Here is a 57,671-nt window from a genome sequence, read left to right as displayed (position 1 = left end):
ATGGCTATGAGACCTTTATTGGTGAACGAGGAGTAAAATTATCGGGAGGACAAAAGCAACGGTTAGCTTTAGCACGGGTTTTTTTAAGAAATCCGTCACTTATTATCCTAGATGAACCAACTTCTGCATTAGATAATATAACTGAACACAGTATTAAAAAAGCACTGGATTATCATTTTCGAGATAAAACAATTATTACCGTAGCTCATCGTTTAAATACAATACGTAATTGTAATAACATAATTGTTTTAAATCAAGGTGAAATAGTTGAACAAGGAACATATGATGAACTTTATGAAAAAAAGGGGCATTTTTACAACTTGACAACAGAACCTACCAGCTTGGAGGGTGAGTATGGATAATATAAAATGGATTCTATCTAATATTAAACCCAATGTGTTTATGTATATAATGACTATATTTTTAATAATTTTAGAGTCTGGTACTTACATATATTCAATTCGGATACAGCAAAATATAATTGATACTGTTATTATTCATGGACAAACTAACGAATTGCTTGGCTTACTGATAATTATTCTAGTATGTTATATTACTTTTTCTATTTTATATGTTATAAATCCTTTACTACAAAATAAAATATTCGGCTCAATTAAAATGAAACTTATATTAAAGTCAACATTGTATTTTCACAACCTACCCATAGAAATTCAACAAAAAAATAAAAGCGGTAACTACGTTCATCATTTAACGAACGAAATACCACTTGTTTCTAAATTAATTGGCTTCGATAGTTTAGATGCCATCAAACATCTGACAACACTAGTTGTTGTAAGCACCATTATCATACAAATTAATTCCTGGATGTTCATTGTTATTATAGTCTTTTCTGCTTTTTATTTTTTAAGCGGTAAGAAATTTTCGAAGCAAAGAATGACTTTACAAAAGGAAATTCAAACCAATAAATCTTCATTGGTGTCCTTTTTTGAGGAAGCAATCTCTTCTACAAGAGATGTGATTAGTACAAATAATGAACAATGGCTTATCAGTAGATACTCAAAAGTATTTTTAAAATACTATAAAAGTGTTTTATGGGATGGTAAAATCCTTGGAAGGCAAATTTTAACTCAAGAGTTTTTTTCTACCTGCGCTTTCCTTCTTATTTTAGGGTTAGGTGGCTATTTTATATTTGTTGGTGAAATCACTATTGGAATGTTGGTGGTAATTTACCAACTTACCTCAGAACTAATAAGTGCCTTTCAAAATTCTTGTAATGTGATAATAAATATGGTAAGTATGACAACCATAATTGAAAAGGTTAAGAATCATTTAGAAATTAAAACCGTAAATAAGAGAGATAGAACAATTCAAGGAAAAATTGGGGTGTTATCATTAAACAGGGTTGTATTTAAACATGACACAATGAAAGAACCTATTTTGAATCATCTCACTTTAAATTTTCCATTAGGAAAAAAAATTGCACTAGTGGGCACTAGTGGAAGCGGTAAATCAACCATAGCCAATCTACTAGTAAGGTTTTTCGAACCTCAAGGGGGAGAAATTAAAGTCAATGGCATTAATTTAAATCAACTCTCAAAAAAAGATTGGATAAATCGGGTGAGTATCGTTCTGCAAGACCCTTATTTATTTTCAGAAACTATAAGAAGTAATATTTTATTAGGCAGGGAATGCACAGATTACCAATTAACAGAGATTTGTAAGTTAGCCTGTATTCATGAGTTTATAAGTTCACTTCCCCTAAAGTACGATACAATTTTAAGTGAAAGAGGTATGACCTTGTCAGGGGGGCAAAAACAAAGAATTGCAATTGCACGAGCTTTAATACGCGATAGTGAGATTCTTATACTAGATGAAGCCACCTCTGCTTTAGATTTAGATACAGAGAAGAAAATTCAAAGCAATATTGATAAACAAAGATCTGGAAAGACAACAATTGTAATCGCACACCGACTTTCAACAGTAAAAAATGCAGATGTTATTATAGTGTTAAAAAATGGTCGAGTGATTGAGACTGGACAACATAATGAATTAGTTAGCCGAAACACTTACTATAAGAAATTAATAGAAACTGAATACTCGGCTTGAATTAAAGTAATATACTCCCTGTTTATCAATGCCATTATATATTTTCATTTTCCATATAATCCTTATCTATATTTGGTTAATTAATATAAGGCGCCCTACGTATATAATAAAGGAGATTGTAATTGAACATAAATATAAGTTGTTGAAAAGGGAGTTTTTAAACCTCCTCTTTTCATTTTTTTCTTTTAAAACTGTCCCTCTGTAAACACTTAATAATACCAAAATTTACTTCATTGAATTCTAAGCTATTTGGGCGAAAGCTCTGATGCACCTTTCTTCAGACAACTAGCAATAAATAAACCCGTCTTACAATAATATACTATATCTAAACCTCATTCATCCAAAATAATTATTAGGAATGTCTTAATGTTAAACCAATTCTAATTTAATTTTAGATTTCGACGAATTTCATTCATGTTATTTATTCTGTTTTATCTATTTGAATGAGTATTTCTGAGATAAAAGAGTCTCCTTTAAAGTTCTTTAAATATAAGTTATCATCTGAGGGAAGCATCTCAAATAAATGCATATAAACTTTCGTCTTGTTTATCAGACTGGTAAAAACTTTAATAAAAAGTGGATTTAATATACAGAAATATTGAGGCTTTCCGTCATCGTTATTTCTAATTATATCTTGGCTTAATTTAGTATCGTATTTAATAAAAACCCTATCATTTATATTGTTTTCCTTCCAAAACTTATATAACTTAATATGATAGTCAAATAGGGATTCACTATTTAGATGTATAGGAATCAATTTAATAGGAATCATCCAGTTTTTCCTAAAAACGACCAGCCTATTGAAGACAACTCTTGGGTATTTTGTTATTTTATTTTGAGGTATCAAATACAGATCGGGCAAGGTTAATGAAGATGATTGATTAAAAGAAAGAAGAAAGTTATAAAAAGCAGGTCTAAATTTATCTGCTAAAAAACCATTCCCTAAAAATTTCAATTCTTTATTTATTAGTTTACTAAATACATATAATCTCTGCTTGTTATCATCATATTTAATAAATAGCCCTTCGCAATTAACTTGATTATCTTTATTCAAACTCCCTTCTGTACTTCCATATAGAAATTCTTTATTACATAAAGGGGGATGTAGATCTCCATTGAAACCAAAGTTCCCGGTTATTTCCACCAAGCTTAATGAATCATTTTCAAACTTTTCATTATCTTTCTTTGTATAAAGATTCCTAAGTGCATTATCCGGGAATGTTAAAAATCTAGAATAAAAATGGCCAAATCCACCTTGAATTGAATTGATAACACCAAAGCTTTTATTTTTAATTTTCATCATTTGAAGAAAGTAAGATCTTGAATCAACTGTCTGTACAATAAGATTACTTACCTCTTCACCAATTTCTTTAATAAAATTCTCATCAATTTCAAATACTTCTTCAACTGTCGAAGAAACATTAACAATTAGATACTGTTGAAGTCTCTCCCTTAACTTATTAATAGTGTCTATTTCCTGAATGTTATATAAATTTTTATTCAATATGTTGCTGGGTTCGTTAACTTGATTCAAGGATACTATATTTAATTCTTTTGAATAATCACTATAAAATTCTGTCAATTTAACCTCTTCATTCGAAGGATAATTTCGCAAGAAAAATTCTCTCATGTTTAACATTGAGATATTACTAGAATCATATAAAGGTAATATTTGCTGAATAATATTTAAGTCTGAAGTAAACTCATTTATATCAGCTTTAGATAATTCAATATAATCGATTGAACTGTTAACAGCAGCATCTTCATAAACAATAGTATTTGTTTCAGGAAAATCTAAGCTATATAAATCATACAAGTTTAATAATATGTACTTTATTTCTTCAATAAGCTCTAATTTTTTTTCAGGTTCATCTATTGAAAAACTATTCAAGTTTTCTATTAAACCAATTATTTCTTTTAAACTTTTAATAATGGGTGTTAGTTGAGAACAATCACTTTTTAATAAGTAATCATGTATAGAATTTAATATATTTGGGCTTTGTTCAGAATAAGGTAAGTAAAGAATAATAACATTTTTTTTTATCAAAAGATCAACAGTCATTTTTATTAATACTCTATTGTGATTTGTGGTTTTTGTCAATTTATCTATTAATGAAGTGTAGGAGATTTTTGTTCCACTCGCTTCCAATAGTTTATTAATCACTATATTAATAAAATTACTAGATTTAATGACTTCTATTTCTTCAAGGTACTGAAATCTTATTCCACCCGGAACACCATTTATTAAATTCTTAATATAATGCAATAAATCTCCTTTTTTCAATAAAGTTTGATTTGCCTTCACCAAAAAAAAACTCTTCATCTCACTATCTTTTAGTTTTTCGAAAAAATTAAGTACCAAAGTTAGATTTATCTCAATCTTAGACTTAGAATGTATTTTATTTGTATTTGTATTTGTATTTGTATTTGTATTTATATTTACCTTTGTTGAACCCTCTATTAATTTTGTACCCGTCGTTAACGTGAGTGTTGTGAAGGGAGTTGTTTTACATACTGTTCTAGAAAGGTATTTTAGTAAAGGTAATTCAATTTTTCTATACTTCTTATTGTGATTTTCTACAACAGTATTAGTATATTTTATTAATGAATTCTTTATAATAGGTGTAGATATTAATACTCCGTTTGTTAAATGTGAGTCCTGAAGTAATTTTTGAAATACAATTCTACACATGTAAATATTGGAAAAATATTCCTTTTCAATGCTCTGCCGTAAATTATATTTGATATTATAGAGGACCTGTAGTTTCTTTACCACAAGGATTATTTCTTTATTTTTTAAAAAAAGGGTATCTAAAAACTCTATTTTTCTTTCGTTATAGATATTTCTTTTAAGTTTAATTAATAGATTCAAGTCATTTTCGGAATTTTTAATTTCCTCAAAAATTAAATGGCAAGTATATTGTGTAAAATCCTTATATTCCTTTTCTAAATTTATATATTTTTCAATACTTCTTTTTAAATTTTCATTTTCCATTTTTCGGAATGAATTAAAGGGAATCGGACTTATTCTTATTAAAACATTTTCATTTATTTTATAATTATCTAATTTATTATGGTCCATCACCATACCCCTTTTTAATTAATAATTTATTTAAATAAATTAAATAAAATTAAACTAATATATAACTCTAAAAACGGATCTAATCCCAATCTATTATTATTTAGATGTATATAGCTATAACATAACTTAATTAATTTTTCTGGTGTTGGACAAATAACATTAATGTTTCTAAGAACTTTATGAATTTCCTTATCTATTTCATAAAAATTAGATTTCCAGCCAATATTTTCCTCAAAATTATCTATAGTATTCTTATATAAGTAGGAATTGTCTACGGATTTCTGCTTTATAATTTCCCAAGTGATTAACGGTATATCCAAAAAAATTCTGCGATTTTCAGCATATTCAAAGAATAGCGATGCCATACTATTTCTTTTTAAGATATTATTTAAGTTTTTTATTTTTAAATATGTTAAGACTATTCCATACAATAATTTTCCTTCATGTTTAAAACTTTTATTTTCTTGAAACATTAACATAATTTGTTCACTTGAAAAACAAAAAAAACTTTCAGAAATTTCTATTCCTTTAATACCACAAAATCGTATAGTTTCAGGTTGATATTCTTCCCATAGAGCTACGTTATTTAACTGTTCATACTTCCCTTCCCTATTTTCTTTACGTTGCATCTTATAATAATTCTCTCTATTTATTACTTTTTCACTAGATGGATTCTTCTCCAAAAATGTTGATGTATATTTTATAATTAAATCTTTCCAAGTCTCTTTAACATTTTGTTCATTAAATTGGAAACGAATTCTTAAATGATTACCTTTCTCCCAATATCTAATAAAGAAAAATCCGGTTATAACATTTTCTTTTAACAAAATTTCATTTATTTTACTTACTAAATTTGTTAAAATAAATTCATAATTTTCCGTCTCTTGATAATAGATATGAAGAGATTCCCATGTTTTTATTAAAATCACTCCCTGTTTCAAATATTTTAGCTTGCTCTGTATTAATATTATAGTTCATATAATAAAATCTAACAAATTATTCTGACAACTTTTTTTGCATAATTCATTATATGAAAATGTTTTCAAATGACAAAACAACTGTTACATACTATTTTTATGAAAATAGTAATACAGACCAACTGATTACTCTTTTGTCCGCAATTTGTCCGTAGAATTTTACTGAACTTATTTTACAGAGATTAATTTAGCACTTACAAAAACCTTATTAATCCAGACTAATTTAACCTATTTGAATTCTGTTTAACCAGACTCTTCAAGGGTTCAAATTCGACAAGGTGGGGGTCGCTGGTTCGAGACCAGTCGGGACCATATGAATATTGTAGTCACAACCTTTGGTACTTATAGGGTTGTGACTTTTTTATTTTAAAGGCAAATCATCATATTATTACCTATGGGGTTAAATTGGGGTTAAAATATAAATCTAAAGTAAAGCTTATAAAAATAAGACACATACACCCTCTTATATATCTCTACCATAAAAGCCAATTTTCCAAATTAGGATTACTCTTGATAGAAGTTCTCCCCTCAACTTCCTCTAACCAGTTATAAAACTTCACAGGCTTGCTCACGAGAGTTTGTTCCTCCACAGTTGAAGAAGTGAGTGTATTCTTATTTGTACGCCCCATAGACTTATTATAAGCCCCGACGAATGCACTTCTTAATGTGTTAGAAAGAGTCAATGTTCCATCTGAAATATCACTGATAAGCTTGAAAATAACATTCTTAGCTTTAATTAAATCAGATACAGTATTTAACTCTGTAGCTAATACCGCTTTATACAATTCATTCTTTAATTCATCTTTTATTGGTAAGCTCTTCATGAAATCAAATAACATCTCCTGGTACTCATTCATGTATGCTATTTTGTTTTCAATTTGCAAAGCTAATTCTTCTGAAATGCTATATATATTTTTTGCTTGTTTAGAACTTAAAAGTGTATAGAACAAATAAAGTTGGAAACGAACAAGCAAAAATAAACTAATGGAAAATAAAGTAATGTAAATAATGTTGGAAACAAAACTAATTTAATCAGGTATAAGCTAGGTAGGCTTCACTATATTATTTTACAAAAATCAACCTTTCCTAGAACATCGCCTTTTTAAAAATGACCTCCCAATATATCGGGAGGTCTTATTTCAGTTATTTATAAGAGATTTCACAATTTTGGTTATAGAGTCTTTATCCAGTTGTTTAATATATTTAACCTTAATATCTTCACGCTCAAAAAGATTGTACACTTTTTCAGCAGCGGTAATTATGTAACTCAGTATTATTATCACTATCATTCACTAGGTACATAAAGTCTGGAGAATAATTACTTCCGCAATAAGGGGATTTTTATAGAATTTTTGGGTATCTTACCATACGAATTGACTTTATCAATGAACTTTTATCAGAAATTTCTAATTTATATATCTTTATTTCCAATTTAATGTAATAATTTATTGAAAGGGGGATTTTTATGAGAATAAAAGAATTTGTTATCAAAAATTATAAGAATATCGGCATAGATGAGTTGTGTACCATCAAGTTTCCAAATAAATCTGACGGAAATTCAGATATGCTAACAATTATTGGAGAAAATAATGTAGGGAAATCAACGGTTTTAGAAGCATTAAGAATGTTTTTCCCTTATGAAAAACCGCATTGCCCTGACATAGACCGATTTCCTAAAAAAGTTGAACCGAACCCACTCAATGAAGCTGAACATATGGAAATACGAGTGACATTCCATAAATTCACAGACCAAGATTTAAGTAAAAAAGAGATTAGTAGATACATTTTTAATGATGAACTAAAGATTAAAAGAATTTGGAATTCTTCTAACTTAAATGATAAGGATGTTCCTTATTATGCTTATATTCAACAAGCATATATTCATGAATTGGAAGGTAGTCCAACTTGGAATAATGCTGCATTTCGAGTCTCTTCATCCGAACTTCAAGACCTACACCAGAGATTTTGTGCTCAACAAGGATTAACTGGGACAATTCTAGCGCCTAAAAAAGAGGACTTTTTACAATACGTTTTAGAGGAGAATTCAGCATTAGTTCATCTCCGAGATCCCGAATGGATGGCAAACCCTAACGGACTTAGTAGCGTGCTTAGATCAATAATGCCTAAAGTAATTTACATACCTGCTATGAAGTTATTACAGGATGAAACTAATCCTGCAAAAGCTAACTCTGCAGCCAAAAACATTATGTCATCGTTAATAGAAAAGAAAATGCGAACTTCACAAAAATTTGTAGAATTTGAAACGGCAGCAACTAATTTAACAAATGCATTCGTTGGAGAAGATCGTCATGAGTCTCTAAACTCTTTAGAGACATCCCTAAACCTCAAGTTAAAAAGGTTAATGGATATTGAAGCGAGGGTCAACTTTAGCCCCCCTGTTATTGAAAAACTTCATGAGAACACTACGTTTTCATTAATTTACAATGATGTAGAAACTACAACCGACCATCAGGGTAGTGGTGCACAGAGGCTATTAATATTGTCATTATTGGAATTGATGTCACAAGAGCTAGATGTAACTGTAGAGGAAGTAGAAGAATCATGGCAAAGAAGCTTTTTATTTTTAGTAGAAGAACCTGAGATATATTTACATCCTCAGCTACAAAGAAAAATGAGAGACTCTTTACTAAAAATTTCTGAGTCTGAACTGTCGCAAGTCATTTGTACCTCACACTCCGAACACTTTATTGATTTAGCAGATCGTCATCAAGGAATTGTGATAGCAAAACGTAATTTTACAACTGGCACAACACTTTTTTCTCAAGTAGAGGATAATCTTTATAACGGGGATAATGCAATAGATAAACGCAATGCTATGAGAATGCTTTTAAATTTTAACTCATCAACTCTTGAGTCATTTTTTTCAAGGAGAGTAATATTAGTTGAGGGAGACTGTGAGATTGCCAGCTTCAAATCTATTAAAGATGTTCTTATTTCTAAATATCCAAATATAAAGGAAGATATTGAAAGTTATTGTAAAGACATAAATATAATTTCATGCAAAGGAAAACTTACTCAAAGAACGTATTGCGAAGTTTTATCTCATTTCGGAATTGAACCAGTAATAATACATGATTTAGATGGTGAGCCATATAATTCGGGAAATAATTTAAGAATGTTAGAGTCAATTAACTTAGATGAAACTAGGAGACTTTACCACTCACCAAATTTTGAAGAGGATATATTTGGTGAAGAATGGTTGAATGATAAGCCATGGAAAGCAACAAAGCTTATTAGAGAAAGATTTGATCAATACGAAGAAGGATTATTAAGATTTTTTAACTTTGTAATAGGTAAAGAAGCAGCAGAATCCCTAAATATTGGCTCATTAGTATCCAGTGAAATCTAATAGAATTAAGAATTTATTAAATGTAAAACTCACAAATGTCGACCTAACAACAAATATTCTGTCCTGTAAGGATTGCATTTAAAATAATGTAAGGCTATGTTAAAGTTAATGATTGTTTCTGAAAAAAGAGCTTGGAATTTCCAAACTCTTTTTTTACTGTCTTTTTCACTAAAGCACCCGTTAGCCATCCATGTAGCGCAAAACCAGCGCTACACCGCAGAGAATGAAAATGTTAAAAACGGATATTTAGTATGGCTGACGAAGAAGGTCGATGAACTATGGTGCCTTAGAGCCCTTCCGTTAGTCTGACTCCAACGACCACGGTGCATCACAAACTGTCGCACTCTATACGAGTAGCACTCATGGGAGTTTAATCCTACTCTGGTTATTGCACCAGCCTTGCCTTTATTCTAATCAGAATGGAGATGTTTCTTGAGTTACCTTTTAATTCAATATAAACATTCTGAAGGCTCAGCCTTTTTTTAAAAAAGCTATTTCTGAGTCTTTTTTGTTATGCAATTTTATAGATTTTGAGTGTTTTTTAATTTTCATGGGAGTTTAAGTGAAACATTTCACAAACTCCACTAACAAATGGTTTCTAATTACCACCTATTAATAGCTCTTTCTTTTGATCCATTAGTATAATAAGTTCAACAAAAGAACGTTAATCCCTTCATTCCAGAATCAACGCTCCTACTTATTTCATCCGTTCTCTCAAAAACCTTTTTTAGGTTCCACTCGTTCAAAAACAACTTTTTCTTCATTTATTTCTTGTTCTTTGCTCGATTTTCAGTCGTTTTTGCGTTAATCCTTCTTTCAACAACATTAACTCCTAAACAAAAACGTCCAAAACCCTGTAATATAAGGGTTTTGGACGTTTTAAGTACAGCTGGTTATTTGCGTTAATTACGACATCATGAGATCGCTTGGGCATGAGCGATTGGAGACAACCGAGATTTACCTTGCGAAAACATTTGAGAAAGAAAATCATGCGATTCATAGTTGGAAGCCCGAGTTGTTCGGACAATATATATAATAGAAAAAAAGAAAATAAACGGCTATGTGGAGGTCAAATTTGGAGAATGTTTATTTAATATACGTATATTTATTTATTGCTTTCGTCTTATCGAACATCCCTTTAATAAATTCATTTATCAAAGGAAATGCTCGTGTATCGAAAGTTATTCATACCATAGGAATGGTCGTAGCTATTGCAAATACTATGATTCATGAATCTTGTCATGCACTTATGGCCATCTTAACGGGAGGTCAAATTAGAGGTGTTTCCTTATCTGTGGATACATCAGGACTAGCAGAAACAACATCTAAATCGAGGATTGCTAGGATACTAGTTTCCTATGCAGGTTATACAGGTTCTTCATTAGTTGCTGTGGGTCTGTTCTACCTACTCTATCTCGGAAAGTATGAATGGATCATCTACTTCTTTGTCCTACTATCAGCTATCAATTGGTTATTTTGGGTACGTAATCTATTTGGATTCCTTTGGTTAACTGCCTTTATTGGCATGATGGTTTTCTTGTTATATAAACACTATGAAGTCTTATTTATACATATCAGTATTCTTTTATCTTGTATGGTGCTCGTACAATCTATTATTAGTGCCTTTGTCATTTTGAAGTTGAGTGTAACGGATAGAAGAAATGCTGGGGATGCAACGAACTTAGCGAAGTTTACGTTTATTCCGACGGTCTTTTGGGGAGTATTGTTTTTTGCTCAATCTGTAGTTGCTGCAATTTATATTGCGAATGAATATTTTGCATAAAACTAGTAATATAAATAAAGTTCAAAATAAAAAGAGGAAGTGATAAAAATTATGCACTTCCTCTTCTGTATCAAATACTTGTGTAGTCTCAAATCCGGAAGTTTCATAATTAATATTCAACTGGATACCTAACCCCTTCATATTTTACGTATATTTTAAAATCTCTCACTTTATTGAAAGCTTCCAGTTCCTCTTGTGTATGTTCTCTGTAGATAGTCGTAAACGAAAGAGTATAGAGATATCCCTCACTTAAAGTTTGAGACATTCTCAGATTGTCAATTGCTCCTAAAAATTCTTTTAAAGGGGAATTGGCTTCAATTTCAAACTGATAATCCAAAAGTTCTTCAGCAGTGAATTTATCTTTTGAGAATAATAATATGTCATATCTTACCCCTTTAGGTGACTCCTCAAAAGGAAAATCGTTAAGTTCAACAATTGTACTATCTACTTCATTAATTTTAAAAGGTATTTGATAACTTTCTTTGATATCTGACACTCCTGCAATATTATTACTATCATTTTGCGTTAGATTATTTTGGGGGATGTTGCTATCTTTCTTAATAGTCTCTTCGGAACAACCACATATAAAAAAAATACTCATTAATGCAAGAAGACCATATCCTTTAATCATTTTCATCCTCCCTCAAGAATTTGACTCTTTTCAATATTATAATGGGAGTTAAGAACGGTGTTATTCAAAAACTAATTTTTATATCTATTTTTGTATAAAATCTTTACTATAAGTAATTTTCTTAGGTTTTTTTACACCATTTGTAGTAACTGTCCCACCAGAATAAGAAGTTGTGCCTGTTTTTATAGTTCCATTATAGATATCATAATGATCTCTTTTGTTCACAAAAGCGCTGTATCTATCATACTGTATTGCACCATAATAATCACGATTGGTATACGGTAAGCTAGGTCCAGTATAACCCTGTGAAGTAGTGTAAGTATATGCTACTGTACCTGAAGCTGAACCAACCAGCCCAAGATTAATAACGCTCTTTAGAGTGCCAGAAACACTCGCTTCAAAAGCAACAGTACCGGAAATCGAAACCGAATGTTGTAAATTACTTGTTTGACCATTAGCTACACTAAGTAAAAACCTGTCATTAACTCGGGGACCAACATCGTAAGCAGAAATGGCATCATGAGAATAGGTGTAAGTGGAATGTGTATATTTTTCACTAATTACACCTAAAGTGCCAATTTCACCAGTTCCAACTACTCTTGGTCCCTCTTTAACTTTAGCTAAATCTATGAAATCTACAGATGCATTTGGAATTCCTTGAACGTCCTCTACCTCGACTATTGTAATATCTTCATTTTCAGATTTTACTTTAATAGGAGTTTCTGCTGATACTGAAGTGGCAACACTAAAGAAAAGGACTAAAGAGAAAAGACAAAGAAATATTTTTTTCATTTAAAGCATCTCCCTATTCATTATTTTATATTCTCAAATTCTTATACTTGAAGATTTTTTAGATTTAAGTATATTAATCTAATTTTTCTTTTGAGCTCCCCTCCTCTTTTTTATAATAAATTACAACAATCCGAAAATTACAAAATATCATAAAAACGATATTTAAAGGAATCAGATATATATTTAGACTTGGGAGTACTTCTCATGTTCCTGTATAACCATCTGTTTAAAGGCATCATCTTCATATACATCTAAAAGCTTAGTTATTTTCTGTTTGTATAATAATTCTTTATCCTTCGAAATATACGAATAACAAATAGCCATACGATTAAAACAAACGGTAAGTGGTCGGTAAGGTAAATCTTTCATATGTGAATCCAAAAGCGTGACTAATCTATCGAGAGCCTCAGAATATCTTCCACTTTTAATAAGCAATAGCGATAGATTTAGTATAAGAGTAGTAGAAATTTTTTTAGAATCATTAAATGCTTTATATTTATTTAGTCTTTCAAGCAGCTTTTCGGTGATATAGATCACAACATCATCTTCAAAAAAATATAAAATAACATTCATCATTCTAATATCTGTTAAATACCATTGATCGTATCGTGAGATCCTTTCCCATATTGTATTTACTTTCTCCCTAGCTTTCTCAAAATCTCCAGTTGTTTCTACAATTAATAGAGCTTCGCATACACTTCGCAATTCCTCTAAAAGAATATTTTTTTTATCGTTAAGAAGGTATTCATCTATAGAAGTTATGACATTGGTTATTTCATATTTATTATTATAGGACAAGCGGAAAAAACTATTAACTATTTCCGTAACTACATCGTGTTTATAACCATTATGTATATAACGTAGTTCATCCGTAGATATTTGAATTTGAAGTAGTAGGTGCATAAAATGCGCGGATAAAATGTCTGATTTCTCAGATTCAAAGTTAGAATAGGTTGATTGTGTAAATAACTCGCCAACTATTTCTTTCTGTGTATATCCCTTGTTTTTCCTTATTCTCTTAATTGTACCGCCATAATTCGACATAATTCCCTCCAGTTATTATTTTTCTAATATTTTGTCATTGTCTGACATTATCCTATTACAATTTAAGTGAAAGGGGGCAATAGTATGGAAATTGTATTTATGATTTTAGATATCTGGTTAATCTCAGGTGGATGATTTTTAGAATCTACTTATATATTTTTAGTTTGGAAAATATAAAATAATTTTAGCATAACTAAGGAGGAACTTCTTTCTAATCCAAGGATAAAGTTCGAAAAATAAAAAAGTGTTTATCCCCTATAAGACCTCTATTAAGTTAAAGTAGTTTTCTTACTTTTTTTATATAGAGGTTCTATTATAAATAGCCAAGGAGGAATTATTTTTATGACTGCAAAACTGAAAAAGTTGATTGGAGCATTAGTAGTGGTTTCCACACTTTCAATATCGTTAACAACACCTTCAACAATAGCCTCTGCATCAACGGAAATTATAAATAATAAAACAGGGATTGAGACAGTAAGTCCATTTGCTGTAGCTAGTAAATTCGTTCGGATTGAGTGGAAACCAGGTATGCCATTTCCCTATTTATACAATGATGGTATGTACAAAGGTAACTTGTACCTAATGGGAGTATGGTACGATACTGGGGGTAAGGTTGCGTTAGGTGGTTGGCTAGAAGGAACTGTTTATTGTTATAGCAATTGTGCTTTACCTGCGGGAATAGATGGAGAACAACAATAAACTATCTTCCCTCATTAAATTTTTATAAAGGAGATTCTATATGAAGTTAATAAAAAAAGGTGGATTTATAGGTTACATTGCAGCTGTCATGTTTTTAACTTTAGGTTTGTTGGGAAGTCCGACAAATGCTTCTGCAGCTCAAATTATGAAAAGTATAGTAAGTGAAGATGAAATTATGACCACTTCGGTTTCAAGGGAAGTAAGTGTAACAGCGGATTGGCATGGTTCGCAACCATATCCCCCTTCAATATATTACAACGTTAACGGATATAAAGGATATATATATTTAAAAGATGTTAAATGGATTAATACTTATGCTGAATTAACATATCGGGGAACAGTTACTTGTACGGGAGTATGTATAGCCCCTTCTTCACAAATTATAGAAAAATAAACTATTTAACTTTTAATTAGGGGGTACTTTTGTATTAACATTACAAAATTACTCCCTTTTTAATATATAAAATAAATTACTAATTTTAATTTTTATAATAATGCAATATATTCATCATAGCTTACGTCTAATATATAAAGGGATGAAAAGGAGGCGATTTTAATGGAAAGTAACGGAATAATACCAATGCACTTTAAGATGTATGGAATAGATGGATTAGATGTACTAAAAGCTAATCCAATTAAAGCTGTAGAAATTATCATGAATACATATGGTAACGAAGTAAAAAGATTTGTTTATACCTACCTACATAATGAAGCGGATACAGATGATGTAACGCAAGAAGTTTTTGTGACTGTATATTTGAAACTTAGTACATTTAAAGGGAAATCATCTCTTAAAAGTTGGATTTATTCAATTGCTGCAAACAAGTGTAAAGATCATTTGAGAGGTAATCGTTTACGTCAAAGTAAATTAATGGAGAGAATTACTAGGCAACCAATATCCCATCAGTTAAATGAAGTACCAGAAGAGTACCAACAAAGCACCATAAAGGAAGGGCTTTTTGAGAAGATAATGGAATTACCTATTAAATATAGAGAAGTCGTTATTCTTTATTACTTCAAAGAATTATCTATCAAAGAGATCAGCTTCATATTAAACGTGAAGGAACCGACATTGCAATCACGTTTGTCGCGAGCAAGAAGTAAATTAAGAGATTTAATAAATGAAGGGGGTATTATTCTTGGATAAACATTTAAAAGAATTTAATTTTGAAGAAAACATCAACTCGACCTTTACAGAAGAAAATAAACAGAATGTATTAGGAAAAATCAACGATATCGAAAAAAAACGCAATAAGAAACAAAGCCTTTTTGCGAACGGTCTTACATTAGCATTTTCGGTTGGACTACTAATCTTCGGATTTAATTTTGTGTCTAATAATATAGAAGGTACAAAAGAAAATGTTGCTGAATCAAATGATACAGAAAATGAATTAATTTTGAATCAAAATGGAGAAGAACCAACGCAAACTATAGCAACTGAAGATGACGAGAAGGAAAAAGAAGAATTAGAAGTTGGTGCATACTTTGATTATTTCTGGTCGCCTGAGAGTCTTGATACGCATGAGGATTATGATTATTCCGACTCAAACTACAATCTCTATATCGCTCACCTAAGAGCTGCACTCATTACCGATAATGCAATATTTCTAACAGGCCGTATGGATTATTCTACCTATAAGAGATATCTAGATAGTATATTATTTTATTTAAATGAAATTGTGCCTGGCGAAGAAAAAATAGAGGAGTTTCAAATGGCTGTTAAATTAGCTGAGCAAGCTATTGACAACGAAGTAGAAAAAGGAGATCCAATTTTAGATGATTTGCATATGGTTCTACACGAGTTAGATGAATATTATAATGCAGAAGCATTTCAAGATCACATCACAAATGAGAATGGCATCATAGTAAAATAAATTCTTATGATGACATCTCCATAGATATTTTGACATGGAGTAAATCTAGAGTTAAATGGGTACTAATATTAAATCTATAGATTTTAGCTTTTTACTACTTTGTGCGAAAGGTGTAATGAATTATGTGTGGTCGTTTCACGTTATTTGCTGACTATGATCAGATATTAGAACGTTTCGATGTAGATGTAGCCTTTGCTGAAGAAAACTACTCCCCTAGCTTTAATGTAGCTCCTTCACAACCGGTTATATCTATTATTAATGACGGGAGTAGTAGCCGACTAGGCGGCCTCCGTTGGGGGTTAATACCGGGATGGTCAAAGAGCGAAAAAATTGGTTCCAAATTAATCAACGCTCGCTCTGAAACAGTTGAGAGTAAACCTAGCTTCCGTCATGCTTTCTTGAAGAAGCGTTGTATCATCGTTATGGACTCTTTCTACGAGTGGGTGGTGGGACCAGATGGGAAAACCCCTATGCGTATAAAGATGAAGGATGATGGAATGTTTGGTGCAGCTGGTCTATGGGAGTCATGGAAAAATCCAAATGGTCAAACAATCCATTCCTGTACGATCCTTACAACGGAAGCTAATACCTTAGTAAAAGATATTCATGATCGGATGCCTGTTATCTTAACGAGAGAGAATGAAAAGGATTGGTTAAATCCATCCTTGCAGGATAAAGAGAAATTAAAGAGTATGTTGGTGCCTTTTGATGCTACATTAATGAAAGCCTATCCTGTTTCTAGTGATGTCAATTCACCAAAGAACAATCATATTGGTTTGTTAAATTCTTTATAAATTTATGTGAACTAGTAAAAAAAACCACTCTAGACAATAGACTTTGTTAGAGTGGTTTAAATTAATTATATTCAGCTTACTTTCGTTGAATAGACATCTTCCTATTGTGTTAATAAAGCAAGTTTAGACTTTGAAGGTGTTTCATATTTCACTTTAACATCCTTTTGTATGAAGTTGCCCCCACCTACACCATATAAACCGCCATGATTACTCTTATAACTGTAAACTCGATATTCCTCTCCCTTATCCAGTGTACGAACGATTGTTAAAGAACCATTACTTGCTAGTTTAACTAAATTAGTGTCTTGTAATATCGTTACCTTCCCTATTTGACCCAGTTTTAATTCGGTTTTCCCCCACATTACTTTTTCCTGTTTTACTACTTTCTTAATAAACTCCGTTGTAAAACTGTATGCCCCCCCACTTGATGGAGCCCCGTCAGTTTCTACTTTTAAAAAGTATGTACCTTTTGTTACGTTAATTGATACACTATCCTTCTCTCCAACATTTCGAAATGTATTAACTGTTAGATATGGTTTTAATGTCGTTAAGTCTGCTTTTAGAATAGATAAATAAGTTCCCATTTCCTCCGCATTTAAGTTGATCGTTAGAATACCATCCTTTTGGACGATTACTTCATAAAAGTCCGTATCATGGCGATATTCAAACATTCCATCCACTTTTGTATCCAGTAAAAATTCTTGTGCTTCTTCAACAGAAGTATTTAGGTCTTTATCAATCTCGGTATTAGCATAAGTGGATCCACCCATCCATAATCCACTTAATAGAACGCAACCTCCAAAAATAGTACTTAATAATGCCTTTTTCATTACAATTCCCCCTACACACTAATTTTCTTCTTTAATACCATTTAAATGTCGATACTCTTTTTCCAACATATAGTCGTTCATTTTTTCATAGCAACTTGCGTCATAACCACTAATAAGAGCACACAAAGATATATAGTTACTTCGCTCGTCTGCTGTTAATATTACTTCGTCCATATATGGTACCTCATTTCCAGAATATCATTTATTTGTACCTGTTTTAAATAAATATAAGACGTACATGCACGTAATTGTAATCAGATTTAAAAGTTATTTACGCTTGAAATGGACATCATGTCTCACTTAATTCTTTTCTTTTGGCTACTCAAATATTATATATAACCACCCTGGTAAAGTGAAAATCACAATGGTAAGAATACTTAATATAATCCACCCACTTTGGTCATTCCAAAAACCAGTTACGATGTTTATATATTTATCTAGGAAAACGAGTATTGTAGACTTGTTGGATTTAAACCTATCCTTTCGTGAAATCATTTTCACGTACCCCCTAAGGTGCTGCAACTATATTAGTTTTATCGGTATTCTTCTGGAGATGTGTTGAGGTTCTGGATAAATTTGAAATATTATCTACTTTGGTTTAAATTCTACACTCCCATCACAATCTAACATCCTTTATATAATCACTTAGTACGTGTTTGAGATTCATTCCTAGTAAACATAGAATTGGTAAGAACTGTGCAATAATGGCATACCATAAAGGAAAACCACCAGACCATGCAATGTATAGAATTATAAATCTACCTACTGCCCCAATTAATATAAGCATTAAACCTTTACTACGTCGCTGGGGATTTCCGGAAGAAGCAATTCTAAAGAGACCACTAATGGTAATCCAACAGGAAAACAAGTATAAAAGGATATAGATTATAGAAATAATCATTCTGTTGCTCCTTTTTCAGTAAAGATTTTATCGAATAGATAGTAGTAGTAGACTATTCCTGTAGCTATCGCTATTGAAAAAAGAAACAATATTACTGTTATCGTCATATTCATGTGGGTACGCTCCCTTTTTTAAATCTAAAAGCCATTTCAAATATCAGACAAGAGAAAAGGAATAATAGAATGCTAATATTTTGACCTGCCTCTATAAATGGTTGGTGAAAGGGTAAAACCAAATTTACCGTAGTAAAGATAGTAACCAGAAGAAATAAAGGGAACATACTCAACCATACCCCCTTCTCTAATTGTTTTTTAGGTTTGTTTAAACTCTCTGTTAGTGCTGCTCCCATCATTAAAATGCTGAATAAGAGAATAGCTAATAATAATAGTTTCATCTTTTAACTCCTAAATAAATTCTTTTTATACTTTGTAACAGTGTACTTTTGATTTTATTTCTTCTATTTCACTACTAATGATTTGTAAGATTAATGATTTCCTCTCTTGTGTCATAGGAAATAAATTGCTATCTACCATGTCGAAGAAATTCGTCATTTCATCCTGTCTTTCATGTAGGCAATTTAAACATTCGCCATTACTTAAAATTGAAGAACAGTTATCACAACTTTCGGGTGATTCATCTCCCCACAAAATCCAATTTACTGAGGTATCAGCTAAGAAAGCAATTCTTAGTAATCTTTCTCTGGGTGGTAATGCTATACCACGCAAATACGAGTTCATTGTTGATTTATTAACATTCCCTATTTTCTTTCCAAACTCTGAAATAGAAAGGTATGAACGTGAACGGATTTCTTGCAGTCTCTTAGCGACTTGCTCCTTATCAGGCTTTACTGTTATATGTAAAAATTTGCTGTCTTCCAAATCTAAGAAATTCTTCATCTCTTTTTGAATTTCTAAATTGCATTTTAAACATTCGCCATTACTTAAAATTGAAGAACAGTTGTCACAACTTTCATGTAATCTATCTCCCCATAAAATCCAATTTACAGAGGTGTCAGCTAAGAAAGCAATTCGTAGTAGTTTCTCTCTTGGTGGCAATGCTATGCCACGCAACCATGAGTTGACAGTAGATTTATTAGTATTATCTATTCTTTTTCCAAACTCCGAAATTGAGAGATTTGAGCGTGAACGAATCTCTTGCAAACGTTTGGCAACTTGTTCCTTGTCTGCCTTCATTTGTTTACCTCCTTTCCGGGCTTCCGTTAGAATTTTATAGAAATTCCAAATATCTGTTACTCTTGATAATCATCTCAGTTGCGGGTCTATCTTTATTAAACTCATTCTTCTTTAGATAACCATAGGCTAATATGTTTTTACCTACTAGTTCGGCATCCTTAAAAGTAAAGTGTTTGAAGTGTTTTTCGAACACCACGAGAGAGAAAAAACTAGCGTCTGATGCTTCGAAGTTGACGTACCATACTTTCTCTCGACGGATTACTTTATCAACGGTACCGTGGATAAAATAGGGTAAATTCATTGTCTTATTTTGCCACAATGCAATATGCGCATCTCGATTACTCCTAATCAGTTCAGAGATAGGAATTTTGGTTCCTTTTACAGAGATAATGATACTTGCAAGTAAATCAGGTTCCACATTCGTAAATAGCTTTTTAACGGCTTTAAGGGATCCGATGGATTGTGGAGTAGGATTGCTCTCTTTTAGTGATTTATCATCCAGCTCTGATTTTTCTTTTTCGGTATCATTAGGCTCTCGGTTTACCTCTTTTGGTACGAAATCAGGATCTATACTGTCCAGGTTTAAACGGACTATAAATTCTCGTATCCCTTGTTCCCTTAGCGAAGCTTGATATTCCGTTACTTTTTCTACCGTTTCAGAAAAAGATAATTTTTTAGCGAAACCACAACCTGTTTTATGAATAGATGCACCTTTACCAGAGGTCCTAAAGTGAGCCACTATTTCTTTTTCTTTCGATTCGGGGATAAAAATAATGGGAACACCACAACTTTTATCGATACAACTTAGTCGAACACCATGTAGAGTTTCTTCGTAGGCTTTTGCTGTTATAACCTTTCCATCCGTTAATAAAGCTGAATGCATGTTAAATCCTCCTTTGTACATATAATTAATTTCTATTTAATTAAGCAAAGTTGAATAGTAGTGTCTTTTTCTCTCTATCCCATACCAATTGTGCTTTAAATGGTTTCCCTGTTTTTTTACTTACGAAGTTAGAAAGTTTATCAGTTTTTCCTTGCATTAATATCTGTTGTGCAATGACTTTACTAATAGGCTGGCCACTTATTTTTTTATTAATAGCGAAAGAACATTCCGTTTGTTTGTGGTTAGAACATCCATAAAAGTTGCCTTGATCTTGGACATCACCATCACATAATAAACACTTACCTATTACTTCTTTAGTACCGTACTTTTTCTCTCTCTGTTTTTGCAACTGTTCCTGTTCTTTTATAACTTCTTCTAAGTGGGAGGATTCTAGCTGCCAATTCGGCGCATTCAACTGCAGGTCACGGATTAACTCACTGACTAATTGTTTTGAACGTTCCAAGAATGGAGCCGCATTCTTTTTCCCCGCTTTCACTTGTTCAAGGTATTGTTCCATCAACCCTGTTTCTCGAGGAGAACTTAACCAACTACCTTTGCCTAATGCATCAATCAAAATGAAGCCTTTAGCTAAGACAAAAATATTGTTTTTACGAGCTTCTATATATCTTCGATTCATTAACTGTTGAATGATATTACTTCTAGTAGCAACCGTACCTAGAGATAGTTCTGTTTTTCCTAATCCCTTTTTTTCCTCTTCTGATAAGTAAGCTGAAATATTCTCCATGATGGTAGGAAGTTGCCCTTGGGTAAATCTCTTTGGAGAAGTGGTTACTTTATCTTCCCTGATAACGTTGTTTAGTACTAAGGTTTCTTCTTCGATTAGTTCAGGTATATCCTTCATCTCTTCGTTATTAGATTCGGTTTCAGACACACAGGATTTCCACCCTTTTGTAACTAAACGCTTCTCTTTTAAAGTGAAAGGATATTCGTCATCCACTAAAATAGTGGCTTTCATGACACTATATACAGCTGCTGGATAATGTGCGGTGATTAGTCGATTAGCAATCATTTGATACATTAGCTGTTCTTCATTGGACAGTTGATTCCTATCAGGCACTTTAGTCGTTGGGATAATCGCATAATGGTCATCTGTTTTTTGCGAGTTTATATACCGTTTATCTGAACTAATATCTTGAATTGGAGCAGGTAAATGATTCTCCCCCCATCCCAGGTTACTTAAAGAATCTAAGATTTCAGGGAATGCCAGGGCTTCTTCGGGATTAACCACGGTCGGTAAAGCTCGCGGATAACTGATATATCCATTCTCATAGAGAGACTGTGCTACAGATTGGATTTGCTCCGGTGATTGTTTGGTAATCTTATTCATCTCGTTGATCAACGAAGTAAGATTGAAAAAAGGAGGCGGAGGTACTTGCTCCATTTTTTCCTCTACTGATTCTACAATTGCCTCTTTCCCCTTTAAGTAGTCGGCTAGTGCATCCGCTTGCTCTTTATCATCAAGAGGGTCCTCACTCGAATCAAACTTCGCCTGGATTAAAACACCTTGTTTTTCGAAGACTCCAGTTAATTCGTAATAAGGAGTAGGTTTAAAATTACTAATGGCACGGTCCCGTTCTACTAGAATCCTTAAAATTGGTGACTGGCATCTGCCTGCACTGTAAAGGGACTTCGCTTTGTCTGCAAGTAATAGAGAAATTGCTCGACTACTGTTTATTCCGATTAGATAATCACTAATGGAGCGGGATAATGCCGCGACGTAATAAGGATGATATTCCTCGTTTGGTCGTATATGTTGAAATGCTTTCATAACTGCGCTCTTCTCATATGAATTCAACCACACTCGTTTAACAGGTTTCTTATTCTTCATATGATAAAGGACCTCATCTACGATAAGCTGACCTTCCTGTTCGGCATCACCGAGATGGTAAATCTCTTTTACCTTAGGGTCATGAACAAACTTCTTTATATTGGCATACTCCGTTTTTCTCTCTTTGACCACTTTCAGAGGAATGACTGAATCGAGAGCAAGCGGAAGGTCTTCATATTTCCATTGTTTCCATTCGGGATTAATTTCTTCTGGAAGGCATTGTTCCATTATGTGACCGACGCACCATATAGCAAAAGCCCCATCGGGGAAATGGGGTTGTTGTGGTTTCAGATAAAGATATCCTTTTTTCTTTTCATATTGAAACGCTTCACAGATACTTTTTGCTTGTTTCGGCTTTTCAAATATTAGCAACTTCACTTATGCTCACCAACATTCAATGATTTATCAAATGAAAAATTAGTATCTTCCGCCATAAAAATAGAATGATTTTCTTTACAGGTAGAGCAGCAATACAAAGAAATCATCGCAACTTCTGTCGGTATGCTATAAAAATTACCGCAACCGATACATTGTTTTTCCGTTAAATCCGTAAATTCCATAATATGTTCCTCCTATTCTTTATCTAATTTCAAATTAGGTAACCAACTATATGGGTACACTGAATGAATAGTAGTATCTTCCACCTTCCGGATAAAAGGATCGTGTAAATGGCCGTGGAATAAATAGGTAATCCCTTTTTCAAATAAAAAGGAAGTGATTGCTTGATAGCCTCGATGTGCATCATCTAATCCCTTGTCTCCATATGAAGGATTTGAGTGCATGATGAATATATCGATATGCTGATTCTTAACTTTATTCAAAAAAGACTGCAGCTCCGCTTCTGTCCGTTGACCATGAGGTCTATCTTTATATGGCGGTACTCCCTCGAAACCTGCAAAGCTTATACCTTTAATAAGAATCGTCTTTTCATGCATATTGATTACAGAGGTACCACTGAATACTGAAGGGTGACAATGATTTCCTAGTACACCTAGTTTGATGCAATCGTACTTTCTATCAATTCGAGCCACGGCTAGTGAAGGTATATCTCCTAACAAAAGAATCACATCAGGCTGCACATCCGGTAATTCGAGAGAAGTACGAATATCTGCAAATGCTAAAATGTTCATTTACTCAACTCCTATTATTTATCTTTGCGATTATATCTGGTTCGTTTTCTGCTGGTGGCGTTATATGTACATCATTGGAAAAGGTATATACGAATAGGGATACCAATAAACAAAATAAAAATAATCCAAAGCCATTCTTCGGTCTTGGGTGTTCACCCTTTTGAAAATCTCTTATCATTACGCGACTACCTTTCCGATAGACTCTAATCCTGAAAATACTGCTCCAGATGCTCCTCTACCTTGATGGAATACTAACTGTTTATCATTTTCTTTACAAAGTTCCTTTACGACATCCATTGATACATGCCCAATTGCCCCTAGTAGTACTACGACACAATCGGCTTTCTTAATAATTGGACGGAAATCCTTTTTAACTCCACCATTTCGTGACTTTCCATTATGAAACAGAACTTCACAACCCATTTTCTTGCCGATCTGTTGATATGTATGCTCTTGACTGCCACCGATAATAGCTAATTTTGTTTTTGACATCTAACTCACTCCTAATGATTATTGTTAATATTTATAATATATCAATATTTTATATATGTAAACAATAATTATATTTTTTAATTTTCAGCTCTTTATCGGAGGTTCTAAATAGTAGCCACCATCTAAGATTAAATCAGTAATTTCCTTGATTGATTTTACGGAGGTAGTACGCATATGGATAAGGCCTTTCAACTTGCTATTTCTTAAAACCTTGTATTCGACTTCTGTGTAGTGTTCCATGACGCAAAGAATAGGAATATTTAGTTTGTAGTAATAATCCGAAATTTTTTTAAATGAATCCGTTACATTCATCGAAATGTAGAACACCAAATCAACATCTTCTTGGTTTGTTTGTTTGTTCCAGTCAGTTATTGGAAAACACGATTGAATGGCATTCGGGTAAAGAAGAGAGAGAATATCTTCCCAGGTAGATACCAAACTCTTCTGGTTATATATTAAATTTATTTTCATAAGTGTATTAAACTCCTTGTGTTCAAACCCAAAAAAAGGACGCACTCCTTTCCTTAAGCACATTAATAATGCTTTAAAGAAAGGGGTACGCCCTTTGATTTTGTGAAATATTCTTTTATTTATCATAGCAAACAACCCATAAATATTAAAGGCTATTTTACCTATATTATTAATTAATTTGAAAGCGTTCACTTTTATATAAATTGGAACGCTTTAGGAATAATCATTGCGAATGCCATCATTAGAACAGATACCATGACAAGTGCTTTAGAGCGTCGGTAAAATTCAGGATGTTCAATCAAGTTATATCCGAATCGGTATAATCCACTAGCCGCTATTGTAAGAGCCCCTAAAAAGATTGCAGAATAACTAAGTGTCAAAACGAAATCTTGTAATAACGAATCTACATCGGAAGAATCCCTAATGGATAAGACTAATATAGGACCACCCCGAAGTAGCAACATAACAAGGAATGACCAAAACATCGAATTTTGTCCGTATTTCTGCCACTGCCCATTCTTAAACAAAGCAGAGAGAATCATCACTAATGTACCTATAATAAAAATCGCTGTTAGACCAATGATTCCCCAGTAATGAATCGGTACAACAACTGCTGCTAAATCTCCTACTACATTACCTAAGAAGTCGGATGAACCATCAGCTTGAAACTCATTTTCGGGATTAATAGATGGGATGATAGAACTTGCTTGAATATAAAATGGTGTTTTTATCATATATTCATTAACTCTTTTAAGGTTTCTTGTTGAGTTATTCTTATGCTTTTTTCAATCGTATCCCATGTAAAAGCTCCATATGTAAAAGGAATTCGTACATTTAATGAAAACTGTTCTTTGGCTTCGTGGTAAGCTATTATGCCAAAATCATGCCATTGTTTCTCAATGAATTCATCTACATAGGGATTTAGAATTGTATCCATTAGATCTTCACGACTGATATTCATTTCAGCTCTGATATAAGATAGTCCTCTACTATGACCATTTACTTCGAGATTACTTATATAATCAGTGAATGGCATCAGCACGTTGAATACTTCCTCTACTGTTTCTAAGTAAGGTAGTCGTTTAGGACATTCCATTTGTAATGACAATTTAACGTGATCAGAAAGAATTTCACCTTTTTGAGAAACTTCAAACACAATCACGAAACTACAATTTAATTTGTTGATAATTGGTATGATAATTCTATTTCTAATAGAATCTAATTGGAATTCCAAATGTTTATAGTAAGACGCACTTAATGAAAAACCTTTTCTACCATCCCCGTTAGTATAGAAATTTTTTGCACCTCTTTTATATTCCATTTCAATTGTAGAAAATAATAATCCTTTCTGTATCGCTTGATCCAATACTTCATAATGACTGGTATTTGATTTATATTTCGATATTTCAGTGACATTATTCAACGTTAATCTTCCCCTTCGTGGTACTTATGTCATGCGATTTATATCTTTCGTTAGTTCTATGAACATAACAATATCAAACATATATGGTTAATTCAACATAATAATTCTCGTATTAATTATCATAAAATTCCAATTTATTTTATTTATAATAACTATGGTTCCTTCCTTCTTATTGATTTCTATAAGTTAAAAACCAATAAGAAGGAAAGAACCTAACTAATTTAGTTAGACTCAGACCTTATAAACTAGGCTACTACATGTGATTCAGTATGGAAATAGTCGTCATTTATCATTAATTCTTCCTCTATGGAAAAGTCAGAAGAATATTTTTGTAGCATATCAATTGCTAGTATGTCAATGTGATTATCTACATTTCTTTCGACAAAAATGGACAAAATGTCACCCTTGTTAATATTCCTAATAAAAGTACAATTTACCCATTCCCTTGCACTTCCATCACTGACATGTAAATAACCTTGTTCTTCTCCTACTACTTCAACAACCCAGAGTTGTTTCCCTATCACTAAATCTTTGATTCTACAATCTGCTTTAGATGCAAGTTTAGAAGATAACAAAACAGCTTGTGGTTCTAATTCATCCCAAGAAGCCATCGATAAAAGTTCTGATTCATACGATGGATCTTCTATAGGTGTTACTGATTCTAGATAATTATTCTCCATACAATCTTCCATTTCATTTGTTCCGGAAAGAAACTGTTGAAAGAATTGTTCTTGTTCGGCCGTTAATACAGAAGCTGTATATTCGTTTTGCCTAACAGATTCCTGGTTCCCCACTGAAACTACAGAACGAGGGAGTCCCCAAAGTGGTAATGGCTCCTCTGCAGACACCTTTTGTTTTGTCAAAAAGTAATATAAACTTTCTCCTAAAGTCATAAAAAACATTATTCCTTGTGTAAGTAAACTTTCTATAATTAATAGCATATGCTCCGTCCTCTCTTGATTGGAAACTCTTGCGAACCTATACATCCATACAAGAGTTCCCTATAGTATTATTAAGCGAATAAATCAAAAGCAAGTTGATTTTCTGAAACAACTTTTTTATTTGATTTTTTAACTTTCTTTTTCTCTACATCCTTGATAGAAATAATGACCGGTGAAGTATCCTGTTCTGTTGGTTTAGAATCTATATGCTCTCGCTCTCCAATTTGTGGTTTGGATAGGTGATACAATATAGCGCCATCAGAAACGAATTTTCTATCGAAGCCAATTCCTTCTACGATATCCACTGCTAATACATTCCCTTTCCATTCAAAGCCTGGAATAAGATTGTTCTCAATGTTTTGAGTAAGAATAGATTTATCGCGAAGTAAGATCTCTTTTGTACTAACACCTTTTATTCCCGCCTCTACCCATTGTTCAAATTGTTGGATTAAGGTTAGTTTCTCTCGTTTTTTACCCATGTTTGCAAGGAGTTCTCTTGCTCGGTCTGAACTTTGAGCGATCCAATCTTCAGCTGAGCCTTTCATAACTGCTCCACCTTTTTTTACACTCTGAATAAGCATAGATTGCAAATCTCCCTCGTCTCCAAGCATCGCGCTTAAACCGTCAGAAGATACCTCGCCGTTTATTGCTGCTGTCGCCCGATTCTTCATAGCAATGATCTCCGCCATTTTTTCTTGAAAAGTACCACTATAGGCTAAGTAGAATAAACGACACTCTTGTGACTGCCCGATGCGCCATGCCCGTCTAGCACTCTGGTTAATAGTAAAGAGGCTCCAGGAGAACTGATAATAAATTAACGTAGGTGTACATAGGAGGTCTAGTCCAACTTTCACTAATTCCTGAGACACTATACAAACATCGTATCCTTCCTGCTCCATCTTTTTCTTTAACCATTCACTTCTTGCATTGGTTTTCGTAGTGGAGGTATCTAAAATACATACCTTTGCTCCAATTTCCTCTAGCTTTTGCTTCAAGCGAGGACGTAGGTCTCTTCCTGCAACAGAGGAACCAGTATCTCGTACATATACTATCGACTTTCTACCTTCTTCCATTTCTCCCGCCACAATTTCTTGTAGTTTCTTCTCTTTTGGAAGCGTACAATCTTCATTTAAGTGAGTGGCACTCCAAATTAGTTCACGGTCACCATCACTTGTTTTAAAGGTTGCATCTGGGAATTGAAAAGGGTTATCGACATATGCGATACCGTAATCCGTCATTTGCATATAGAGCTTATATCCATCGTCTCTTGCATCAATTTCGTGTTCAAAACTGGAAATCATTCCACGGTAGTGTTTTTCCAAGTCCTCTGACATAGGAACAAATATAGTCGGAGTATCTACAAGTTCAACTGGATCTGGCCAAACATCTTTCAAGCGTACGTTAATAACGTTATGCACCATGTACTTCCCAAAAATAAAAGGAGAAATACCAGGCAACACTTTTTTACTTGTTCGACGGTTACCACCACGAGAATTTGTATTGGAATATTCCATATCCTCTCCTATTGAAGTAACAACGGTTTCTTCCACATTCCCATATTCTTCGTTAAAACGACTAACTTCTGAGAATTTGAACCCACTTTTGACCATGTCGTGTGGAAACATTCTCCATAGTAAGTAGTAGATATCTTCAGCCTTGCCACCAAACAGTGTACCTGTACCAGCTACTACCTTTTTGGAAGACTGTACTAGTGCTCCCAAACTGTTACCCTGGGCAGTACTTCCCGATTTCAGCAAATGTACTTCATCTACAATAGAAATATCGAAAAAGGATTTCATCTTTCTTCGAATATATTCAATGGCAGCGACACGTCTAGGCATTCCAGTCGCAGTAGGATGCTTTTCTTGTTCCGATTGAATTTGAGCATACAATCGAGGATTCTCTTGATGAATTGAATGCATTACACGTTTTTCATGCTTTGCCCATTCTTTAAATGAATCATAGCGATGTAATACGGATTTGGTCCATAAAGAGTCTCCACAATGAAAACAAAATGCGTTGGCTGGTTTTACTCCGTTATGCAGTCTTCGGGAATCTCCAAATTCTGTAGCGTCCATGTTATGAGTAATCGGTGTTTCAATCTCATACCCATCCTTATCTATCTCTGTTGTTATATCCTCTATCGTTTGGTGTGGTTTACCACAGCTAGTACAATAATAGCCATTTCGATAAGGGGTTAACTCATTTATTCGTTGAAGCGTTGTCTTTTTATAGCGATGGTTAACTGCAGGTACGATTCGACTATCATTCCGCATAGTAGAAAAACTAATAATAAAATACGTTGGGACCGTCGGTTTTCGTTTACCGTCTGCTAACCAGGCTTGATGATACGCAATCAATTGCTCCGTTTTCTCGATTACATGCACGTTAGCATGAGGAATTAATTCCTTGATTTCATCAGGCCATTTAGATGTTAGGGAAGGGGGACACATCAAACATGCGAAATACCCTTTCTTACCTTTCATAGCGTGATATCCATCTGCTATAGCTGTCATGATGCTAGATTTCCCTGTACTCATTTCGCCCTGTATAATTACCGATTTTTGACTTAATAGTCGTTTGCTTACTGCGGTAGCTGTATGCCCTTGAACCGGAAACAATTCGCGTGGATAACTATTAAAGTGTTCCAATGAATCATGTTCCAAAGGATTATGAGAGGGAGTAACTGTCTCTGATAACTTTTTCACCATGCCTTCGTTGTGTTCTAGTAGATAAGACGTTAAATCGTCTATGGCTTCTAGCGATTCTCCGCTACCATCTTTAGGAAAGGAAATTTGTCCTTCCTGTAACAAACGCTCTATGAATAGATCCGCTTGTTCCTCCGTCAAGTTAATAGAGAAAAGTGAAAGCCCATTAGGAAATAGTTCCTTATCAGCATATAACTCATGTTCTACTAGGTGCTCACAACGAATCAGTTCCGACAAGACGATTTCTTCCCACTCAGGTAAGATATGAAGTCCGTATTGAGCACCACCAAGCAATTGAGCAATATCTTTCGCTGGATTGCCTTGAAAAGATAATACGTAATCACTATTGTTCAATACACTTTCGTGAACAATGGCAATAGCTTTACGAGTACGACTCAATGTCATTGCGAACTTCTCATACTTCCCTTTATCGCAACCTAATGACTTTTCTCGGTGGAAGATAAAATCTGTGGTCCCTTTTTTTCCGTAACCCATTGAGATGCCGCCTTGTGAACCTACGTCAATCGCACCCTTAATCGATTGCAATGCAGAGTCACTTCCACTAACTATAGTGACTAGTAACTTGTCATATTGACGTTCTGTTTTTTCGTAAGCAAGTGCATAGCAAAACACTTCATGCCATGCATCTTTCAAACGAACTTGCAGCATTTTCGGGTTATCTTCTGTCTCTTGTAAATAATTCATCTATAAAAGCCTCCATTTTTCGTATTAAAAAAAGCAATTCAAAAACAACAATGTTCACTCATGTGAGTATTTGTTGAATAATTGAAATGCTTCTGCCTCTGTTTTAGCAAAGCCTAATAATATGTGGCCTGCTAATACTTTTATTAAGTCGTCTCCGGATCCGTTAGGATGTTTGCCCAGAGGAATTAACTGTAGTTCTCCGATATTACGCACTGATTTGGTTTGAAGTGAATTCATTACTCGTTACCTCCTTCATTGGAATTGCAGTTGCAACTCGCTCAAAGTCGGCAATAAGACTATTAGCAGTCTTCTGAATGATTTCCCCGTATTTACGTAAGGATTCTCCATTATCACTAGACCAACCACGAACATACTCGAATGAGTAATCACTGGTGTCTAATCCAAAATAGGAACAGATAATAAAAGCAACACCTTCCGCAACACTTTCCATTTCCTCTTTACTCGTTTTTGCATGGGTATGACAATGAACACGACTATGCACAAGTTCATGTACCGCTGTTTTGGCACGATGATTAATGGATAAATGGTCTCCAATCATAATTTCATGAGTAGAAGGACGATAATAACCATTTGAACCATTCGCAAAACCAATATGCAGAGGACAATCATCTTCTTCTGCAAGTAGCTTGACCCATTCAAATATACGAATTGCTTCATCAGACTCGCCATCAAGGGTTAGTGCGTGGGCATCTATAGATAGTGGTTCTCCTTCAGTTTGTGATACATCAAAAACTGAAACTCCTATAAATCCAACTTTCTTCTTTTCAACTTCCCCTGTGATTTCATCCTTCTCCAGTTTAAAACGGGGAGCAAGAATACGAATTGCTTTTTCTCCTTTTTTCACGAACCGGTTTAACTCTTTCCATCTGTTGAAGGAAGCGATATACCTTGCATTCGGACATTGTTGTGCAATCAGCATGATGTTATTAAATGAATAATCGTACATCAACGCTTGCATCTGCAAGATAGCTTTGTATTTTTCTGGTTCATAAGAAAAATGTAATACACCATCTTCCAGCTGTTGCATTAATCCCTCCACTTGTTCTTTTTTTTCTGTTGCAGTTCGACGAGTAAATGATTTTTTCGTCATGTGCAAAACACCCTTTCTAAAAGTTTTTACCATTTCTCTAAAAGAGAACGCAAAAAAGCCCTTAGACTGATATGTTCACATAGTAAAATAAAAAAATTACTATGAAACGCAATCAGCCCAAAGGCTTATTAATTGTTCATCACCGCAGAATCGCTCGAAAGAGAGGATTTGCATTAAAAAAGTTAGATAAAATAGTATGGATTTATTATACATCATGGTTATAGAAATTTCTATATAGAAATGCATTCTGCCATTAAGTCCTTGGAAAGCGAGTAATTCGATAATGGTGAAAAGTGTAATCCATTAATGGAAAATCCTCGCTGAATACAATCTACTACCTCATTCATTCCATCCTCTACAGAAGTAACGTTTCCAATAGTTCGTGCCATACGCAAATCGTGATTCAGTACCACTATCTCCACATCGGGTAGTGCATCCTTCCTGTATTGATTAATCACTAACCCAAATTCACAACCATTTACTTCATCTAAACATAAGTACTCAATCTCTTCTCTCATCTACTATCTCTCCTCTTTTCGAAAAATTCCGACTAAACAAAAAAGCTCCTTGAAACCAACGCACAGTTGCGTGGCTCCAAAGAGCTTAATAGTTTAGTCCTAGCAGATACCTAAAACGTATCGCTTTTAATAAAATTAGTATACCATTCTCCCTAGAAAATGAAAAGCCATATTTCGACTTATTTCCCTCTTTATAAAATTCTCAGCTAGTTTGATATATTAAGTATACCAGTTGGGAATACGCGTAACCTTGAATTACAGGGTACATGTACTTCCTCCCAATCACCTTCAAACACTTCTTCTAGCTCCACCTCCTCCTTGTCACACCACTTTTTACAAGTTTCGCAATAATATTCGTACATCATTAATTCCTCCATATAATCTCGTGTTCATTCAAAATGTTTTTAATAGATTGTTAATGAAGGGAGTAAGATACTTTAGTACCTCAACTCCACTCAAACGATTAATCTATTACTCGTCTATTGTGCTTATCCCACACTGTACCGTTATAACTTACACGACCAATACGGACACCGTTGATCTCTACATAGCTATTGTCCCAGTCCCAGGTACTTCCTCGTAACCACTCAAAATGATTGTGAAGTGAATATACATAATCCTTCACTTCTTGATAGGAATTTAAGAGTACATTTACCTTTAGACTAGGGATTATAAGATTAATCAAAGGATAGTCCTCCTTTGGATAGAACAGAACGTATGGTATCAATAAAGTTAGCCATGGCTACATGAATAACTTCTCTTTCTGTCCCTTCTGGATAAACACTACCGATTGCACCACAAACCAAATAATCATTTCTCCACTTTAATTGTTTTAATTCCTCAGCTACATAACTCTCGAAAGCTCTTGCAGTCATCTCTACATCTGAACTCCAATATTTAGAAACGACTCCCTTATCCATATTGATGGAGTTTTGATAAAAAGCTGTGCGATTTGTAGTGTAAGGAATAGATTTCACTAATTCTCCCGTTTGTTTAAAATGGTATTCGGATAAAGCTTCAGCATGACTACGGATAAAAGACACTCGTTTTTTTGCTATTTTCTTTACCATTTCCTCTTTATATTTCTCGGATACACACCCATTTAGCCTGCGTTCATTCATTCGGTCAAACTCACGAATTTCCACATCCATAAAAGCCTGTAAATTACCTCTTACAGCTTGGTACATATCGATGAAGGGTTGATATACCGTATAGGATTTTTTCGCTCCAGATACATCAATATAGGCCGTTGTAGTTCCTTCTTTGATTGTCTTTAGCAACGTCCCCATAGCTGATTGAGCTTCTTGTAGTGCTGCTCCTTCTGTACCTTTGGATAGAAAACCAATCTTCCCATTCTCGAAATGATGACTCGCATTGTATAAATAGCTATCAAGTGCGTGATACCATTCGTGCGCGAGGATACCTAAAGAGCCATTCACTTTCGTCAAATTAATTACTTGTCGTGAAGCTTCGTAATGTCCTAAAGCCGAACCACTACCACGCGAACCAAATGCCATTGCCAATGTTCCATCTAAGCTAACTGCTTTATGAGGTATCGTAAGAATTTCAGATAAGTCCACATATGCTTCAGCTGCATTCCGTAAATGAAACGCTGCCTTGTGGTCCTCAACATAATTTCCAAATTCGACCGAGCGGAAATTAAAATGAGCTCCAAACTCTTCCGGAGTAGAAAATTGAATTGAGGAACCAGCATCTCTTACAGGATCTTCTGGTATATCTCTTTTCCATATAACCTCTTTAGCTTTCGTGGTTTTAGCAACTTTCGGTTTATTAGTTGGTATGACTTTTTCCCAATCCTCTTCAAATATGACTCTGTTTAATGCGGTCTCACGAGATTTCGGTTTGAAGAAATAGTTCATAAAAGCGCCTCTAAACTCTTGGTCTCTGATTGCTAAGGAATCAGCTAGGTCCTTCAACATCCAATATCCCCGTTCCTGATATTTTAGGTTTCCTACACAAGTAATCCTCTTTGCAGTATGCTCAGCGGAATAGAGAGCAGTAATATACTTCTCAAAAGCAAAATATTCATCTTTCGTTTTGATTCCTTGCAAGCCTGCACTCAATATAAGAAGTGTTCGTGCGTATTTTTCACGAGCAACCGGTGAGTCAGCAGATTCTTTGGGAATTCGGTTAATGAACAATTGAATTGCTTTCGCAACACCTGGTTCTACCCCTACCTCTTTGCAGCTGGCTAAAGAAAACCATGAAAAGAAGGTAGGGCGTTTTAAAACCTCAGCTGCTACTCGTACATCTGTTTTTTCCATCTCATGTAATAGCTCTAGACTAGGTTTCTCTAGAAAATTGATGCGAATAGCTGAAATATCTTTTTTAGCCATGCCTATTTTCTCTCCAACATCATACGAAACGAAATTTCCTTTCTGCTTTTCACTTCGAATATCCGGTATTACAGAAGTTCCTACCGTCTCGCTGTTTGTTCCTGTATTCACAAATGCCTCTAATGTCTCCCAAAATGTAATCTGGTTTGGTTGCATATGCTTTGCTCTCCCTTTTTTGTGTAATAAAAAGAGAGACTCCATCCTATAAATAGAATGAAATCTCTTTTGATTTAGTCTCTAACTTTTCTATTAACTAAATGGATTGACCTTCTTTACCACCTTATATATGGTGTATTGAACGGTATGTCTACCACCTAAACATTCAGCAAACTCCTCTGTTTCTAAAAATGCAGTATCTCTAAGAGCTAATATACCTTCATCATTATCTGGTCCCGGACCAAATCCCATAAGATCAAATAATTTTACGAATTTGGTTAATTCATTCTTAGTGTCCTCCATATTCGACATTTGTTCACAAGCTTGTCCAGGTATCCAAACTGTCTTATGAATACCTATAATACTTATAGCAAGTAGAACAGTAACTACAGCTGCGAATTTCCACCATTTATTAAACGTTCTCATATTCTTGCCACCTCATTGTCCCCAATAATAACATTCATTACCTGTAGATAAATAATCTCTTCGCTTCAATTACTGTTAGTAATCAATTAATTGATCTCTTCCATTTTCAAAACTTCCAATTTACCGTTGTTTAAAGCAATAGCAAGGCGATACATCTGGTCAAATACAGGACCGATTATTTCATAGATGAAGCCTTGCTTTGGACAATGTTCAATGTACTTTCCCTCTTGTTTTAATAATTGTAAAAATTTCTCCTTTTGTGCATTCATTCTTCCTTGTAGAGTTTGTTGGCTCATACAAAACACCCTTCCTCAAAGCTTATTTTTTAACTGTTCCTTTAAAAGAGAACGCAAAAAAGCCTTTGAGCAGATTGGTAGTTTTATAGCATGAAAATAAAAATATGCTATAGTTCTCAATCGGCCCAAAGGCTTATTAATTGTTCGTCACCGCAGAATCACTCGAAAAGTGAGGATTTGCATTAAAAAAGTAAAAAGAATAGTTATACTTTTAGTTTAGCAAACCATAAGTAAATTGTAAATATTTTATACATTTATTTTCATTTGTTAGAACTTTTTCATATGGGGTATAATAAATAAAACAGACCATTGTATTTTTATGGTCTGTAGCATACACTATTAGGCAAGATCCTTTTAGGGTTTTCCATTGACAGACCTACTGTCCTGTATTACCCTATGAAGAGTATTATTTTTGAAATAGGTGGATGGGCACCATAACAACTTGAAATCTTTTCCGGACTACGTGAGCCGGACGTTGGCGAGCAACATAAAAACTCGAAACTTTATCTGGACTACGTGAGCCAGACGTTGGCAAGCAACATAAAAACCCATACTTGAAAAGTAGATGCCATTTATACGGCATCTACTTTTTCTATTTCTTTGTTTTTTTCATGCTCCATAAACTCCAGTTCTAAGCGATGTGCTCGATAACTCTCTGTTTCATGGTAAATATGAATTCCTTCCGTTCTACTTTTGGAATAAATACAATCAACCATATAACTTGGTTTTAGGAAATCTCCTTTCGTTGTTCTTAAATCAAGAAGAGATACAGGAATATGCTTATCGCTACGTTTTCCTTCTGGTTTAAGTGCAAGAGCAAAAATTTGTCGGCTACTTCTTAGTGTTTTGGCTGCTCCAAATTTAGAAAAAGTAACTTGTTTATCTACTATTCTTATACTAGATGTTAATATTTCGTTCAAACACTCTATTACCCTTAACTTCAACACGGTAGTTCCATCTCGCTTGGGAATCAAATGTTCAGCAGAAATCTTATTATCTTCAACCAAACTATAAAAATGGTTAGGTGAAACTTTCTTTTTTAGTTTCGGATCATAATACTCAACTCCGCATAAATGCATAAATTCTTGTTTTTTCGCTTTTAATACTATCTCTTTGTAAACACCATCAGCTTTATACACATAATGAATTTCTTTGTTTACAAATTGTTTGTATGCTTCTAACCCTAATTTAATCTTTTTGACCATCGTTATTTTATCCATAATTTTCTCTCACACCTCCCCTATTACTAACTCTTGAACAATAAACGCTTCCCCTATGACTGAAGTGATTATATAGAGTTCTATCCAGCTTGTAAACTATTATCTTCGATTATTTTCTATATTTTAAAAGTTTCGTATACTTTTCGCAAAAAACAAGTATTTATCCCTATTTTTAGCAAACAAAAAATCGCTAGGTTGCGAGTAGCTCAAGACAACTAAGGAATTTTTACAACTCCTTTGCATATATTAGTTAAAAATCTAAGGGAGAAAAATATGAGTGAAAAAAAAAGAAAAGATAGCTGGACTGCAGAAGAAGATAATCTACTTTACGAGTTAATCTTTAAGAAGATCGAACGAGGAGAAACACAATTATCGGGATTTGAAGAGGCAGGCATCGTACTTGGTCGTAGTAAGCAGGCTTGTGCATTCAGATGGAATAAATACCTTCGACCATTCCATCTTCAAAGAGTAGTACCTCCCCAAGAAACACCAACTACATCATCTGAACAAAACTATCTACAATTGGCAATGGAAAGTTATGATGAAATGAAACAGTCGTATGTCCAAATGTCTCAGGAATATAACTTACTAAAAAATGATTATGAGCAATTAGTAAATTGGGTTAAGCAAGGAATAGCAAAAATTGAAAAGTAATGATATTTTTATTTGGCATTAAACATTCACCGTAAACCATAAGTATTCAATAATAAAGCATAAGCTTTCCATCCTCACCACTAGCGGAAAACTTATGCTTTATTTTACTTTAGGAAGATTTATGATTGATTAATATAGATAATACTATAAAGAACTTGTATTAGTTATCGTAATAGCACAACTACGCTTTATGTCATACTTAATTACTTGAAAGTGTGCTTTTAGATGTTATAATTAAGGTAGAAATTGATTATATTAAAAAGAACGCTCGGTGTTGTAGCACCAAACGTTCTTGCAATAAAATAGATCGCTTCAAATGCGATCAGCACAGTGGTTTAGGTAAACCGTCCTTATGCTTGGGAGCTCAGGGACGGTTTACTTTTTTTGTGAAAAAGTATATGACAAAGCCAAAATAGCCACTATCAGCGAAGAAAAGCCAATTATGAGACTAAAAGCTTGAAAAACTGTCATAAGCATCATCTCCTTCCCCCTCCACGAGTGTAGAAGTTAATGGAAAAAAAGATGTGCCAATCGCCCTGAAACTCTATTTTATTACTCTATAATTATACCATACATACTTTCCTCACACGTTAATTCTCCATAAAAAAAGAAGGTTTTTGCCCTCTTCTTTCCATGTTTCATATCACTCATTTAACCTGTTTTACACATAAATTGAATACATATTTCTGGTATTGGCAACCGTTTCTCAAGTCTGTGCTATACATTGATTTTCTCCTCTATAAAAAGTAAACAAAAAATGAAGCAGCTAGAGAATACCTCCGCTACTTCATTTATTTACCACTATTAATATGCGTAAGCTACTGTTGCTAATTCTGTTCGTTTTGAAAATTGAAGAACATATTGAGCGACATCAATCGGAGTCATATTTAAAGCACGGAAAATCTTATCGTATGTATCCGTACTTAAATTGTATGAACCACCTTCAGCTCTTGCAATTGTTTTTAGACTCACATTTGCTAATTTTGCTAGTTCACTTTGTGTGTGATCTAACTCCATTCTTTTGGCAAATATTATATTTCCATAAATGGCCGCTGTGCTAAGAAATAGTTCATGAAGTTCAGGATGTGTTTTTAGTAGTTCAGTTGAATCTAACAAGTTACGTCCTTTTTTCATAAATCATCATCCTCCAAATATTTAGTTGGTTCTTTTATTACCTCTGCATACATCTGATAACTTAGATTTCTCATATGATCAGTTTCATCTAAATCTGGCTCCAATGTTTTTATAAAAGCTTTAGTAAATACATAATATGATTCCCCTTTGTGTAGAATTGGGAAAAAGAGCAATCGTAAATGTTCATTATGACTGATTCCGTAACGCAATTCATAAATTGGAACTACACCTAAAGGCTTTACCAATTGATATTTTTTGGTTCTTGGAAATCCATTAACCATTATATCTAACTGCGTTCTTTCTCGACAAAGTGTTTTTAAGTTAGCTAAAGACAATTTATTGAACGCTAATTGGAGAAAAGTATAATGAATCATATCATTTTGATTAGTTTTTGATGCAAATAAGAGAGCATCTAGATATTCTCCCACGGAATCAATATCATTTTCATCGGTTATGGTTATTATATGATGTTTTATCATGCGCTTAATGTATCATATATTACTCATGTTGTCTAACAATATAAGTAATATATGACCTTCCCTCCTCCATTATACTAACTTTTTCACTTTTCCATTTGGCAAAATCGCTTTGACGGAAACGCTTCTCTTTGTACGTTTTTTCGTTATAATGGAATGCTCCGTCTTTTCCTCTATGACCTCATGAGAGACTATTTCCATACCCTGTACGGCATGTAAAGTATTACCTTCACCAATAATGCCATTTACTGCACCAGAAGCAAGGAGCAAGGCCATTTGACCTTGTGCAACATTTATAAGAGGTTGTCCACCTAACTCTAGTTGCTTTGGTTTGGTACGCTCAATAAAAGCATGAAAACCTTTATTTGATTGAATAAGGTCTATAAATTCAGATTTGTTCTCCATACGTGAATAAAAAGTATTTATATCGGTTTTCGTTCCTTTTACAACCCACGTTTTATGCAGCTTCAGTTTGTCTAATTGCATAACATTGATTTCCACATAAGATTCATCATCCATCTGCAAAAGGAAGTTATAAAGTTTTTCGTTTAATTCCTTATTGTCCGACTTTCTCTTCTTTCCAATAAAGATACACTGTCGAAAATCAGGGTAATCTTCATCGGTAAAGCGAGTTATCGCAATATCTTCAAAATACGAAGAAAGAAATCTTGCTATCTTCTTATCTGCGTATCTGTAGGAAGGAATAACGTACATTAAAACTCCACCTGTTGTTAGGTAACGAGTACCTCGAACTAACTCTGTATATTCTTTTCGCTCTGTTTTTTCATCACCATGCCCTAGCATCGTATTGTCGTACGGGGGATTGAGATAGACCATTCCCAGTGCATCATTGGATATAACCATGGACTCAATTGGAGCCTGTACTACTTTATCGAGTACCGTACTAGCTAGTTTAGCTCGTGTTTTATCCAACTCTACCCCGTATGTTTTAACAGTGAACGAACGTTCCTCTCTTGCCTCGGTTAGTTGTTTTAGGATTAAACCTTCTCCACAAGTAGGATCTAATACAGATGTATCTTGTTCAAACGTCAATACATCTCGTAAATATTCCCCTTGTCTTGGTGGTGTGGCAAAAAATCCAGCTTTTATCTTATTTCCAATTTGGCTCATAATAAATTCCTCTCAATCTCTATTATTTAAAAATAAAAGAGTCTCCGCAAAAGCAGACACTCTAGTATTTTCTATAGTTATATCTCTCATCCTATTAACTTCAGAAGGGCAGATCGTCGTCCGACACTTCTATTGGTCCATTAGGATATGGTTGGTAATTAGAATTTCCTTGTTGCCCGTTTTGAGAAAATCCACCTTGTTGTCCTCCGTAACCACCACCATTAACACCTGCTCCTACCATCTCTCGATTTTGTTGAAAAGATGGTTGTTGCTGTTGTTGATTATATGATGGTTGCTGTTGTTGCTGTTGTTGCTGTTGATTATAAGTTGGTTGCTGCTGTTGTTGAGTATTCGGTTGATTTGTTTGCCCTTGCTGTCCAGTCGGCTGATTATCTTTCTTCGGCTCTAAGAACTGTACAGAATCGGCAATAACTTCCGACACATAAACTCGCTTACCATCTTGACCCTCATAATGTCTTGTTTGTAAACTGCCTTCAACACCTGCTAAATGACCTTTTTTCAGGAAATTTGCAGCGTTTTCAGCTTGTTTTCTCCAAACAACACAATTGATGAAGTCCGTTTCTTTTTCCCCCTGTTGGTTACTAAATTTACGATTTACAGCTAATGTGAAATTGGCAACTGCTACACCACTTGGAGTGTATTTCAGTTCCGGATCTTTTGTAAGTCGTCCAACCAATGTGATATTGTTTATCATAATAAAGCTCTCCTTTTAACTGGCCTCTTTTTAGGCTCTCAGTTATTGTTTTTATACAAACATTTCTCTCAATCTTCTACTAAGAAAAAGTAATCAACGAAACGTTTAAACATAGATGGTTTAGCAGCATGAGAAGTAGCTGATCCGATAGACCAATTTTTATCTCCTGCCATTCTCCAAATAATACGTTCATCTTGAAATTGTTCTACCATGTTATGAACCAAAGCTACAGCTTCTTTACGAGCAACATTCTTGTCGCTGGCTTTTAAACTGTAATATCTGATTTTCCCATCTGGAGAACGCATTTCTAATCGGAAGTTTCGACAATCTGAAACAATAGTTCCTCCGAAAACCTCACGATATACTTTTTCCATTGTTGTTTCTTGTAATGCTGTTCCTCCAATACTTCTAGTCATAAAACTAAACACCCTTTCTCAAAGTTTTTACTGATTTTCCTCTCGGAGAATACAAAAAAAGCCTTTGAAAAGTTTACTCAAATAGCAAAAAAGCACAATGCTATTATTCATAAACAGTCCAAAGACTTATTAATATTCATCACCGCAGAATCACTCAAAAGAGGATTTGCAAAAAAATATAGAAAAATTAGTATGTATATATTATAAATCGAACTTTTAGCGAAGTCAACGACCACATTTACCTGAGAATAAAAAAAGCTCTATCTCCTCATACGTGAGATAGAGCTTCATTCTTTTTTAGTTCTCTGTGCTCGAAACGAATACGTTCTTTTGCTTGAGACAAAATACGTTGAGCGCGCCATCCATAATATTTAACCATTATCCATGTTTGAGCAACTTGTATCTTCTTCATAAAATAATTATACTTTGCTCTTTCCTCGTTATTCAATAACTCCTTTAAAGTCGTAGTCATTGTAAACTCTCCTTTTATTCCACTTATTAAGGGTATTTTTTAGCCTTCTGTATCCTCTTCATTCAAGATGTCTTCTAACGTTGTATCGGCTTCTGATGATGCCTTTTCCGTTTCATACTCCTTGCTAATGTCCAGACCTAATTTCTTAGACAATGTAATCAGTATCTTGTCACCAAAATAACCACCAAGTACCGCTAAAATACAACTGATGCTATTTAATTTAACACCAACATCAATTGTTGGGCTTTCCCACGGGATATACTGGGGAGCCATACTCATGGTAACACCTACGATGCCAAGCATACATACCTTGCTCAACAACCATACAAAAAATACTATCCTACCAAGATAAGGCATGGATATGAATCGATTCCATACGCTTGTAAAGGACAATGTTTCTATTTTTGTTAACTCCAATTTGCTAATGGATACTGCAATGGCCACAACAATAGTGATCAATGCATAAATCACAAAAACATTACTTACTATCATTTTATTCACCTCCAATTAAATAGTCAAATTACCGCTCCCCAAAAAACTGAAAATTCCATCTTTCCGTACACACATAAATTTTTCCACAAAAAAAAGCCTCTGGACAAATTTGTTTTCACATAGCAAATAAATGCTAGATCACAAAAATGCCCAAAGGCGAATAGTTGTTCATCACCGCAGAATCACTCATAATAAGAGGATTTGCACTAAAAAAGAAAGGAAAAAGATATGTATAAAGTATAACTTACAGCGGTAAAAAAGAAAAGATGTTGTAGCCCAATTTACATAGTATCTGTAGGTTTAAAATAAAGTTTGATCCAAAAGTTCTCGCTAACACGCATTTGCTTTAAATAAAATAAACCCGTTTTGAAAAAAAGTTTGTTCAAGATGTGTTTATCCTTTATGAAGTTTTAAATTTTTTTATAAAAAAGTTTGTTCATTTTTCTGCAAGTCTTCACCTATTACATATATTGCTGCACGATTACCAACAGTCTTTTTAGGTTTTCCGTTTGCTAACAAAACTTGTCGAATATGAATAAAAGGTTCAATCTGACCAACATATTTTCCATTAAATTCCTTGCCAATTTTTGCTTTAATTATACTCGGTTTCCCGAAATATACCATACCAATATCCTTATAGGTATCTGATGCTTCGTTTAAGTCGAATTCTTTTCCATTTTTTTGCGATTTAACAAAATCTCCTACTTCTTTAAAAATGATTTTTCTTAATTCTGAATTAGATAAGGAGGTATCTGGAATTAATCCATAATGATTGTTTAACAAATCATTAACTAATGTACTAACGTTAACTCCAAGCTGCTTAGCTTCATTAGTAAGACTATTTTCCAATTCAGGGCTAGGATAAAATTGTATCCTCATTTTAAACAACTCCTTAGTGTATTTCTAATGGCGGTTGGTGAGTGGTGACTACTACACTCATTATAAATACGTCGAAGACATCCGTCAACCTTATTTCAAACAAAAAAAGGGTGAGAACTTAGCCATTCTTCGAATCTATTTCCTATTTCTGAATTTAATTAAACAGGATTTTTAATCAAACTTTATTACAAATTATCAATCATTATCTTAAATAATCGAACTCTTTTTATTTGGTTCAATCTTTTTTATAAACTACAGTAACTAAGGTTAGTTACTTTATACCCTTTACAGTAACTAACCTTAGATACTATAGAGTAAAAAAACTTTAATACACTTCTATTGGATCATGAAAACCCTTGATGTAAAAGGAAAAAACGTAGTAACTACAAGTAGTTACTACGTCGTTTTGTATTTAATCAAATATACTTAATTGTACTGGCTCAAGTTGGGGTTTTCGAATTAAGTGGTGACTGATATGAATGGTTCGGAAAGTAAATCTATCATTTTCAATAGCTAATATTCTATCCGTTTCCCAACCACGACCAGTCCTTCTTTCTACAACCTCTCCAACTTTATAGCCCCAATCAATAATGGTAGCTAAATATCTAAGTGGTTCCACTAATTTGTTTCGTTCATCAAATTTATGTTCTTTAAATAATTTGGAACTTAGAGCAGATAGCTCGTTAAATTCACTGATCAGTTCTTCGTTTGTTTTTATTATAGTGGTCATTACTTTTCTCTCACCTTCTATTAGCTAGCAATCACTAATTTTATTCCTTCAATGCTATTTAGCATTAATTTCTATACCTCTTTAGTTGGTACGAGTACAGGGCAAATTGGAATTTCCACAAAACCGGAGCGATAGTAGTTAATTGGCTTATCTACTATTTTTGCATCAAGCAATAATTGCAGCATTCCTGAGTTCTCCGAATAATCTTTAATGGCTACATGGCCTGGTGGTAACATTCCTACTGACACACTTGCTCGAGCTTGAAACTTTTTACCTCTCACCGAGTACAATTCAATAAAAATGTCCCCTTCACTCTCCATAACTTCTACGAAACATTTTTTATTGCTATATGTTAAGGTAATCATCTCATTGTTTTTCATAATATATTTCCTCCGCTTTCTGTTCGTATGCTTCTTATGAGACAATTTAAATTACCTCATATGAAGTTGTTTTCACATTGTTTGCACATATTCATTCAATCCTTCTTGAAAATGCAAACACCATATTTGAGTAGGTATCTCTACTTCAAATGGTTCCTGTTCGGCATATCCCACGATGCATTCATCCGTCACTCCAATAGATTGAACATCACTTTCAACATTTACTTTGTATAAGTCAACCATGCAGTTTTCACCGGTGCTCATCGCTATCTTTTGTGAGAGTTGATTAACCATGGTTTGTAACTGTTGTTCACTGTATTCAACTGTTGGATTAACTTGTAAGCGAAGTGTGGAATCATAAAAGGGATGCCAGATAGCAAAACCTTGATCTACAAATGTAATTAAGCCTTTAGCTGCTCCTTGGTCACCATCAAACTTCTCTAATATTTGTTGGTTATAGATAACAATAATTTTTAACGTTTCTATTAATTGCTCATTCATTAAAATTCCTCCAAAGTGTTATTCCGCAATGATTTCAAGTTCATGAGTTTCCATGTACTCTTCAAAAGCTTCAATAAACTCGTTTTGTTGTTCATTGATTTCTTCCTCACTCAATCCCTGGTCCACTAAGTCCATATGAACTCCTTGCCAGTTTTGTCCGTGTTCTTGTAACATCCACTGATTAAACGTCATCTTTAGTTTCCTCCTAATTAAATAAAACCGTGTTCCTCATATTGAACATGTGCCATTATTTCATCTGCTTCTGATTGTTTGCTATCTTCTATATGGCGATTAATAAAGATGCGAGCATCTTGTTTCGTTTCACCGTCGAATTCTATCTGCAAATTTTCATAGATTAGTATTATGGCTAACCATTGATTTTCAGTAATAGTTGTAGTCATAACTATTCCTCCGTTCTAAAACACAAACTGCTCCATCTATTGCTATATCTTGTTGTAATGCCCCGTATAAACGGTCAATACATTTGCACAACTTTGTTGCCAAAGAACAATACAAGACCGTCTATCGCAATAGAATGAAGTTCATCTTTGAGATACATAGATGTGGCATCCTCTATCGAAAGGTAACTCTTCTGTTTATTTGTGTTACGCAAAATAAGCAGACAGTTCCCATCTATATCCCAAACCGTATCTCCAAATTCAAACTCACCAAATTCTCTACCTATTTCATCCCAAAATTTAGATTCCTCTATATATTTATTAGTATCTAGTGTGTCCTCTAAATCGCAAAGACGACTATTTAAAGCGGAATCTAATATATCCTTTTGTTCAAAACTACATGCACGAACATACAAGTTTTGAAGTTCGTACGTGATTTTTTCGATTAATAGCGTAGGTAATTGTTGAATGAATGTTGTTTTCATATAAAGTTCCTCCCAATATGGACCACAAAGGAAGTGGTAACACTCCCCTTGAAGTCGCTAAAATTTGCCTCTAAACGTGTTTACGCATATCGACGTAAACTTAATTCACTTCGTTTGTTTCGATGGAAATTCAATACTCTCGACTCAGTATCTAATGACATCACGATAAAGTCCGTTTGCAAATCAACCACTTGTCGATTCTTCGTGACGATAGACTTCGGAATTGCTCCGGTAAGTACCCATTCATCGAGTAATTCCATATTTACCTTTCCATAGGTACAAACAAAATTCTCACCCAAAACATCCAGTAACGTTTCCATTTCCCACTTTGGTGCATGAGGTAAATAAGAAATACTACCAATGGATGTTTTTATCTTCTTATCTTTGATAAGCTGAGGTATTTGTTCTAATTGCTCCTTCAAACTTTCATATTCTCTTTGATTCGTCTCTAATTTTTTGTGCTCCCGCTGAATTTCCTGTAGCAGTTCTTCATAGGACTGCCCTCCAAATAAGGTATCCACCTTTTGCGTATAAGACTTCCCTTTTTTATTCAAGGTTGGTCGAACGTAATAAGTAGGTGGTAACAAAAAGGGAGCAGCTAATTCCGCTTTGTTCTCATTGTTCATTTTCTTAACATCCAGGCTAATCAGAGATATTGCCATATCAGGTTTTACATAATCGAATAGATCATTGATTATTGCTGAATGGTCAGTAATTCGTTTCTCTTTGGTCACGTATTTAACAACCATATTAATCTCGTCAAATACATACCGTTTCCCTGGAAGTTGGTCATATTCTTTACGCAAGAATAGTTTTGCTTCTTCCAAGAAGTGTTCTCGTTGTTTCATCTCTCGGTATTGACCTTCTTTGATATAAGTTTCAAACGCTTTAATCGTCATGAAACTTTCATTCCCTCTTCATGATAAGAAAATAAATCATGAGTTTTAGGTTGGAAGGTTGCCGATACATCCTCTATTTTTTGCATATAGGAAGCTATATTACGATTGGTGATACCATGATTACGGACTTGGCAATTCACCACTCCACTTTGCATTAGGACAATACCAACCTTTTCTTGCTCATATAAACCAAACATAGAACAACGGGTATATCCTTGTTTCTCCGCTAGTTTGACAAGTTCATTTTGAGAAAAATCTGTTTGATAAATCCACTCAATTCCACTAAAAGAAGGCTCAAATGCTCCTAAAAATTGGTCAATGATATATCGAAATGAATCTGGACTTCCCGAAAATAATAGTCGGTACCCTCTTGATTCTGTTCCTCTAGTAGAAAATGGAACAATTTGAAACGTAGTTTGTTCATGTCTCCATAAAAGTGATTGTTTTTCCGCATGTTTGAAATGCAATGGGAGCAGAAGTGGAAATAATTCACTCGGATCTTCCTTCATAAAACAAGTGACACTATAATAAGGTTTCCCAGTCATAATGCCATCCCCCACTGACTACAATTCATAAAATTCATTACTCAACACCCTTTCTCAAAGTTTTTTCTTTCTCTTTTAGAGAACGCAAAAAAGGCCTTTGAGCAGAATGGTTTACATAGCAAAAATGCTATGAATCTCAATCTGCCCAAAGGCCTATAAATTGTTCATCACCGCAGAACCAGTCAAAAAAAGAAAGGTTTGCCTAAAAAAAGAAATAAAATATTACCCTTTAATTATAACAAAATCGCGCACTCTCAGCAAGTGCACGATTAGTTATTTTAGTTTAGGTGAATAGGTGAAAAATGCAATTTCATCTTTTTCGGAAAGATATAATAAATTCTGAAACTCTTTTTCTAATAGATGAAAATTCGAATCACCGTCAGGAATCGTCAAATAAATTTCAGGTACTTCCGATGCTAAAGATTTAACCATTTTTGAAGCAACCGTGGTAATCTGCTCCCTACTATTTCTTCCGAGGGTCTGTGCTTTCTTTTTAGTCAATCCAGCATACATAAATAAGACTTTATTGCCATCAACATCTCGTGTACTTTTAGAACGTTTATAAGAGTATATTGATTCTTGGTAATACTGCATTTCAACAAAACCTTCTTTATATTATTTGCTCAACCCATTATTTGGTAAAAGGGATGAGAATTGGTTAATACGTTATATATAATATACTTAAAAATATTTTTGTTTACAACACTAAAATTTAATATATGCCTTTGGTTATAGATGGTTTTCATTTTCCTAATCAGAAAAGATTACTTTATTTTTACCTGTTGTTTTAGCTGAATACATCCTCACATCTGCTTTTTTAATTAATGCGTTTACCTCCTTCTCTTCCTCGTTTGAAGCAACCCCTACACTTACAGTAACAATGGTTAACTCTTCTACTTTGCTACGGAAGTTCTCTGCTAATTTCCTTTCATTACCTTGCGTAACGATTCCCACCATTTCTTCTCCACCAAAACGACAAACGTACCCCTTATTTCCAACCAATTCTTTTAATATTTTTCCTACTTGAATCAATACTTGATCTCCAACATCATGCCCTTGCGTATCATTCAATCGCTTAAAGTTATCAATGTCTGCAAAGATAACACTTACTTCTTCTTGATGAATTAATTGATTCAACTTGCTATACAAAAATCGCTTATTAAACAGACCTGTCAGACCGTCTGTAACGCTGTTTAAACCCGCTGCTTGCATCATCCCTAGCACACGTTCAAAAAAGCGTATAACCTCATGTGTCATTAAAATAAGAAGCATTACGCTGAATATAAAACGCCCCCCATTAAAAGGCAACCACTGTCCTATCACTATAAAAAGTGCTGTCGTCATAAGTAAAATCCCTTGGATATAACTGTTCTCTTGTTCTAATCGAGAAAGATACAGCAAATAACCTCCATATCCCATAAACACAACTATCACTACTGCACCTGCTAAGATTTCATGAAAGAAAAAGGATATTCCCAATAAGCTAAGAACAACTGCCAATGGCCACTGCTCCACCTTGTTTTTGGAAGTTAGTAAGAAACGTCTAGTTGCAATTGCTAAGAATACTAAGAATGCACCTAAATGAAAACCTGTACTCCAAAAATACAAGCGTTCCCCTGTAGCTGCCTGAAATAAAATAAGTGAACACAGAGCCAATAAAAGCATTATGGAGCTGTAAAGTACATCTGTGCGTCTTTTCGTTTTGCTATATAGGTAATAGGATAAAACGGATAAAAGGATAAAAAAAGTAGGCAGATACAATAATGGTAGTGCGATTATATCAATAGAAAATATCTTCATGTTTGTATGTCCTTTCTTATTTAGATAGAAGAAAACCTCTTGCAAAGTAATGACTATGCAAGAGGTTTTTGTTTCATATGTGACACTTAATGTGTTACCGAAGGAACAAAATCTTCCAGTGATGATTTGTCTCCGTGATAGAAGATTACGTCACCATCAATTAATGGGAAGTTGAAACCATATGGATCGGTGAATGAATATTTAAAACCTTCGCGTTTCCATTGGTTCGATAATTCTCCATTAATGTATTGCAAATGTGGTTTTGATAAATCTCCATTTTGAATGGATTCAATATCAAAGTTCACAATCAGATAACCGTCTCGGAGGAAAAGTGGGTGCGATTTGTTCAATCGATGTGTCTGACCATACCCAGCTATATTTTTCCCCTCTTCTACAATGTATATATCTGCAGGTAAACTATATTCCCCATACCATGTTTGTTCGGAAGATATAGCATCTGCTTGAGGTACCATCGCATTAACCGGAACATTGTTTGCTAAAGGTCCCATAAAGGTACGTAGTTTCCAATGAAGGATTTGGTCTCCATAAGGACCGGTAGCATTTGCTTGTTTCGAGTAATCTCGCTCAAAATTACGTATAAACGTATGGATAAACTGTGTATTCTTTTCTGTCGTATATCCATAGTTATTAGCATGGCGATAATAATAATCTGCTGTATTGTTTAACTGATCGGTTGGAACATTTCGTAATGGTTCATTTAACTTCACCATACGGTATTCTTTATCTTGTGCGGAGCCAATCTTCACGAAGTATTTTGCATCGTTATGATAATATACATCAACTTTTCTTCTGTTTTGTCCGTTCTTATCTACAAAATAGAAGGAAGGAGTAATGTGTACACCATCGTTTTGTTCACGCATATCGCCTTTGGTTTTCATATCAAACTTGAATTGATAACCAGTTTTTACTGCGACATTTTTATACCCGTCTGGATGGCTGCCGTGACGAATCGGTAATCGGAAAGGTTCTGTAAATGTTGTTCGTGGTTGCCCATCAATCATTTTATCCCCTACCCAATATTGATTCCCCGTTGGTTCGATAAGTCCTTTGGTTGTACGGAATACATTCTCCCAATTGAAATCTAATATATCGGTTACTCGGAAGTCATATAGCCTACCTACTACGTCCACTTCAATCGTGTCGTATGCTACATGGTTTGCCATGATTCCATTAGGAGTACGATAAGTTAAATTCAAGTTGGCATGATGTTCTTCTGGTAACTCTGCAGGAGCATTTATTGCTATACTACGGAATTTAACCGTATATTCACCCTCTGGTACCCAAACTGGCATAAAGAAGGTTACATCCGTTTGGTTTAAAGGTACTCTAATCCATGTTTCTTTTGGATAAAATCCGCTCTTGTCTGCTGTATATACATCAAATGGAAACTTCACTTGTTTACCATCTGTCTTTGTATATTTCGCATAATCACGATTACCATAACCAGGAGCCATACCTACGTCTAAATGTTGTCCACTTGTTGGTAATGTTACCGTAAATGGTCTATCTAAGATAAAGGCATGACGGTCTGTGTCTGAATTAGCGGGTGTTGAACGGTCAGGTGGATCTGTTCGTTGGTCATGTTCCTTATCGTCACTTGCTTTCGCATACATAACGACGGGTGTATGAACCGTTACTGTATTGATTTTCGTTGGTGATGTACCTGTAAACTCTCTGGATCCACCACCCGTATTAACCGTGTGTATCGTTTCATACCGCGCGGTAATCGAACTTGGTGTTTGCCATTTGTTTACCTTTGTCGGTTCTATTTGTAAAGAAGATTGTTCCACTTTTACTTGACCAGCAATTGGGATCGGTGATGGTGTTGGTCCGTTCAAAGATGCCATAGAATCCGACATAGATGTATTGCCATCTACCACTACTAAGTCATTCTTTACATCTGGAGGACGACTGCCTATAGCGGCTGCTCCCTGTAAATTGGCTGTTGGTGCAGATGGTTTCGATTCTCCACCATCGACTGTTTCTAATCCTAAGTAAACACTTTCACAATTTTTCGGGAAAACATGATTATTTACGTTTGAACTATGATTAGAATTAGCCGTTACCTGTTGGAAGTTTGGTACAATTGCTATTTCATTTGGCAACGCATAATTTCTAAAAGTTGCATCCATGAATGAATAAATAGCTAAATGTCCAATTTGCCAATAAGAGATGGAATATGCATCGCTTATGTCTCCCTCTTGCCTTACGTGTTCATACATATACGTGTTAGAAGCTTTATCTAACCAACGCAACATATAATCTTTTGTAACTTTCACTTGGTACGTAACGGAACCATTCATTCCTTGATAACGGTAATCTGATAAATATTTCTCTGAATACCCTTCTACCTTCAAATACTCGGACGAAGGAATACCATACGTCAATACTTTAAACTGACTACTTTCAGCTGATTCCGTTATCAATCCGTTAGGATCAGCGAGCATGTTACTTGGGTTACTACTCATTGAACCTCCCGCACCTACATTAATATCTCTTGGACAAGCTAATGTTGGCGGTGGTGTGACTGAAGGTGGTCCTGGATCTGTAGGTGGCGTACCAGGCGTCCCTCCCCCTGGTGTACAACCTGCTGCATTGGGATTCGCAATACAAGGGTCAACTGGAGTAGTACTTCCGATTGGTTTAATACGAAAATCATAAGCGTATAAACGTTGGGCTGCATCAAAAATATAAAATGGTCCTGTTTTACCCTCCCATGTTGCTTCTTCCCTATCATAATTCCATGAAGCTCTTAAAATATCGTTAATTGCCCAATGGTTATTGTCTAAATGTCCTTGATACGTTGTAGGATGACATTTCCCATCGCCAGGTGAAGTCCAAGGAGCTTTCCCTTGGCCCTTTCCTAGACCTTTGGTATATTCGGTACAATCTCGAATACTTACAGGATAATGACGAGGAGTATAGACAGGATATTTTAGTATACCCTGTATTTCCCATCCGGCTGGAGGTGAATACGCTGTCTCGCTCTCATACCCAACAACTACACTCCATGTTGGTTGCCCATTTTGAGTATGCCAGTTATGCCAATTTGTTCTCGCTGTTTTATACGAGTTTAATGTCCAACGGAGTCTACCTTGACTGTCAGTAGATAGTGAGCCATCATAAATTCCTAAACCTTGTTGTGTATCTACCCTTCGATGAACATTAGATATTCCAGTATTTGCCCCTCCTAATGAATCAACTGGAGCAGCTTCCGCTACTTGATAGTCAAGTAGCGGAAAAATAGGAGTCATTAATAGTACACAAAGAATTACTAATGACTTCTTAATCCATTTCATTTAATAAGTTCTTACTCCTCTCCGTACATAATTTGAATTAGGCGAAGGTTTCTTTTAGAAGGTGTTTCATACAAAATTTTTGAAGCTTCTCTTTGTACATACATTCCAGCCCCTACCCCATAATATCCGTTACCTTCATTTAGATAACGATACACACGGAATTCATCACCCTTTGACAATTCTCGTACTTTTGTATACTTTCCGTCACTTTCTCTTTTCCAAAGAGTTACAGGTGACTTAATGGATACTTTTCCTAATTGGCCTTTCCAAAGTTCCGTTTTTCCCCACATTACTTTGTTTAGCAAAGGAAATGTACCACCAGTTTTTACTCGTTGTATAGATTCTTCGACTACATCAATATTATGATAGAAGTAAGCCTTTACCTGGCCTTCTTCTCTTATCCCACTCATACTAAAATAATAAATACCGTCAGAATTATATTTTTGAGGTAGGTATACTGCTAGTCCTGCGTAATAGTTAGCATTTGTGAAATCACTAAATTTTAAAACACCATCTCTAACTGCTCCAGCTTCTTTCCCCCATCTATCAGGTTCACCTTTAGCTATATAATTATTAAGGAACATAATTGGTGCACGATTTAACTTAGAGTCCATATCATTCTTCAATCTTAATCCAGATTGAACATTTGTTGGCTTTTGAATAGACCAATTCACCCATTCAATATTCCATTCTGTCTTCGGTTGGTCTACACGTATTAGCAACGTTCCTTTGCGGTCTCCTACATGAATACCTTTTGTATCATAATCTACTTTTAATTGCTCAATCGTATGATTATCTGGAAGGTTGGTTTTTGCTTTTACAGATATTGGTGCTTGTCCTACCTCTCCAACTGTTGCACCACTTAATAAACTAACCGCTAATGCACTTGCTAATGTCCACTTACCTACTGTTTTCAACACATTTCATTTCCCCTTTCGATTATCCCTATCTCATTTGAATTGCATCTAACCTTAATACTATTGTACCATATTTAACCAATAGGTGCAAGCACTTGCAAGCACTTTATTAAAGTTGTATAGTGAGATATATAATCAAAGAAGAAGGTGTAATCGTATGGCTAAAGATAATAAATTGGTAACTCGCACTCGCTTTTCAAATTCACTTCGAAATGATTTGTTTGAAGCATTAGTTAAACTGTCAAATGATACTGACATACCTCAATCGAAGCTATTAGATCAAGCTACAGAATTACTTTTAAAGGAACATAACCGCTCCACTTCAAAAAATTAAGTTGCTCGTTGTCTTAGTCTTTTTGGCAAATTCTCCTTCCTCATAGCACAAAAAAACCCTCACACAAAATTACTGTACAAATTAGTACAGAACATTTCGCGTGAGGGTATTCCTCTTTGCTATTTTATAGTTATTGAATTTTAATATGGTTGCTTTTTATTTTAAGTGACAAGCTCTTCCTAGCCACATAATACATGAATATCATACTGAAAAATTGTTTTTCCGTCAAGCTCTTGTAACTTCAGAATCTGAATTAACTATTAATTATCTTAATTACTGAGTTACATGATAGAACATCATACCTAATCGCTTATAATACTCGAATTCACCACTTTCTTTAAGCATATTTACCTTCGTTAATACCGTTCCATGTGTTCGCCCTAGAACAAAAGCAATATCCTCTTTCTTCGTACATTCCCAGATAGAACACATATAAGATAGTTCTTCTTCCGTAAACCGGTTGCGATGATTTTCATGGACACCCGGATGATACTTCATTCTCCCATTTGATGCTGTGAATTCGATATTTTCTAATGTATTAATTGTATACATACTAACATCCCCCTTTGTTGTCCGTGTATATTGCTTATTTTAAGAAACACAAAAACCCCCACACAAAATGCCTGTACTAATGAGTACAGAACGCTTTGCGTGAGGGTACACCTCTTGGTCGCTTAAATTATAGTTGTTTAATGCTCTTATTATCATGGTGAGCTTTTCTACCCACTTACTTCACCCCCTAATCATACCTAATTACCTACTATTCGTCAATTCTTGATTTTTCTCAAGGGAAGGCAATCTGGTATCCAATTGAAATAGCAGATTCTTCTTTTTTAATACAATGCGATGATTCTCAAACATTTCTCTCTCCGCGGGCAGTACCCAATCCAATGTATTTGTCGTTGGTGTATATTTCTTCTTAGACTCTTCCATTCGTTGAAACCATTTTTCATCTCGGTTTTGTTCTGTTCGTAATAATTCTTCCATTTCATCTACCATTTCTTCGATTAATACTTTCAAGGAAGCCGTACTTTCCTTATCAAAAAAGGAGTAATCTGACCTTTCAAATGCTTTCATCAAATTTACATAAGATTGCTGTGTGAACTGGTGGTGCTGCAACCAATCTAAAAATACGATATGATTGTTCATTCGTTCAAATTCCATAAGTAAGGGAATATCTTGGGTATGACGTTCTATATATGATTTAAACTGAACGGGAGTCAACTTGTCTGTGCACAAGCAGACAAACGATGCTCCAAATAACTCTATCTCATATGTAGCTGGGACATCTCGATCAACCAAATGACCAATAGTTTCAATTACTCGTTCTACATCCACACGCGTATCTTTTGCGTAGAAAAATCTAATTTCTTCTTGTACAAGCGAATACCACGATTCATAGTTTTTGGCTAAATAGAATGTAGGAGTTCCCACCCTTTCGTTCCCATTAGGAAATATTTCAATTGAATACAACAAGTCTAACCCTCGTTTCTTTATGTATGCCTATCAATAAGAACATTCTAAAATATTCATATTATCTATCGTTTCTTTTGTTCGTTTACCTTGAGAAGCGCTCTTTGGAAATTGACAAGACCATTGCCTATAATTCCACCTACAATAGCACCGGTTCCCCCTGTCCCAATAGCAGATAGTATAAAAACAATGAGTGGTGGATTATTCCCTGTTGCCATTAATATATAAATAGAAAAAAAGATACCTAAAATGAAAAAGAGAATGATCCAAATATAATGATATATTGTTAAAGCCACCAATGATTCTTTATCCATAGTATATCCCTCCATTAAGTGAAAAGAAGAAGGACAGATTACTCTGCCCTTCTTTCCTCTACAACCACTCACTGCGACCTAATATCTGTGTAAGAGCAGCGATTAAATCTCTTCAGTAAACCATCTATTAGTTCTTCAAGAAAGTGAACTTCGTTAAATCACGTTTCACTTTGTAACCTCCACCTACATGAAGATAATCTGCGTCCGTGTGGTAAATTCTATATTTTTCACCAACGTTCAATGTTCTTTCTACAGTACCATCCGGTTTATATAACGTTATTGGTTGTGTCACAGTAAACCAACCAAATACATACGTCACACCATCTTGCACTTCTATAAATTCTCCTCCACCAATAGAGTAACGCTTATCGTTATAAGAATAGACTTTATATTGTTGTCCTTTCTTAATGGTACGAAGGAAACGACCATTTTTGTCATAAACATTTACACTATCCTTACGAACTTCTCCCTTTCCAATGTGGACTGACACATTTTGAGGTTCGATATAATTACCATCGGATAATTGATAATAACCCTTGTATGTGTCCTGCACTAAGTGTAGAGATCCTTTATCTAAATACTTGTTTGGAACGCGTACGATATTTCCGTGTGCGTCTTTAGTATAAACAGGTACGGCTTGCATAGCTTTAAGTGTTGCGACTGACAAACCATGAAGATTTGGCAAAACAGTATTTGGTATCAATAACTCTTTAAATACCGTAACGTCAACCGTATTTGTTTCTAAATTAGATCCATTTGCTACATAAATTCCTTTAATTTTATATTCTCCAAGTTCATTAAAGATTAAACTACGGTCTACCTCAATAACACCATATTTGTCCATCTTCCCTAAATCTATTTCAGTACGCTCGATTCCGAGAAGATTAGTCGTACTATTTGACTTAGTTTCTAAATACAATTTCGAACCATTAATAGGAGATTTAATATTTATTTTAATTTTTACTTTTAATGCTTCTGTAACTTCCACATCAATTTGTGGAATCTCTAATACTAAATCAACATCTCTATTTGTTGCTACCATAACCTTATCTGACTGTTTCGGTAAAACAATAGCAGGAGCAGGAGTAGGTTCAGTCGGTTTCGGTGCTACTACAGGCGGTACAATAACTGGTGGTGTTGGAACAACCACTGGTGGCACCACAACTGGTGGTATTGGTGTAACAACAGGCGGTATAACCTGAATTGCATCCAATCGAGCTGTCAAATCCGTTTTATCTTGACCATTTGGTAAAAGATTAACCAACGGGCGAGCATTATCTACATCTGCTTGTAATTGAGAACCTTCGGCTTTCACTACTGCATTTGTTGCATCTGCTAGTTTTTGTGCTTCAGACTTTACTCCATCAATTAATTGTTGAACTGCATCTAGTCGGTCGGTTAAATCGGTCTTATCTTGACCATTTGGTAAAAGATTAACCAACGGACGGGCTGAATCTACGTCTGCTTGTGTTTGAGAACCTTCTGCCTTCACTACTGCATTAGTTGCGTCAGTTAATTGTTGAGAATTGTTTTGAGCGTCGATTAACTGCTGAACTGCATCTAAACGGTCGGTTAAGTCCGTTTTAGCTGTTCCGTTTGGTAATAGATTAACCAATGGTCGAGCACTATCTACATCTGCTTGCGTTTGAGAACCTTCGGCTATTACTACTGCATTTGTAGCGTCTGTTAATTGTTGAGCATTGTTTTGAGCATCAATTAACTGTTGAACTGCATCTAAACGGTCCGTTAAGTCCGTTTTAGCAGTACCGTTTGGTAATAGATTAACCAATGGTCGAGCACTATCTACATCTGCTTGCGTTTGAGAACCTTCGGCTTTCACTACTGCATTAGTTGCGTCTGCTAGTTTTTGTGCTTCAGACTTCACTGCATCAATTAACTGTTGAACTGCATCTAGTCGATCCGTTAAATCAGTCTTGTCTTGACCATTTGGCAATAGATTAACTAACGGACGAGCGGAATCTACATCACCTTGCGTTTGAGAACCTTCGGCTTTTACTACTGCATTAGTTGCGTCAGTTAATTGTTGAGCATTGTTTTGAGCGTCGATTAACTGTTGAACTGCATCTAAACGGTCCGTTAAGTCCGTTTTAGCTGTTCCGTTTGGTAAAATATTAACCAACGGGCGAGCATTATCTACATCTGCTTGTAATTGAGAACCTTCGGCTTTCACTACTGCATTTGTTGCGTCTGCTAGTTTTTGTGCATCAGACTTCACCGCATCAATTAACTGCTGAACTGCATCTAGTCGATCTGTTAAATCAGTCTTGTCTTGACCATTTGGTAAAAGATTAACTAACGGACGAGCTGAATCTACATCACCTTGCGTTTGAGTACCCTCGGCTTTCACTACTGCATTAGTTGCGTCTGTTAATTGTTGAGCATTGTTTTGAGCATCGATTAACTGTTGAACTGCATCTAAACGGTCGGTTAAGTCTGTTTTGTCTTGACCTACAGGCAACTGA

Annotated in this window: 65 protein-coding genes and 1 pseudogene (1 of these 66 running past the window's edge); 11 read left to right on the top strand and 55 right to left on the bottom strand. The window is 34.4% G+C overall.

What is annotated here, in order from left to right:
- Both MHI40_RS22430 and MHI40_RS22425 read left to right on the top strand, forming a co-directional pair.
- Positions 1-362 carry the final stretch of an ABC transporter ATP-binding protein gene (locus tag MHI40_RS22430; protein ID WP_340765749.1) on the top strand. It extends 1,414 nt beyond the left edge of the window, so 362 of the gene's 1,776 nt are visible here — the last part of the coding sequence; the start codon falls outside the window, past its left edge; the stop codon is at positions 360-362.
- The gene (locus tag MHI40_RS22425; RefSeq protein ID WP_340765747.1) at positions 355-2,067 is read left to right on the top strand and encodes an ABC transporter ATP-binding protein; all 1,713 of its coding nucleotides are present in this window, start codon (positions 355-357) and stop codon (positions 2,065-2,067) included. Before MHI40_RS22430 ends, MHI40_RS22425 begins: the two co-directional genes overlap by 8 nt.
- A gap of 421 nt (positions 2,068-2,488) precedes the next feature.
- Here MHI40_RS22425 and MHI40_RS22420 read toward each other — a convergent pair whose 3' ends face one another.
- From MHI40_RS22420 to MHI40_RS22410, 3 genes are all read right to left on the bottom strand, one after another.
- On the bottom strand, positions 2,489-5,149 hold the full coding sequence (locus MHI40_RS22420) for a lantibiotic dehydratase (RefSeq protein WP_340765745.1): 2,661 nt from the start codon (positions 5,147-5,149) through the stop codon (positions 2,489-2,491).
- Positions 5,150-5,175: 26 nt separating this feature from the next.
- Positions 5,176-6,078, bottom strand: a complete 903-nt coding sequence (locus MHI40_RS22415; protein WP_340765743.1) for a lantibiotic dehydratase C-terminal domain-containing protein — start codon at positions 6,076-6,078, stop codon at positions 5,176-5,178.
- 521 nt (positions 6,079-6,599) lie between these two features.
- On the bottom strand, positions 6,600-6,983 hold the full coding sequence (locus tag MHI40_RS22410; RefSeq protein WP_340765740.1) for a hypothetical protein: 384 nt from the start codon (positions 6,981-6,983) through the stop codon (positions 6,600-6,602).
- A 608-nt stretch (positions 6,984-7,591) separates the two neighbouring features.
- Between MHI40_RS22410 and MHI40_RS22405 the strand changes: the two genes are divergently transcribed.
- Both MHI40_RS22405 and MHI40_RS22400 read left to right on the top strand, forming a co-directional pair.
- Positions 7,592-9,496: an AAA family ATPase gene (locus MHI40_RS22405; protein ID WP_340765738.1), complete on the top strand. Its 1,905-nt coding sequence runs from the start codon at positions 7,592-7,594 to the stop codon at positions 9,494-9,496.
- A 1,075-nt stretch (positions 9,497-10,571) separates the two neighbouring features.
- A complete protein-coding gene (locus MHI40_RS22400) occupies positions 10,572-11,279 on the top strand; it encodes a M50 family metallopeptidase (protein WP_340765736.1) in 708 nt (235 codons plus the stop codon).
- Positions 11,280-11,388: 109 nt separating this feature from the next.
- Here MHI40_RS22400 and MHI40_RS22395 read toward each other — a convergent pair whose 3' ends face one another.
- The 3 genes from MHI40_RS22395 to MHI40_RS22385 form a co-directional block, all read right to left on the bottom strand.
- On the bottom strand, positions 11,389-11,910 hold the full coding sequence (locus MHI40_RS22395) for a hypothetical protein (protein WP_340765734.1): 522 nt from the start codon (positions 11,908-11,910) through the stop codon (positions 11,389-11,391).
- A gap of 84 nt (positions 11,911-11,994) precedes the next feature.
- Positions 11,995-12,702: a hypothetical protein gene (locus MHI40_RS22390; protein ID WP_340765732.1), complete on the bottom strand. Its 708-nt coding sequence runs from the start codon at positions 12,700-12,702 to the stop codon at positions 11,995-11,997.
- 183 nt (positions 12,703-12,885) lie between these two features.
- Positions 12,886-13,746: a helix-turn-helix domain-containing protein gene (locus MHI40_RS22385; RefSeq protein WP_340765730.1), complete on the bottom strand. Its 861-nt coding sequence runs from the start codon at positions 13,744-13,746 to the stop codon at positions 12,886-12,888.
- A gap of 342 nt (positions 13,747-14,088) precedes the next feature.
- Between MHI40_RS22385 and MHI40_RS22380 the strand changes: the two genes are divergently transcribed.
- From MHI40_RS22380 to MHI40_RS22360, 5 genes are all read left to right on the top strand, one after another.
- Positions 14,089-14,445: a hypothetical protein gene (locus MHI40_RS22380; protein WP_340765727.1), complete on the top strand. Its 357-nt coding sequence runs from the start codon at positions 14,089-14,091 to the stop codon at positions 14,443-14,445.
- Between the two features lie 40 nt (positions 14,446-14,485).
- A complete protein-coding gene (locus tag MHI40_RS22375) occupies positions 14,486-14,839 on the top strand; it encodes a hypothetical protein (RefSeq protein WP_340765726.1) in 354 nt (117 codons plus the stop codon).
- A 162-nt stretch (positions 14,840-15,001) separates the two neighbouring features.
- Positions 15,002-15,592, top strand: coding sequence for a sigma-70 family RNA polymerase sigma factor (locus tag MHI40_RS22370; RefSeq protein ID WP_340765724.1), 591 nt, complete (start codon positions 15,002-15,004; stop codon positions 15,590-15,592).
- Positions 15,585-16,319: a polyphosphate kinase gene (locus MHI40_RS22365; RefSeq protein ID WP_340765723.1), complete on the top strand. Its 735-nt coding sequence runs from the start codon at positions 15,585-15,587 to the stop codon at positions 16,317-16,319. The genes MHI40_RS22370 and MHI40_RS22365 overlap by 8 nt, the downstream gene beginning before the upstream one ends.
- 122 nt (positions 16,320-16,441) lie before the next feature.
- Entirely contained in the window at positions 16,442-17,113 is a 672-nt protein-coding gene (locus MHI40_RS22360; RefSeq protein WP_340765720.1) for an SOS response-associated peptidase, read from the top strand.
- Between the two features lie 101 nt (positions 17,114-17,214).
- Here MHI40_RS22360 and MHI40_RS22355 read toward each other — a convergent pair whose 3' ends face one another.
- From MHI40_RS22355 to MHI40_RS22240, 24 genes are all read right to left on the bottom strand, one after another.
- Positions 17,215-17,943 (bottom strand): hypothetical protein, encoded by a 729-nt coding sequence (locus tag MHI40_RS22355; RefSeq protein ID WP_340765718.1) that lies wholly within the window; start codon positions 17,941-17,943, stop codon positions 17,215-17,217.
- Between the two features lie 18 nt (positions 17,944-17,961).
- The gene (locus MHI40_RS22350; protein WP_340765716.1) at positions 17,962-18,117 is read right to left on the bottom strand and encodes a hypothetical protein; all 156 of its coding nucleotides are present in this window, start codon (positions 18,115-18,117) and stop codon (positions 17,962-17,964) included.
- Positions 18,118-18,261: 144 nt separating this feature from the next.
- A complete protein-coding gene (locus tag MHI40_RS22345) occupies positions 18,262-18,438 on the bottom strand; it encodes a hypothetical protein (protein ID WP_340765714.1) in 177 nt (58 codons plus the stop codon).
- Positions 18,439-18,559: 121 nt separating this feature from the next.
- Positions 18,560-18,844, bottom strand: a complete 285-nt coding sequence (locus MHI40_RS22340; protein ID WP_340765713.1) for a hypothetical protein — start codon at positions 18,842-18,844, stop codon at positions 18,560-18,562.
- Positions 18,845-18,953: 109 nt separating this feature from the next.
- Positions 18,954-19,238 carry a hypothetical protein gene (locus MHI40_RS22335; protein WP_340765711.1) on the bottom strand — a complete coding sequence of 95 codons (285 nt, stop codon included), beginning with the start codon at positions 19,236-19,238 and terminating at the stop codon, positions 18,954-18,956.
- A gap of 25 nt (positions 19,239-19,263) precedes the next feature.
- Positions 19,264-20,037, bottom strand: a complete 774-nt coding sequence (locus MHI40_RS22330) for a helix-turn-helix domain-containing protein (protein ID WP_340765708.1) — start codon at positions 20,035-20,037, stop codon at positions 19,264-19,266.
- A gap of 34 nt (positions 20,038-20,071) precedes the next feature.
- Positions 20,072-20,920, bottom strand: coding sequence for a hypothetical protein (locus tag MHI40_RS22325; RefSeq protein ID WP_340765707.1), 849 nt, complete (start codon positions 20,918-20,920; stop codon positions 20,072-20,074).
- 40 nt (positions 20,921-20,960) lie between these two features.
- Positions 20,961-23,147 (bottom strand): type IA DNA topoisomerase, encoded by a 2,187-nt coding sequence (locus tag MHI40_RS22320; protein WP_340765705.1) that lies wholly within the window; start codon positions 23,145-23,147, stop codon positions 20,961-20,963.
- A complete protein-coding gene (locus tag MHI40_RS22315) occupies positions 23,144-23,329 on the bottom strand; it encodes a hypothetical protein (protein ID WP_340765703.1) in 186 nt (61 codons plus the stop codon). The genes MHI40_RS22320 and MHI40_RS22315 overlap by 4 nt, the downstream gene beginning before the upstream one ends.
- 12 nt (positions 23,330-23,341) lie before the next feature.
- On the bottom strand, positions 23,342-23,899 hold the full coding sequence (locus MHI40_RS22310; protein WP_340765701.1) for a metallophosphoesterase family protein: 558 nt from the start codon (positions 23,897-23,899) through the stop codon (positions 23,342-23,344).
- 177 nt (positions 23,900-24,076) lie between these two features.
- Complete coding sequence (locus MHI40_RS22305) at positions 24,077-24,391, bottom strand: DUF2325 domain-containing protein (RefSeq protein ID WP_340765700.1); 315 nt, start codon at positions 24,389-24,391, stop codon at positions 24,077-24,079.
- An 84-nt stretch (positions 24,392-24,475) separates the two neighbouring features.
- Positions 24,476-25,054, bottom strand: a complete 579-nt coding sequence (locus tag MHI40_RS22300) for a hypothetical protein (protein WP_340765698.1) — start codon at positions 25,052-25,054, stop codon at positions 24,476-24,478.
- Positions 25,055-25,056: 2 nt separating this feature from the next.
- The gene (locus MHI40_RS22295; protein WP_340765696.1) at positions 25,057-25,596 is read right to left on the bottom strand and encodes a hypothetical protein; all 540 of its coding nucleotides are present in this window, start codon (positions 25,594-25,596) and stop codon (positions 25,057-25,059) included.
- Positions 25,593-26,285 carry a hypothetical protein gene (locus tag MHI40_RS22290; protein ID WP_340765693.1) on the bottom strand — a complete coding sequence of 231 codons (693 nt, stop codon included), beginning with the start codon at positions 26,283-26,285 and terminating at the stop codon, positions 25,593-25,595. Before MHI40_RS22290 ends, MHI40_RS22295 begins: the two co-directional genes overlap by 4 nt.
- A gap of 245 nt (positions 26,286-26,530) precedes the next feature.
- Positions 26,531-27,226: a hypothetical protein gene (locus tag MHI40_RS22285; RefSeq protein ID WP_340765692.1), complete on the bottom strand. Its 696-nt coding sequence runs from the start codon at positions 27,224-27,226 to the stop codon at positions 26,531-26,533.
- 71 nt (positions 27,227-27,297) lie between these two features.
- Positions 27,298-30,639: a DEAD/DEAH box helicase gene (locus MHI40_RS22280; protein WP_340765690.1), complete on the bottom strand. Its 3,342-nt coding sequence runs from the start codon at positions 30,637-30,639 to the stop codon at positions 27,298-27,300.
- A 54-nt stretch (positions 30,640-30,693) separates the two neighbouring features.
- Complete coding sequence (locus MHI40_RS22275) at positions 30,694-30,876, bottom strand: hypothetical protein (protein WP_340765688.1); 183 nt, start codon at positions 30,874-30,876, stop codon at positions 30,694-30,696.
- Positions 30,845-31,750, bottom strand: a complete 906-nt coding sequence (locus MHI40_RS22270) for an ArdC family protein (RefSeq protein WP_340765687.1) — start codon at positions 31,748-31,750, stop codon at positions 30,845-30,847. The genes MHI40_RS22275 and MHI40_RS22270 overlap by 32 nt, the downstream gene beginning before the upstream one ends.
- A 230-nt stretch (positions 31,751-31,980) precedes the next feature.
- The gene (locus MHI40_RS22265; protein ID WP_340765685.1) at positions 31,981-32,268 is read right to left on the bottom strand and encodes a hypothetical protein; all 288 of its coding nucleotides are present in this window, start codon (positions 32,266-32,268) and stop codon (positions 31,981-31,983) included.
- A 463-nt stretch (positions 32,269-32,731) separates the two neighbouring features.
- Positions 32,732-32,953, bottom strand: coding sequence for a hypothetical protein (locus MHI40_RS22260; RefSeq protein ID WP_340765684.1), 222 nt, complete (start codon positions 32,951-32,953; stop codon positions 32,732-32,734).
- Positions 32,946-34,781, bottom strand: coding sequence for an LPD1 domain-containing protein (locus MHI40_RS22255; RefSeq protein ID WP_340765682.1), 1,836 nt, complete (start codon positions 34,779-34,781; stop codon positions 32,946-32,948). The genes MHI40_RS22260 and MHI40_RS22255 overlap by 8 nt, the downstream gene beginning before the upstream one ends.
- 93 nt (positions 34,782-34,874) lie before the next feature.
- Positions 34,875-35,207 carry a hypothetical protein gene (locus tag MHI40_RS22250; RefSeq protein WP_340765680.1) on the bottom strand — a complete coding sequence of 111 codons (333 nt, stop codon included), beginning with the start codon at positions 35,205-35,207 and terminating at the stop codon, positions 34,875-34,877.
- A gap of 86 nt (positions 35,208-35,293) precedes the next feature.
- Positions 35,294-35,503: a hypothetical protein gene (locus MHI40_RS22245; protein ID WP_340765678.1), complete on the bottom strand. Its 210-nt coding sequence runs from the start codon at positions 35,501-35,503 to the stop codon at positions 35,294-35,296.
- Positions 35,504-36,075: 572 nt separating this feature from the next.
- Entirely contained in the window at positions 36,076-36,723 is a 648-nt protein-coding gene (locus MHI40_RS22240) for a PBECR4 domain-containing protein (RefSeq protein WP_340765677.1), read from the bottom strand.
- A gap of 273 nt (positions 36,724-36,996) precedes the next feature.
- Here MHI40_RS22240 and MHI40_RS22235 point away from each other — a divergent pair, with 273 nt between their 5' ends.
- Positions 36,997-37,377, top strand: a complete 381-nt coding sequence (locus tag MHI40_RS22235; RefSeq protein WP_340765674.1) for a transcriptional regulator — start codon at positions 36,997-36,999, stop codon at positions 37,375-37,377.
- A 375-nt stretch (positions 37,378-37,752) separates the two neighbouring features.
- Here MHI40_RS22235 and MHI40_RS23470 read toward each other — a convergent pair whose 3' ends face one another.
- The 21 genes from MHI40_RS23470 to MHI40_RS22135 form a co-directional block, all read right to left on the bottom strand.
- On the bottom strand, positions 37,753-37,848 hold the full coding sequence (locus tag MHI40_RS23470; protein WP_445678348.1) for a putative holin-like toxin: 96 nt from the start codon (positions 37,846-37,848) through the stop codon (positions 37,753-37,755).
- Between the two features lie 333 nt (positions 37,849-38,181).
- Positions 38,182-38,511 (bottom strand): helix-turn-helix transcriptional regulator, encoded by a 330-nt coding sequence (locus MHI40_RS22230; protein ID WP_340765672.1) that lies wholly within the window; start codon positions 38,509-38,511, stop codon positions 38,182-38,184.
- Positions 38,508-38,990 carry a hypothetical protein gene (locus MHI40_RS22225; RefSeq protein WP_340765669.1) on the bottom strand — a complete coding sequence of 161 codons (483 nt, stop codon included), beginning with the start codon at positions 38,988-38,990 and terminating at the stop codon, positions 38,508-38,510. The genes MHI40_RS22230 and MHI40_RS22225 overlap by 4 nt, the downstream gene beginning before the upstream one ends.
- A 69-nt stretch (positions 38,991-39,059) precedes the next feature.
- Entirely contained in the window at positions 39,060-40,118 is a 1,059-nt protein-coding gene (locus MHI40_RS22220) for a DUF6094 domain-containing protein (protein ID WP_340765667.1), read from the bottom strand.
- A gap of 100 nt (positions 40,119-40,218) precedes the next feature.
- On the bottom strand, positions 40,219-40,833 hold the full coding sequence (locus tag MHI40_RS22215) for a single-stranded DNA-binding protein (protein WP_340765665.1): 615 nt from the start codon (positions 40,831-40,833) through the stop codon (positions 40,219-40,221).
- A gap of 68 nt (positions 40,834-40,901) precedes the next feature.
- The gene (locus MHI40_RS22210) at positions 40,902-41,249 is read right to left on the bottom strand and encodes a DUF6018 family natural product bioysynthesis protein (protein WP_340765663.1); all 348 of its coding nucleotides are present in this window, start codon (positions 41,247-41,249) and stop codon (positions 40,902-40,904) included.
- Positions 41,250-41,517: 268 nt separating this feature from the next.
- Positions 41,518-41,721 (bottom strand): hypothetical protein, encoded by a 204-nt coding sequence (locus MHI40_RS22205; RefSeq protein ID WP_340765661.1) that lies wholly within the window; start codon positions 41,719-41,721, stop codon positions 41,518-41,520.
- 39 nt (positions 41,722-41,760) lie between these two features.
- Positions 41,761-42,213 carry a hypothetical protein gene (locus tag MHI40_RS22200; protein WP_340765659.1) on the bottom strand — a complete coding sequence of 151 codons (453 nt, stop codon included), beginning with the start codon at positions 42,211-42,213 and terminating at the stop codon, positions 41,761-41,763.
- A gap of 420 nt (positions 42,214-42,633) precedes the next feature.
- Positions 42,634-43,092: a hypothetical protein gene (locus MHI40_RS22195; protein WP_340765657.1), complete on the bottom strand. Its 459-nt coding sequence runs from the start codon at positions 43,090-43,092 to the stop codon at positions 42,634-42,636.
- A 412-nt stretch (positions 43,093-43,504) separates the two neighbouring features.
- On the bottom strand, positions 43,505-43,822 hold the full coding sequence (locus tag MHI40_RS22190; RefSeq protein WP_340765656.1) for a hypothetical protein: 318 nt from the start codon (positions 43,820-43,822) through the stop codon (positions 43,505-43,507).
- A gap of 71 nt (positions 43,823-43,893) precedes the next feature.
- On the bottom strand, positions 43,894-44,202 hold the full coding sequence (locus MHI40_RS22185; protein ID WP_340765653.1) for a hypothetical protein: 309 nt from the start codon (positions 44,200-44,202) through the stop codon (positions 43,894-43,896).
- 72 nt (positions 44,203-44,274) lie between these two features.
- Positions 44,275-44,703: a hypothetical protein gene (locus tag MHI40_RS22180; protein ID WP_340765652.1), complete on the bottom strand. Its 429-nt coding sequence runs from the start codon at positions 44,701-44,703 to the stop codon at positions 44,275-44,277.
- A gap of 18 nt (positions 44,704-44,721) precedes the next feature.
- On the bottom strand, positions 44,722-44,895 hold the full coding sequence (locus MHI40_RS22175) for a hypothetical protein (RefSeq protein ID WP_340765651.1): 174 nt from the start codon (positions 44,893-44,895) through the stop codon (positions 44,722-44,724).
- A gap of 17 nt (positions 44,896-44,912) precedes the next feature.
- Positions 44,913-45,104: a hypothetical protein gene (locus tag MHI40_RS22170; RefSeq protein ID WP_340765649.1), complete on the bottom strand. Its 192-nt coding sequence runs from the start codon at positions 45,102-45,104 to the stop codon at positions 44,913-44,915.
- A 74-nt stretch (positions 45,105-45,178) separates the two neighbouring features.
- Positions 45,179-45,586: a hypothetical protein gene (locus tag MHI40_RS22165; RefSeq protein ID WP_340765646.1), complete on the bottom strand. Its 408-nt coding sequence runs from the start codon at positions 45,584-45,586 to the stop codon at positions 45,179-45,181.
- An 80-nt stretch (positions 45,587-45,666) separates the two neighbouring features.
- On the bottom strand, positions 45,667-46,485 hold the full coding sequence (locus MHI40_RS22160) for a hypothetical protein (RefSeq protein WP_340765645.1): 819 nt from the start codon (positions 46,483-46,485) through the stop codon (positions 45,667-45,669).
- The gene (locus MHI40_RS22155; protein ID WP_340765643.1) at positions 46,482-47,030 is read right to left on the bottom strand and encodes a hypothetical protein; all 549 of its coding nucleotides are present in this window, start codon (positions 47,028-47,030) and stop codon (positions 46,482-46,484) included. Before MHI40_RS22155 ends, MHI40_RS22160 begins: the two co-directional genes overlap by 4 nt.
- Positions 47,031-47,303: 273 nt before the next feature.
- A complete protein-coding gene (locus tag MHI40_RS22150; protein ID WP_340765641.1) occupies positions 47,304-47,624 on the bottom strand; it encodes a hypothetical protein in 321 nt (106 codons plus the stop codon).
- Between the two features lie 156 nt (positions 47,625-47,780).
- A complete protein-coding gene (locus MHI40_RS22145) occupies positions 47,781-48,830 on the bottom strand; it encodes a GGDEF domain-containing protein (protein WP_340765639.1) in 1,050 nt (349 codons plus the stop codon).
- An 86-nt stretch (positions 48,831-48,916) separates the two neighbouring features.
- A complete protein-coding gene (locus MHI40_RS22140; RefSeq protein ID WP_340765637.1) occupies positions 48,917-52,150 on the bottom strand; it encodes a DUF5704 domain-containing protein in 3,234 nt (1,077 codons plus the stop codon).
- 11 nt (positions 52,151-52,161) lie between these two features.
- On the bottom strand, positions 52,162-53,070 hold the full coding sequence (locus tag MHI40_RS22135; protein ID WP_340765635.1) for a hypothetical protein: 909 nt from the start codon (positions 53,068-53,070) through the stop codon (positions 52,162-52,164).
- 154 nt (positions 53,071-53,224) lie between these two features.
- Here MHI40_RS22135 and MHI40_RS22130 point away from each other — a divergent pair, with 154 nt between their 5' ends.
- Positions 53,225-53,401: a ribbon-helix-helix domain-containing protein gene (locus MHI40_RS22130; protein WP_340765633.1), complete on the top strand. Its 177-nt coding sequence runs from the start codon at positions 53,225-53,227 to the stop codon at positions 53,399-53,401.
- Between the two features lie 273 nt (positions 53,402-53,674).
- Here MHI40_RS22130 and MHI40_RS22125 read toward each other — a convergent pair whose 3' ends face one another.
- From MHI40_RS22125 to MHI40_RS22110, 4 genes and pseudogenes are all read right to left on the bottom strand, one after another.
- Positions 53,675-53,953: a DNA-entry nuclease gene (locus MHI40_RS22125; protein ID WP_340765631.1), complete on the bottom strand. Its 279-nt coding sequence runs from the start codon at positions 53,951-53,953 to the stop codon at positions 53,675-53,677.
- Between the two features lie 201 nt (positions 53,954-54,154).
- On the bottom strand, positions 54,155-54,877 hold the full coding sequence (locus MHI40_RS22120; protein WP_340765628.1) for a hypothetical protein: 723 nt from the start codon (positions 54,875-54,877) through the stop codon (positions 54,155-54,157).
- A 62-nt stretch (positions 54,878-54,939) separates the two neighbouring features.
- Positions 54,940-55,188 (bottom strand): hypothetical protein, encoded by a 249-nt coding sequence (locus MHI40_RS22115; protein WP_340765627.1) that lies wholly within the window; start codon positions 55,186-55,188, stop codon positions 54,940-54,942.
- A gap of 127 nt (positions 55,189-55,315) precedes the next feature.
- A pseudogene (locus tag MHI40_RS22110) lies at positions 55,316-57,671 on the bottom strand (hypothetical protein); the annotation flags it as partial.

The organism is Psychrobacillus sp. FSL H8-0510, from assembly GCF_038008345.1.
Taxonomy (GTDB): domain Bacteria; phylum Bacillota; class Bacilli; order Bacillales_A; family Planococcaceae; genus Psychrobacillus; species Psychrobacillus psychrotolerans.
Note: the sequence above shows the minus strand (reverse complement) of the source record. Positions and strands in the feature narration are given on the sequence as shown.

Bases quoted from the DNA above. Each gene is read 5' to 3' on its own strand.
- MHI40_RS22315 (WP_340765703.1), bottom strand. From the start codon at position 23,329: ATGGAATTTACGGATTTAACGGAAAAACAATGTATCGGTTGCGGTAAT.
- MHI40_RS22375 (WP_340765726.1), top strand. From the start codon at position 14,486: ATGAAGTTAATAAAAAAAGGTGGATTTATAGGTTACATTGCAGCTGTC.
- MHI40_RS22225 (WP_340765669.1), bottom strand. From the start codon at position 38,990: ATGATAAAACATCATATAATAACCATAACCGATGAAAATGATATTGAT.
- MHI40_RS22395 (WP_340765734.1), bottom strand. From the start codon at position 11,910: ATGATTAAAGGATATGGTCTTCTTGCATTAATGAGTATTTTTTTTATA.
- MHI40_RS22240 (WP_340765677.1), bottom strand. From the start codon at position 36,723: ATGGATAAAATAACGATGGTCAAAAAGATTAAATTAGGGTTAGAAGCA.
- MHI40_RS22425 (WP_340765747.1), top strand. From the start codon at position 355: ATGGATAATATAAAATGGATTCTATCTAATATTAAACCCAATGTGTTT.
- MHI40_RS22205 (WP_340765661.1), bottom strand. From the start codon at position 41,721: ATGACTACGACTTTAAAGGAGTTATTGAATAACGAGGAAAGAGCAAAG.
- MHI40_RS22255 (WP_340765682.1), bottom strand. From the start codon at position 34,781: ATGCAACCAAACCAGATTACATTTTGGGAGACATTAGAGGCATTTGTG.
- MHI40_RS22175 (WP_340765651.1), bottom strand. From the start codon at position 44,895: ATGACGTTTAATCAGTGGATGTTACAAGAACACGGACAAAACTGGCAA.
- MHI40_RS22125 (WP_340765631.1), bottom strand. From the start codon at position 53,953: ATGTATACAATTAATACATTAGAAAATATCGAATTCACAGCATCAAAT.
- MHI40_RS22370 (WP_340765724.1), top strand. From the start codon at position 15,002: ATGGAAAGTAACGGAATAATACCAATGCACTTTAAGATGTATGGAATA.
- MHI40_RS22410 (WP_340765740.1), bottom strand. From the start codon at position 6,983: ATGAATGAGTACCAGGAGATGTTATTTGATTTCATGAAGAGCTTACCA.
- MHI40_RS22385 (WP_340765730.1), bottom strand. From the start codon at position 13,746: ATGTCGAATTATGGCGGTACAATTAAGAGAATAAGGAAAAACAAGGGA.
- MHI40_RS22160 (WP_340765645.1), bottom strand. From the start codon at position 46,485: ATGACGATTAAAGCGTTTGAAACTTATATCAAAGAAGGTCAATACCGA.
- MHI40_RS22350 (WP_340765716.1), bottom strand. From the start codon at position 18,117: ATGGACGAAGTAATATTAACAGCAGACGAGCGAAGTAACTATATATCT.
- MHI40_RS22190 (WP_340765656.1), bottom strand. From the start codon at position 43,822: ATGACCACTATAATAAAAACAAACGAAGAACTGATCAGTGAATTTAAC.
- MHI40_RS22130 (WP_340765633.1), top strand. From the start codon at position 53,225: ATGGCTAAAGATAATAAATTGGTAACTCGCACTCGCTTTTCAAATTCA.
- MHI40_RS22285 (WP_340765692.1), bottom strand. From the start codon at position 27,226: ATGCTATTAATTATAGAAAGTTTACTTACACAAGGAATAATGTTTTTT.
- MHI40_RS22200 (WP_340765659.1), bottom strand. From the start codon at position 42,213: ATGATAGTAAGTAATGTTTTTGTGATTTATGCATTGATCACTATTGTT.
- MHI40_RS22230 (WP_340765672.1), bottom strand. From the start codon at position 38,511: ATGAAAAAAGGACGTAACTTGTTAGATTCAACTGAACTACTAAAAACA.
- MHI40_RS22305 (WP_340765700.1), bottom strand. From the start codon at position 24,391: ATGTCAAAAACAAAATTAGCTATTATCGGTGGCAGTCAAGAGCATACA.
- MHI40_RS22345 (WP_340765714.1), bottom strand. From the start codon at position 18,438: ATGATTTCACGAAAGGATAGGTTTAAATCCAACAAGTCTACAATACTC.
- MHI40_RS22150 (WP_340765641.1), bottom strand. From the start codon at position 47,624: ATGCAGTATTACCAAGAATCAATATACTCTTATAAACGTTCTAAAAGT.
- MHI40_RS22180 (WP_340765652.1), bottom strand. From the start codon at position 44,703: ATGAATGAGCAATTAATAGAAACGTTAAAAATTATTGTTATCTATAAC.
- MHI40_RS22170 (WP_340765649.1), bottom strand. From the start codon at position 45,104: ATGACTACAACTATTACTGAAAATCAATGGTTAGCCATAATACTAATC.
- MHI40_RS22355 (WP_340765718.1), bottom strand. From the start codon at position 17,943: ATGAAAAAGGCATTATTAAGTACTATTTTTGGAGGTTGCGTTCTATTA.
- MHI40_RS22280 (WP_340765690.1), bottom strand. From the start codon at position 30,639: ATGAATTATTTACAAGAGACAGAAGATAACCCGAAAATGCTGCAAGTT.
- MHI40_RS22295 (WP_340765696.1), bottom strand. From the start codon at position 25,596: ATGATAAAAACACCATTTTATATTCAAGCAAGTTCTATCATCCCATCT.
- MHI40_RS22140 (WP_340765637.1), bottom strand. From the start codon at position 52,150: ATGAAATGGATTAAGAAGTCATTAGTAATTCTTTGTGTACTATTAATG.
- MHI40_RS22360 (WP_340765720.1), top strand. From the start codon at position 16,442: ATGTGTGGTCGTTTCACGTTATTTGCTGACTATGATCAGATATTAGAA.
- MHI40_RS22235 (WP_340765674.1), top strand. From the start codon at position 36,997: ATGAGTGAAAAAAAAAGAAAAGATAGCTGGACTGCAGAAGAAGATAAT.
- MHI40_RS22265 (WP_340765685.1), bottom strand. From the start codon at position 32,268: ATGAGAGAAGAGATTGAGTACTTATGTTTAGATGAAGTAAATGGTTGT.
- MHI40_RS22335 (WP_340765711.1), bottom strand. From the start codon at position 19,238: ATGAAACTATTATTATTAGCTATTCTCTTATTCAGCATTTTAATGATG.
- MHI40_RS22215 (WP_340765665.1), bottom strand. From the start codon at position 40,833: ATGATAAACAATATCACATTGGTTGGACGACTTACAAAAGATCCGGAA.
- MHI40_RS22210 (WP_340765663.1), bottom strand. From the start codon at position 41,249: ATGACTAGAAGTATTGGAGGAACAGCATTACAAGAAACAACAATGGAA.
- MHI40_RS22275 (WP_340765688.1), bottom strand. From the start codon at position 30,876: ATGAATTCACTTCAAACCAAATCAGTGCGTAATATCGGAGAACTACAG.
- MHI40_RS22325 (WP_340765707.1), bottom strand. From the start codon at position 20,920: ATGCATTCAGCTTTATTAACGGATGGAAAGGTTATAACAGCAAAAGCC.
- MHI40_RS22420 (WP_340765745.1), bottom strand. From the start codon at position 5,149: ATGGACCATAATAAATTAGATAATTATAAAATAAATGAAAATGTTTTA.
- MHI40_RS22340 (WP_340765713.1), bottom strand. From the start codon at position 18,844: ATGATTATTTCTATAATCTATATCCTTTTATACTTGTTTTCCTGTTGG.
- MHI40_RS22330 (WP_340765708.1), bottom strand. From the start codon at position 20,037: ATGAAGGCAGACAAGGAACAAGTTGCCAAACGTTTGCAAGAGATTCGT.
- MHI40_RS22155 (WP_340765643.1), bottom strand. From the start codon at position 47,030: ATGACTGGGAAACCTTATTATAGTGTCACTTGTTTTATGAAGGAAGAT.
- MHI40_RS22220 (WP_340765667.1), bottom strand. From the start codon at position 40,118: ATGAGCCAAATTGGAAATAAGATAAAAGCTGGATTTTTTGCCACACCA.
- MHI40_RS22250 (WP_340765680.1), bottom strand. From the start codon at position 35,207: ATGAGAACGTTTAATAAATGGTGGAAATTCGCAGCTGTAGTTACTGTT.
- MHI40_RS22245 (WP_340765678.1), bottom strand. From the start codon at position 35,503: ATGAGCCAACAAACTCTACAAGGAAGAATGAATGCACAAAAGGAGAAA.
- MHI40_RS23470 (WP_445678348.1), bottom strand. From the start codon at position 37,848: ATGACAGTTTTTCAAGCTTTTAGTCTCATAATTGGCTTTTCTTCGCTG.
- MHI40_RS22270 (WP_340765687.1), bottom strand. From the start codon at position 31,750: ATGACGAAAAAATCATTTACTCGTCGAACTGCAACAGAAAAAAAAGAA.
- MHI40_RS22115 (WP_340765627.1), bottom strand. From the start codon at position 55,188: ATGGATAAAGAATCATTGGTGGCTTTAACAATATATCATTATATTTGG.
- MHI40_RS22405 (WP_340765738.1), top strand. From the start codon at position 7,592: ATGAGAATAAAAGAATTTGTTATCAAAAATTATAAGAATATCGGCATA.
- MHI40_RS22380 (WP_340765727.1), top strand. From the start codon at position 14,089: ATGACTGCAAAACTGAAAAAGTTGATTGGAGCATTAGTAGTGGTTTCC.
- MHI40_RS22310 (WP_340765701.1), bottom strand. From the start codon at position 23,899: ATGAACATTTTAGCATTTGCAGATATTCGTACTTCTCTCGAATTACCG.
- MHI40_RS22145 (WP_340765639.1), bottom strand. From the start codon at position 48,830: ATGAAGATATTTTCTATTGATATAATCGCACTACCATTATTGTATCTG.
- MHI40_RS22165 (WP_340765646.1), bottom strand. From the start codon at position 45,586: ATGAAAACAACATTCATTCAACAATTACCTACGCTATTAATCGAAAAA.
- MHI40_RS22390 (WP_340765732.1), bottom strand. From the start codon at position 12,702: ATGAAAAAAATATTTCTTTGTCTTTTCTCTTTAGTCCTTTTCTTTAGT.
- MHI40_RS22185 (WP_340765653.1), bottom strand. From the start codon at position 44,202: ATGAAAAACAATGAGATGATTACCTTAACATATAGCAATAAAAAATGT.
- MHI40_RS22195 (WP_340765657.1), bottom strand. From the start codon at position 43,092: ATGAGGATACAATTTTATCCTAGCCCTGAATTGGAAAATAGTCTTACT.